Genomic DNA, 56,995 nt, shown 5'->3' with positions numbered 1-56,995 from the left:
GCGAACTCGAGCCCGAGACAAAACTGCCGACAATGCCGCTCGGCGAGCACGTCATCCACGACTACCGCGCGCTCGGCCTGTCGCTGAAGGCGCATCCGGTCGCCTTCCTGCGCGAGCGGCTCGACCGCGCCGGCGTCATTCCCAATGCCAATCTCGGCTCGGTGCGCGACGGCAGGCGGGTCTCGGTCGCCGGCCTGGTGCTGGTGCGGCAGCGGCCCGGCAAGGGCAATGCGATCTTCCTGACGCTGGAAGACGACAAGGCCGTCGCCAACGTCATTTTCTGGGAGCGGACCTTTACCCGTTTCCGGCCCATCGTCATGGGCGCGCGCTTCGTCAAGGTCACCGGCAAGCTGCAGTCGGAATCCGACGTCATCCACATCGTCGCCGAGAAGATCGAGGATTTGACGCCGTGGCTGACGGTGCTGCTGGAAGAGATGACGCCGGCTGCCCGGCCCGACATTGCCACCCTCTCGGACAAAGCTGAAAGGGTCATGCCCAAGGGGCGGAATTTTCAGTAGGCAAGTGCAGGGCGGTCGGGAGCCCATGACATTAATGCCGGCAAGGGCAGAGGGGGGCGCAAGGATCGCCAACAGAATGGCTTCTTAGGCTGAGGTCCGTTTGAACCACCCCTGGCCCTTCAGCCCGGCCCACCCAATCGCGGCGGCGACAGCACGTCTTCCGCCGAAATAGTCCGCGCCTCCGAGGGCAGCATGATCGGGATGCCGTCGCGCACGGGATAAGCGAGCTTGGCAAGCCGCGAGATCAACTCGCCGCGCACCGGGTCCCAGGCCAGCGGCCCCTTGGTCAGCGGGCAGGCCAGCAGCTCCAGCAATTTTGGATCGACATTGACCGACTTGCCGTCACGCCCATCCGCAGCCATTGGATCCCCCTTCAGCCATCGGCTCAGCCCTTATTGCAGGCTGGAACCAAAGTCCTCATTCTCGCGCGCCAGCGCCATTTCGGTGATCGCGATCAGCGTCTCCGCGCGGGCTTTCAGGTCGGGCGCCTCCAGCAGCGCCTGTTTCTCGGCCGGTCCGTAGGGCGACATCATCGACAGCGCATTGACCAGCATGGTATTCTCGGCGCGGCTGACGCTTTCCCAATCGGCTTCGAGATCGTTGGCCTGCAGATAGGCGCGAAACGCTTTCAACAGCGCCGGCCGGTCGATCTCGCTTGCCGCCTGGTCTTCGGTGAGATCGGTGAGGAACGGCGCCAGCTTGCATTGCCGGAACGGCGTCTTCACCGGCAATTCGCTGGTGATGCGGAAACGGCAGACGCCCTGCAGCGAAATCAGATATCGGCCGTCGCCGCTCTCGGCCATCGAGATGATGCGCCCGGCGCAGCCGACATTGCACAGTTCCGGCTCGCCGTCGGCGCGCAACGCGCCATTGAGGCTGGGCTGGACGATGCCGATCAGCCGCGCGCCGGCGATCGCCTCATCCACCATCTGCAGATAGCGCGGCTCGAAAATGTTGAGCGGCATGCGCCCGCCCGGCAGCAGCAGCGCGCCGGCAAGCGGAAACACCGGAATGGTTGCCGGCAGATCCTTGCCGACCCGGTAAAATGCGTTTCCGACCTGCACCTTCACTCCTCCGACCCGCTCGCGCGCGATGTTATCGGCCTAATCTGGCGCGGCGGCCGCCGACCGCAAGGCCCGACAGCCACGCCCCGGCAATTTGGCCGGCAAACGGCTCAGGAAAACAGCAGCGACGACAATTTGCGCCGTGCCGCCAGCGTCGCCTCGTCGGTCATGCCCCAGGCCTCGAACAGTTTCAGCAGCTGCGCCCTGGCGCCGTCCTCGTTCCACGTCCGGTCGGCTTTTATAATCGCCAGAAGATTGTCGGCCGCCGCATGGCGCTCGCCCTTGGCGTTCTGGATCATGGCGAGGTCGAAACGCGCCTGGTGGTCGCCGGGATTGGCGGCCAGTCGCTGCTCGAATTCAGCTGGATTGCCAAGTGCTGCCGCTTCCGCAGCCAGCGTCATCTTGGCACGCAGCGCGGCAAGTGCCGGCGCATTCTTCTTGGCCTCCGGCGCCGTTGCCAGCAGCGCCTCGGCGCCGTCGCTGTCGCCGTCCTCGAACAGAAGCTCGCCCAGCCCGGCAATCGCCTCGATCGTCTCCGGCGCCTGCGCCAGGATGGCGTCGTAAATGTCGGCTGCGGTCTGCGCATCGCCCGCCGCATGCGCTTCCGCCGCCGCGGCCAGTGCTTCGGCGACGGGCGGCGCGCCATTGCCCTTGCCGCCGACCTTGGTGATGAACTCGGCAATCTGGCTCTCGGGGATGGCGCCCATGAAGCCGTCGACAGGCTGGCCGTCCTTGAAGGCGATGACCGCCGGGATCGATTGGATGCCGAGCTGGCCGGCGATCGAGGGATGATCGTCAATGTTCATCTTGACCAGCTTGACCTTGCCGCCGGCGGCCTTGATCGCCTTTTCCAGAAGCGGCGTGAGCTGCTTGCAGGGCCCGCACCACGGCGCCCAGAAATCGACCAGTACCGGCTGTTTGCGCGATTCCTGGATGACGTCGGCGGCGAAAGTGGCGGTCGTGGTGTCCTTGATCAGCTCACCAGCGGCAGGTGCTGCGCCGGGTGTCGGGCCAAGTGCCGACTTGGCCGGCTCGGCGCCGCCATATCGCACGGAAGTGGTGTATTGGCCCGAATTGCCGCCGAATTGGCCGCCAAACGGATTGTTGTTGTCGCTCATCTCGTCGCCCTTCCGGTCGCGCCCAGCGGAGCAGCGCGACGTCCTTAACTAGAGGTCAGTTTTCGCCATCCATGTGGCGATCAAGCCGAGACTTTCAAGATAGCAGCATCATGTCCGGTTGCCTCGACGAATCTGATGAGGTCGGCGGACGCGATCGACGTCGTCGCCTCATTGGTCAGCGGATGCGCGTTGACTGTCGCATGTGCCATCAAATCCTGGTCGAGCACCACCTTGACCCGTCTTTCGGTGTCGTTGATCAGCCCGAACACGGTGACCGCGCCCGGAATGACACCGAGCAGCTCCATCAGCATCTCCGGCTTGCCGAACGACACCCGGCCGGCGGCGCCGATGATCGTGTGGATCTGCTTCAGGTCGACCACCGCCTCCTCGCCGACGCTGACCAGGAAGAAATTGTCCTTCTTGTCCTTGAGAAACAGATTTTTCGTGTGCCCGCCCGGTATCTCGCCGCGCAGCGACTGCGAATCGGCCACCGTATAGAGCGGCGGATGGCGCACGGTCGACACTGATATGCCGAGATCGGCAAGAAAGGCGAAAAGCTCGGCTTCGGTCTTCGGCATTGGTGGTCTTCCCCTGTATCGGCGCGCGGCAAAGCCGTTTACGGCCAATGATGCCGCCGAGACAAGACCGTCATGCGGGAAGTCGATGAACCACCCGCGTGGCCGACAAGGTTCGGCCAGGCGAATTTGGCGCGGCTAAAAAGCCCGTCATTTCCTTGTTGCAATCGCCGCGCTCTTCAGCCATATAGGCCCGGCTTGCGGCCCCGAGGGCCGTGTGAGCGGGTGTAGCTCAGGGGTAGAGCACAACCTTGCCAAGGTTGGGGTCGAGCGTTCGAATCGCTTCACCCGCTCCAGTTTCCTCCGGGAAATCAGGCATCGAAAAGCCGCGGTTCGCCGCGGCTTTTTCGTTTTTAGGGCCGACTGAATCGCGCTTGTGGCAAGCGGCTTGGAATACCAGGGTTACATGCGGGTTACCAGTTTTTCGCGGATCCGGCGCAGTGGGGATTAGTGTGTTGCCGGACGCGCAGTATATTCAATCCAAACGGTCACAACTTTACCATGAATGCTGGGCTGCAGTTGACTGATTGATCGCCACTCGCTCTATCCTTACCGATTGGGGCGGAGGCGCAATAAGTGAGAATCAAATCCATCGACATCGGCAATTTCAAAGCCATCAGTTCGACGAAGGTCAATCTTGTAGACTTCAATGTCATTGTTGGTGCGAATGGCTCCGGCAAAAGCTCCGTGCTGCAGGCCATGCACTGGATGTTTCAGTCGGGGAGGAACCGTCGGATTGAGGCTCGGTCAAAGTCGTCAGACGGGGTCACGCTTTCCGAAAAAAATGCCACATATATGCCATCCCCCGACTACCGAAATGCTGGTCACTCGTCGGAGTACGGGAATAAGACAGGTACGCCCCAGCTTGATATGGGCGTAGTAGCTATCATGGATGATGGCTCTGAGGTGACGGCAGAGCTTTGGATCAAGTCAGCTCGTAACGCGGGTATCCTGGTCCATATCCCCAGCGGCAATGCGTTCATCAGCAACCTTCGAGACCCTTCTCGGGAATTTAGTGCATACATCCCCGGCTTGGCCGGCATTCCTCTCAGCGAAGAAAAGCGAAGTCGAGCAATCGTTCAACGCTTGGCAGCAGCTGGCGACGCAAATACGGTCTTACGCAACGTCCTCCTCCTCCTAAAAGGCACCGCAATAGACGGCAAGAATGGCCTGATGCTGCTTGAAGAGTATGTATCGCAAGTAATGGGGAAACTCTCGCTCGATGTGACGTTCTTGGACGAAAGGGACTCTACCATCTCGGCTCGCTTTACAACGGCTGACATGCAAGCGTCGGAAAAGAAATGGAGGCCACTTGAACTCGCCGGTGTTGGCTTTCTACAGGTCATCCAGATATTTGCCTATCTGCTTTACTTTCGACCGGCGCTGTTGCTGGTGGATGAGCCTGACGCCCATCTGCATCCCACAGCTCAAGAGCGGCTCGTACCAGTATTGGTGGCAGCTTCTCAGAGGACGGACACACAAGTTGTTCTGACGACCCATAGCCCATCAGTGGTTCGTGCCCTTCCAAGCGATGCGCGGGTCATTTGGATGAAGGAAGGGAAGGTGCAGGATGGCGGCGACACCGAAGGCCGGCGGCTAATGGGCTGGGGTCTATTGGATCGGAAGATCCTTATGCTGACCGAGGATGAAGATGCCGGGATGATAAGGACAATTTTGTCTCAATGGCCCCATCTGGACCGTGCGGTGGCCGTTTGGCCTGTGCGCGGATCAGGAAAAGTGCCGGAAGCAGAGGTCATCAAGGATTTTATTGAGATCACCGCTGGTAGTCTTAAGGTTGTTATACATCGCGATCGTGACTTCTTAATGCCCGGAGAGTTAGCCGCTCTTGGCGGCCCCTATTCCGACAAGGGCCATGTCGTCTGGTTCACCAAGTATTCCGACATGGAGGCGTACTGGACCAATGAATCGGCGATCGCTTCGCACTTCGGCATCTCGGAAGAAACCGCCCGGCAGTTACTTGAAGATGCAGTCGCGGAAGCTGCGGCAAATAACGTTGCGCTAGAAACACGTCGACGCAAGCGCAACGACGCTGCAAACAAGTTTAACAAAAAGGGCAATCTACCGCAATTCGGCGACTCTGAGGTTGAAGTCGAGGCCGCCGAGCACGGAAAACAGTATGTGGTTCTCGGAAAAGATCTGCGAAACGCGATACGAAAGGTGGCGCACAAGGCAGGCCTGAAGACGGGGCAGAGCTACTCATTGATTGTTCCAGCAGTCTTATCAGGCCAAATGGCAGACGACTTGCGTGATTTGCTTGAAAGTGCGCTCAAGAGCTGAACCGCACATATGAACGATGCTTGCTTCAGGCCGCCAAACAAGCGAGACACTATCGCCGTTCGTTCGCTAGCGCTACGACCATGACCACTACGCGCTCGAGATCATCGCTTCGTAATGCCGCCAAGGCTGCGATTGTACGCTGCCGTGCCAGTTCTTCCGGCGCGCTTTTCTCCAGCGAGGTTGTCAACAGATCAGTGGGTGTAGTCGCCAGTACCGAAGGGGTATCCTTTGCAAATCAGTATAATTGAAGTAAGCTATAACTTCAATTTTGTTAACAAGGTTTTTCACAGGTGCCCACGCCCCGTAAAGTCCTCAACGGATTCACGGCCCGAGAGGTAGCGGCGATCTCGGGGCTAAGCCTCCATATGGTCAACTATCTGGCGCGGGAAAACTACCTCACAGCCTCCCATGCGACAGTTGGCCGAAGGGGTGTCGTCCGTTATTATTCGTATCGAGATTTGGTCATTGCGCGTCTACTTAATAACTTTTCTCTGTCGGGGATCGAGATCCGACGCATTAAACCTGCCATTCAGCTTCTGCGCGAAAGTAATATGTGGAGTATGGCCGACCAAAAGTCGCCCCTTTCCTTCGTCTCGACCGACGGGCTAGAGATATTCTACCACAACGCCAACGGAACCCTGACCGAGATTACAAACAAGGGGCAACTGGCATTTGCGTTTGTTCTTGATATTGAAGGGGCATCTCGAAGTGTCAAAAACGAGATCAGCCCTTCCAAACGAAAGCGGTTTGAGCTCGGCCACTACGAACTCGAATATGCAACCGGTCCATCTCCGAGGGCTACCAGGCGATAGCTAACTGACGCTCCGCTTGTTCGTTATCTGGGTTCCGATCGCGCCGTTACCACTTGGATTCTGCCTTGAGCCCATCGACTTCGGCCCCGCTATGCCGAGGCCGACGGTCACACTCGACCGTTTCATTTTCCATCGCGCAAAGGTTTCGAACCATTTCAGCGCAAGCTAATTGAATCACCGGGTTGCGGGTGAGTTCATGCGTTTAAAATTCGTCGAGCCTTTGCTGCCGACCCTTGTCGAGAAGCCTCCCGAAGGCGACGAATGGATTCACGAGGTCGAGTTCGACGGCTACCGCAGCCAGGTCATCATCGATCACGACGTGCGCATCTTCACGCGCAACGGCCACAACTGGACGGCGAAATACAGCGATCTGGCCGGAGCAGCGAAACGGCTCGGGGTTGAGAATGCCATCATCGATGGCGAGATTGTCGTGCTCAACGAAGCCGGCTTGTCGGACTACCAAGCCCTGCGCACGGCCATTACCCGCCGCCAGCACGACCTGTATTTCGTCGCCTTCGATCTGCTTCACCTTAACGGTCACGATCTGCGGGACATGGATCTCGAAGACCGACGCGAAGTTCTTGAAGGCATCATCCTGCCTGATGACCGCATTCAGTTCAGCCAGGCGCTGCCTGGCGATGCCAAAGCCATCTTCCATCTGATCGACGAAGCCGGCATCGAGGGCATGGTTTCGAAGCGCCGCGACAGCAAATACCGCAGCGGCCGGTCGACTGCCTGGCTGAAGGTCAAAAGCTACATGGTGGAAGAATACGATTTGCTCGGTGTCGAGCGGGACCCGGCAAGCCGGCCTTTGCGCTGATGGCCGACCGGGAGACCGGCCAGTATGTCGGCTCAGCGTTCATCAACTCCCGCGGCGCAATCCGGGAGCGGCTGTGGAAGCGCGTGCAGGAGCACGCCGGGCCGGCGCCGAAGGGGATGAAGCGGCCGGCGACGCAGTGGGTTAAGCCCGGGCTTATCGGCCGCGTGAAGCACTTGCGGGGTGAGGAAGATTTGCGACACGCTTCGTTGCAAGATTTCCGGGAGGAAGAATAGTCGCAAAGTCGCTGCTGGCCAGATCATCCTGATTGCAATTTAAGCGCGATTGTACGGAACAGACAGTGCGCGAGGTTGTTGAGCCTAATAAGGCGGGCTCAACATGCCACTTTCCCTTCGAACCACTTTGTGTGAAACGCGAGACGCGCTGCACCTCTTGCGACGGTCAGTCCGTGATCGCGGGCACATCGATGCCATGTACGAGATCGATTGCCTGGTCGGTCTGGCTCACGAAATTGCTTTGAAGGCTGTCTCGGCGATTGAAGTTCGCGGCCGAGTCCAATGAACCCCGCCTTATTCCTCAATTGATGGGGATTGCTCAACGGGCTTCCTACCGGAACCTAACCGCGTGATTCGACCTTATGCCGCTATGAGCACACGCGGCGTCAATTTTCTCGACAAATGGATGGCAGAGCACCTGCCCAACGTCTTGATTGACGACATGGATGATCCCGTGGCGATCAGCGATCTTGCCGACCAGGCAATGAAGGCGGCCGACCGTGAGGGCATCAGTTCCGACGAGGTCAGCGAAGAGGTTGGCAGCCTATTCGAGGTCATCCTTGAGGCGATGAAGAACCGCGCTGGCGGCGGCGAGGGCGGGTGACACCATGCCGAAATCGAAACGGTTTTGGATTGTCGTCGGGGTTCTCACAACGCTTATCGTGCTCGCCCTAGTTATGTCCCTGACCCTTGCCGCGCTCGGCCCGCACTGATGGCTAACGGACAATTCCAGCGATCCGGAGGGCGACTGCATCAAGTCCGCTTTTGTAAATCCTGGTGAGGACGTGCTCTGCGGCTTCTGCCCTTTGAGCAGTGCATCCGCGGAGTTCACCACCTCCTAGCCTGGCAGGCCTATTGGCGAGGCAGTCCCAAACACCCCAGGTTCCCTTGGCTTCCATGTGGCAGTAAAATCTGTGTTGATGATTTTCCATATCTGCACAACGCCTAGCGCGATCTTTAGGGTGCATCACATCTTTGGAGGTGGTTAATGCGCGCCCGAGCGCCGAACAAAGTGAGCACACAGTGGCGTAAGGTTTCTCGACAAGTGGGTTGCCGAGCAACTGCCTATTGTGGCGCGGGGGAGATCCGATCGCTGCCAGCGACCTGGCAGATCAACGGATGACCGCAGCCGAGAAGGCCGGCATCCCTGCCGACGAAATCAACGGCGAGGTCGAAAGCGTATTTGAATTGGTTTTGGAGGTAACGCGGCGTCGCACGGGTGAAATGCTCTAGCCGCGGAACCATTTCCTCCAGAATATCCATTTGGACCTTCTGCGCTTACGAAGCCGCACAATCGGCCTGTCGAAGTCATCCGGGTCGCACTCGGCAAGAAACCGCCGCCGCCATTCATCGCTTTGCTCGTTTCGCTGCCGTCTGAGACTCAGCTTGCCCCCACGAGGCACGGGAGCATCCAACCCCGCCAGAAGGCCGATGTGCGGGCTAACGCTGTCGAAATCGTCAAGCTGTCTTCGTAGAACAGGCGGAGTGGTTCGATCCCGGCCCTAGCAAAAAACGAATTCCAGCGACCGGTGCCGATGGCAATCTGGGCAAGGGCGAAGTCGATGCCATACGCCGAGTACTCGGCCTTCTTCACGGCAGCAGTCTTGCTGGTCCAAGCACCATCCTGCGATGCTTTTGCCCAGGAAATTGCCTGGCCGAGCCGATCGCGCCTTTCAAGGTATATCCACCCCGGGTCAGGAAACCACTCCGTAAGCCTGATATCCCTGCTTAGCTCATAGAAATGGGACGGGAACAGTTTGGTAGCTGCTACTCCGTTTGGCGTGGCGCTGGCGGCAATACGGGTGCAACGCTCAACCGTCGGGGTCTTCTCTTCTCGGTTGAAGTATTCTTTCGGATCTCCCAGCACCCCCGTGCTGCGCATCTTTTCGCTAAGAAGCGTGCTACCGGATCGCTGCAAGGTCGCAATGATAAGCGTCCTGCCGGGAGGTTTCCAACCTGTGGGCGGGCTGATCAGCATGGACGACAAATAACTACGGTATCACCGCCGAGTCCACCTTGCCACTTCAGGGTTGCAAAACCGTCGTCAGTCGTCCTGCCGGCCCTTGGCGAAGTAAATAGCTCCATCCGTCTTGACTTGACAGGAATATGTTCCTCATTTTGTCCGCTATGGCGCACGATCCGATCGACACGCTGGGCAAGGCGACCCGGCACAACATGCTTGTGAAAGCCGAATGCAGCTGCGGCAACGTCCGCTACTGCCGATCCGCCGATCTCATGATGGTCTACGGCGGCGGCGTCGACCCGCAGAAGCTGAAGTTTGACTGCAACCGGTGCAAGCCGCAGATCAAGATCACGCTTCTCGTGCTCCTGGCGTACCACTACGAGCAATACCGCGCGCTTCTTGACGTCCATGCCACTGCTGAAATCGATCGAGATGATCACGGGCAACAAGGCGCAGTTCATCCAATGGAATGAGCGGCGCAGCCAAGTGAGAAGCCGTCAAGCTAAATCCGGCCTGCCGACTTGGAGCTTCTCGTTAGCCTCAAAACCAATTGGGAAGGTGAGCCTAGGTTTTCCGGTGCAATTCGGCAACATACGCACATGTATCGATCCGTTCTGAGCAGGTGCAGCATGCTTCCTGACTTGAAAGGAATCCATGCTATACATTAGAATGAGCTAAATAACGATACTTGTGGCTTTGGCGGTCTAAATATCGATTATTTGACCGGGGGGGTTATAGAATGGAACAGCGGCAAAATCTGGCGCCGCTTACGGCGATGCGCTTTTTCGCCGCTGCGGCGATCGTTGTTTTTCATCTTCATAATAACTGGGGGCTGCCCGGGCCCCAAGACACCGGATTGATGTTTGGCATCGGAGTGAACCTGTTCTTTGTGCTCTCAGGGTTCATCCTCGCGTACACATACCGGCGGATCGATGGGTTTGATCATGCGATCAAGATAGTCGCATACCGCGTGGCCCGTATCTGGCCGCTACACATCGCAATGCTCGGGCTTTTCTATCTGCTAGTCTACGACGCCTCAAACCCATTCCATGACATTCACAAACTCTGGGCCTCGGTGTTTCTCTTGCAGGCTTGGTTTGGAGATTACACATATTCGTTTAATGGGAACCCCGTCGCTTGGACACTGTCTTTGGAGTTGTTTTTTTATCTGACTTTCCCACTCCTAACGATCATGTCCAGTCGCTGGATTGTGGCAATTACATTGCTAGTTACAACGTTGACCTTGTCTTGGGCATTTGCAGTGCCAGTACTTAGTGCACCATTGGACCTGCCTGGAACGACCGCCGCTGGGATTGTCAGGATGCATCCGGGATCGTTTTTCGTGCTTTTTGCAGCAGGCATACTCGCCTGTCGAATGTTTATATCGCGCGAGTGGCAAATTGGACCGCGCGCCGCCACAGTATGGGAGGTTCTGTGCCTCCTGTTTGCAGGAGCCTACTTTTTGCGGAACGAGCAGATCGCTGGGTCGATCGCGAACTTCCTTCATGTTGGTGGAATCCCTGCACTGTGGATGCAGAATGCCATGGGTGCGGTCTTTTTCACTCCGCTAATTTTCGTGCTGGCAATCGGGCGAGGCCGCCTTTCACAGGCGCTCTCGGTACGCCCTCTGATCATTCTGGGCGAGGCATCTTTCGCGATATATCTCCTACACCTCATGGTGCAGGACAAGGCAATGGCTATTGGCTTTGCAACCCCGTCGGATGTGCCGGCCTACCTCTGCATTGTCTTGGTCGGTTCAGTAGCGCTGAACAGGTACATCGAGATGCCGTCAAATCGCTATCTGCGTCGAAAAGTTGACGCCTGGGCGGATCGCCGCGTTGTCGCTGCGAGGCCGGTCATCTAGCTCGCGAGGCAGTCCGTTCTCGCCCTTCTCGTTTCTCGGGGCTCTTGGGCTCATCTTCGGCCGCCTTGGCAAGGGCCTCCCGCTGGGCGATGATCTGCTGATTGATCCTTGTCCCAAGCGCGTTGCGTGCCTTTTCAGGTAGTTCCTGGAGAGCTAGTTCGAGTAGAATTAGATCGGTGTCGGTGAAGTTCAGCGTAACCATTCTTGTCGTCTCCTTAGCTGCGTAGGCCCATGGCACGATCATCGGCGATCATGGCCATCACGACGCCGGCAAGCTGAGCCAGCGTCACGGTCGAGGTTGCGTAGGTGGTGCGCTGGATTGTGCCGGTGGGTAGGGCGACAGCGCCCCGTGCGGCAGGCGCAGTGCCGAAGAAGCCGATGCCGGTGGTGTTGACCTCGAACTTGGTGGCGGCCGCGCCATCATTGATCTTCACACCGCCCGTGCCTTTGCCCTGCACGATGATGCTGGGATTGGTTTCCGTGCCGCTCGGCTGGATGATCGGATGCCCGGCCGCCGCTGCTCCCTTGAGCGAAAGGAAGCTTGTCGGCGAAGCGACATGGCCGATTTCAACCTGTTTGGCGAAGCTGGCGCCGTTCGTATAGAACGAATGGACGCCGACTCCCTTTGTGCCGAAGCTGGACCCGACATCGGTATCTGAACCCTTCATCCACAACAGCGGCGACTGCCCGGCGACGGCGCCGGAGAATTCGAAATTGTTGACGGCGTTGTCGGTCGATAGAATCGCAAGTTGTTTCTCAAAGTCCGAATTGCCAAAGAAAACCGCCTTCGATTTCCCACCAGCCGCCACCCAGGTGTTGTCTGTCGAATCCAAAAAAAGGAGCGGGGCGACGTTGACCCCACCCACGGTCATGGCGGCGATGTTGTCGGTGTTCTTAAGCAGGATCGCCTGCCCGGTTGAGTGGAGCGCGCCTGTCGAGTAGTGACTAATCGAAGGCGCCGCCGGCTGGCTTAACTGCCGCTGGGCGGCGCTGTCTGCGCATGAGGTCCTGGGTGGCTTTCTCCAATTCGGTGCCATCCATCTCTGCCGGATCTTTCACGACGCCCGCGTTGCGGTCCGCTCGGTCGAGCATACCCCCAATTTGAAGGAGAGTCCGTTGCGACGACGCCCTTGCAACGGCCGTCTGTGTTTTGTCGCGGCAAATCTCCAGCGCGCTCTCGTATGCGACCTTGACGCCCTCCACCCGAACGCGTCGGATTATCTCGGCGCGCACAGCCTCATCATCGTCAAATTCATCCTCGACTTCATTCATGCAAATGCCCCTATCGGCTTTGGACAATCATTTTCTGGCTGAATAGGTTACGGGTTGTGACGAGAAGTGTCGTAGAATCAAGGGTTGCCAAGGTTGGGGTCGAGCGTTCGAATCGCTTCACCCGCTCCAGTTTCCTTCAGGGGGAATCAAGCGATGAAGAGGCGCCTTTCGGGGCGCCTTTTGCTTTTTCCAGACCGGCGATGTAAGCGCGTTGCGGGACACTTGTTCTCCCTCAAAACCAGGCGCGGGTAGTACGGCGTGGCGCATAATCCCTTGGTTTCCAGTTCGGCGAACGGCGGCACCGCATCCGAAGCGCTTGCTTGGCTGGCGTTGCGGAACGCCGCGTCCGAATGCGGCTCAGGCTCGCGCTTGATCGACCCGCAGCCCCTGCGCGCACTCCCGGCGGGACGCAAGTGGGCGCATGAGATTGCCAAGGTAATCTTCGATGGCCTTGTGGCAGGAAGCCTTTCGGTGCCGGGGCAACTGGCTGCCCGGTGGGACAGCTTCGGCAGCGCAACCACCGCATTGATCATCGAACTCGGCAAGGACTGGGACAATCCCGCAGCGGCTCGCCGCGTCCAGTACCAGCTTGAGCAAATGCTTCTCGAACCCGACGATCTTGCCACGCCGCGCAGGCTGGCGCGAACGCTCGGAATTCGCGTCGACGCTCGCAATCCGACCGCGACCGAACTGCCGGAAGGCATCGATCAGATCTATGCCCATCTGATGCTGGATGGCCGGATCGAGGCTGTCGTGCAGTTCGGTGCACTCGGGACGGTGACGAGCGATCATTGGATTGAATTGATCCTGGATGTAGTGCCTGCTGAGCGGCTTGCGGGAGGATCGCCTGGACCGCAAAAGGGCGCCGGCGCGACCACGTCAAACACGCCTGCAGCCGAGGTATCGTTTGCCATGGCGGGAAGCGAGCCCGATCAGGACAGCCACTTCGGCAAACTCGCGCAATTGGCCGCACAGGCGCATGACCTGGTTCGGTCGAGCGCTGAACCGTCAGAGCCTGTTACGCCGCGCCGCGCACGGGTCGCGGACAAGCACGACAAGGATCGCACGGCGTTCTGGAACAGCTATTTCGCGACCGAGGATCCCTGGAACTACAGCTCGCTCTATGAGCAGGAAAAATATGAGCGGCAGATCGAGATCCTGCCTGCCGGTCCCATCGGCCGGGCGCTTGAGCTGGCCTGTGCGGAGGGCCATTTCACGCGGCAGCTGGCGCCGCGCGTGGGCCATCTGACCGCAACCGACATCTCCGCCATAGCCATCGAGCGAGCCCGCGCCCGATGCAACAATCAGGCGAATGTCGAGTTCGGCGTACTCGATTTCGCTGCCGACACGCTGCCGGGTGAGATGGATCTGATCTTCTGTTCGGAGGTGCTCTACTATCTGGACGATCTCGCCGAGTTGCGGCGCATCGCCAAGAAATTTGCCGAGGCGTTGGCGCCTGGCGGTAGTTTCATCAGCGCACACGCATTCGTGCTGCGTGACAATGTCGAAAAGACGGGCTTCGACTGGAACACATTCGGTGCCCAGGCGATCTCCGAGACGCTGGCAGCGACCGAAGGCCTGGTGCTCGAGCAATCGATCCAGACCGAGCTCTACCGCATAGACCGCTTCCGCCGCCTATCGCCGGGCGATGTGGCGACGGACCCGGTGATCGATCATGTGCCGATCCGCGCGCCCATCGAAATCGGCGTCGCGCGAAATATCGTCTGGGGTGGGGCGCGAGCCTTGCGCCGCGACGTCGCACGTAACGAGCAGCGCCAGCATATCCCTGTCCTCATGTATCACGGCGTTGCCGATGAAGGTCCGGCCGCGCTCGCTCGCTTTCGGCTCACGCCCGCCGCATTCGCCAGCCAGATGGGATGGCTGCGCGCCAATGGCTTTCACGCCATTGGCTCCGAGCAGCTGGAAGCATCCATCGCCAACCGTCAGCCTTTCGTCGGCCGCCCGGTGCTCATCACCTTCGATGACGGCTTCCAGAACTTCGCCGACCATGCCTGGCCGATCTTGCGCGCCAACGACCTGAACGCGGAAGTGTTCCTGGTGACGGACCTGGTGGGCGAAAGTGCAAAGTGGGACACCGACATCGGTCCGCCGACGCCGCTTATGGGCGCCGGGACGGTGCGACGCCTCGCTGCCGAAGGCGCCTTCTTCGGCAGCCACATGGCGACGCATCGCGCCATAGATGGTCTGTCGAGCGCTGACCTGGCCGCCGAGCTCCTGCGCTCTCGTCTGTTCATCGAACGCTGGACCGGCCGGCCAACCAGGGCGTTCGCGGCCCCCTTCTCCGTCACCGACCGACGGCTTGGCCGGCTGGCTAGGGAGTGCGGCTATCGAGTAGGCTTCGGCCGCAGGCACGGGCCGGCGGACCTCCATAGCGATCTCATCGACCTTCCGCGCATCGAGATTCGCGGCGACCGCTCGCTCGATGACTTTGTCGCCACTGTCGAGGCCGTGCTCGGATAAACGGTGAACTTGTCAGTTCATTATTGGGCGACTTGCGACACGGCTGACATCAGCTCCTTCGGGTTTGGGGCGCCAAACATGTATCGCCCACCCTCCGGGACCTCCGTGAAGCTCCAGCGGACGATCCCCTGCCGGTCCAGCAGGAACTGACCAACCAGTTGTCCGTGTCCCGTGGCCATCATCTGCTCGTCGGCTTCGGTCAGTTCGTAGTGGTCCTTCTTGTCGAGGATTGCGGCGGCTGTCATCGGATCCATGGGACCGGGCAATTCGCCAGGTATGTCGACCCGCATGTCCTGTGCCGCTGCCATCGCGACCTTGTACGGCCAGTTCGTCTCGTTCTCGGTGAATTCGAGATTGGGCAGTCCAAAAGCACGATGTGAAGCGCGTTCCGGGTCCGACGCCGCAAGCAGGTTCGGCATTGGATGGTAGCGGAAATAGAGCCGCGCCCGTTCGATCGGCGTGTTGACCACCGTCAGGCTCTCCACGCCCTTTTCGCGCAGCTCCGGATCGAGACGCGCCTGAGCGGCGATGTGGCGCCGGCAAAACGCACAATGCAGACCTCGAAACAGGCCGACCAGCACCGGTTTTTGCCCGCGAAAGTCGTCAAGCGCAATCTTGCCTTCCTGGGTAATGGCGTCGAGTATCAGGTTCGGCGCCCGGTCGCCCGGTTGAAGCGGTATCAATCCACTAGGCGCGGACATGTCCAACCCCCTATCCCGGCTAGTCGAGAAAAGGCAGCACCACAAGCGCTTCCGGGTCGAGCCCGTGCTGGGCGCATATACCCTGCGCCAGGGAAAAGAAGCGTTCGGCCTCGGCCAGATTGTCGAGGTCGAGATTAAGCGTTGCGAGTCCATCATAGCACGGAAACAGAAGTTGGGGCTCGCCCGTTTCGCGGGCTACCTCCAGTGCTTCGTGGAACAAGCCGATCGCCAGTTCCGGATGGCCGTTGCACTGGTGGATCTGCCCAAGCACGATCAACGGCACTGGCAGGTGCTCGCGCTGGTCGAGCGCCCGGTCAATCTCGATGGCCTTCTCGGCAGCAGGCACGCCCTCCGTTGGACAGCGATCCGTGAAAGTACAACAAGCTACCGCCAGATTGGCGAGGAGGCGCGCCTGGAAACCCAAATCGCCAATACGGCGCGCCACTTCAAGACCGCGCCGACAGACCTCCATCGCCTTCGCCGGATCGATGGTCGTGTAGAGCACCCCGAGATTGGTGTAGCCGCGGCAGGCCGCGCCCAGCAGACCGGCGGCTTCGGCCAATTCAATGCTGCGCTCAACCTCACGCACGGCTTCATGGTTTCGCCCAAGGCGAGCCAGCGCAACAGCCTTGGTATTAAGTGCCTCGGCGGTCACGAGGGTGGCATCATCGGAGACATGTTCCGTTGTCAGAGAGCGTACGCAATCCAGCGCCGCGTCTGCCCATTTTGCCGCGAGAGTGTGATCTCCGCTGCGGAACGCCTGTCGGCCACGTTCTTGCCAGAGATGCGCCTGCTCGATCGGGGCATCCGCTCCATCGAGGAGCGCTGCCGCTTCAGCGTAGCGCGATTCCGCGTCGTCCCGCTTGCCCACGTCCCAAAACAGCCGACCGATCTTGCGCAAAACGCGCGCCGCCGCGACACGATCGGCTGACTCGCGATAGGCCTGCAGCACCGCCTCGTAGTGGCGGTGTGCAATCTCGCGGCGGCCTGCCGGGCCGCTCAAATCGGCAATGCGCTCTGCAATTGCCAGTTTGAGCGGTGTTTGCCCGATCGCGCCCAACGCAGTCAGTGCTCGCTCGTAGAAACGAAGGGCGTCGTCATTGGCGTATATCATGCGAGCGCGATCTCCCGCCGCCTGCAGGTAATGCGCGCCCCTCTCCCGCTCGGCGCTCTGAGCGAAATGGTGACCGAGCACGGCCAGATCCTCGAACCGTTCCGGCTTGTCGCCGCACAGTTGCTCCAGGGCGGCACCTACCCGGCCGTGGATGTCGGTCCGGCGTTGCAGGAGCAGATTCTGGTAGATCACGTCCTGCAGCAATGTTTGTGTAAAGCGGTAGCTTTGCGACGAGACCGAGCCTGATCCGGCAACTTCCTCGATGATTTCCGCATCGCAAAGCAGTTCGCAGCCCGCTTCCAGTCGGCCGGGGTCGGCTGCCACGGCTTTCAGAAGCGTGGCATCGAAGCGCGGGCCGATTACCGCGGCTTCCTGGGCCAACCGGCGCACCCCTTGCGGCAGCCGGTCGACGCGAGCAAGCAACATTGCCTGGATCGTGGCGGGGATGCCGGTTGCGACTTCGCCTGCCACGGTCCGCCATTGCTGGCCCTCGCGCACCAATACACCGCGATCGATAAGGCCGCGAACGATCTCCTCCAAGAAAAGCGGGTTGCCGCCCGCGCGCTCGAGGATCTGGTCGAGAAGCCCTCTTGCGGCGTTTACCCAGTTATCGCCGAAAAGCGCCGCCACCAGGCGGCGTCCGTCATCGCTGTCGAGCGGCGAAAGCCTGAGCGCTGTGTGGCTGACCCGACTTGAGTCGAGTTGGTCGTTGTCCGACGCCGGACGATGCGTGACCAGCAACATCAGCCGCGTGCGTTCCAGTCTGTCCATCACGAAACGCAGTGCCTCGAGCGAGACGGAGTCGGCCCAGTGCAGGTCTTCGACGACAATCAACAGCGGCGACAACGCAAGCCGCCATTCCATGATTGTGCGGACCGCGTAGAGAATTTGCCGCCGCAGCTGCTCGGGCTCGACATGCTGCAAGGTGGCATGGGGGTCGCCGAGGCCAAGCACATGGTAGAGCAAAGGCATCAGCCGCTTCGCCTCCTCGCCCTGCAGGCCGAGATCGGCAAGCAAGGCTGCGAGCTTGCCCCGCATTTCGTCCCCATTGTCGTTTTGCATCATCCCGGCAGCGCTGCGCACCACTGCACCCAAGGCGCCAAATGATTGTTCACCCAGCGGTGAGCACGTGGCCTGCCGCACGGCGACGTTGCGAAAACGATCCTCGTCGCCGACGCGGGCGACGAACTCCTTCACCAACCGCGACTTCCCGATACCGGCTTCGCCGACGATGCGGACAAGCTGGGCCGAGCCGCCGCACGCCAAGTCAAGGCTCGCCAGCATTCTGTTGAGCTCCGCATCACGACCTATTATGGGCGCACTGAGGCCGAGCGCCTCGAGCCCGCGCGCTGCACGCGGCGCCGCAAGCGGTGCATCCAGTCGGTGGACGAGCACACTGCCAGCCTTGCCGCGAAACACGACATCGCCCAGCGACTCGTACGAGAAGGCATGCCGGGTCAGCCTGTGCGTGAGTTCGCCCACCAGCACCTCACCCGGTGCAGCCAGCGATTGCAGGCGTTGCGCCGTATTCACCGTGTCGCCGGTCACCGAATAAGATTTGGCGGTGCCGATGCCCAATCCGCCAGTAACGACCGGACCCGTGTTTATGCCTATGTGGAGCAGCAGCGGCGAGCCGGAGTGGCGGGTGCTTTCACCGAGCCGCGCCGTCCGGGCGATCATGTCGAGAGCGGCTCGAAGCGCACGTTCCGGATCGTCCTCATGCGCGACCGGCGCACCGAACAAGGCGAGCAGAGCGTCGCCGATGAATTTGTCGACGAAACCACCAAAGCCTTGCACGGCCGCCGTCAATTCCTTGAACAGTTCGTTCTGCAGCGCCTGCATGACCTCGGGGTCGAGCTGCTCGCTGAGTGTCGTGAAGCCGCAGAGATCGGCGAACAGCACCGTTACCGTTCGTCGATCGGCGTCGGAGACGGAATGCGGCCCCTCTTCGCTTTCGATGTTCGGCGACGGAGCTCGAGAGGGCTGCGCAATGGTGCGGCTTGGTGTCGGAGCAGGCCGTTCGGCAGCTTTTGCGGACGCACCGACGCTTGCCCCACATTTAGGACAGAATTCGAAATCAGGTGCGCAGGCGTAGCCGCAACTGGCGCATGGCACGGGCTGGCGGCGGCCACACTTCGGACAGAAGGCGTAACCGCCCTCGATCTCGAAACCGCAGCCCGAGCAGTTCATGGACACCTCACCAGAGCATGATGCCGAAGAGTGTGAAGCGGTTTTCGGACGACATCATGCTCTATCTCTTTGACCTTGGGCCATGACGCGTGATCTCGCCACGCTCGTCACGGCCGGGGTATTCACAAGGATGAACCGATAGTCGTCAACCGGCAAGCGGCAGCGCAAATGGGCATCGGTCTGGGTTCGGCGGTGGAGCACTGCCGATACGGGCGGCCGCGTGGCCGTGATTTGCGAAAATTCCCTCGTCCCGCCGTCTTCCTGCTATGATGGAGATGAGGAGGCGACCCATGAGCGAGAACCGTAAGCTGGCCGCAATCCTGGCTGCAGATGTGGTCGGATACAGCCGGCTCGCGAGCGCGGACGAAGATCGTACCTTGGCGCGGTTGCGGGCACTGCGCAGCGACCTGATCGATCCGATCATTGCAGTGCACCACGGGCGGGTTATCAAGCGTACCGGAGATGGGGCACTGGTTGAGTTTCGCAGTGTGGTCGATGCCGTGCGCTGCGCCGTTGAGATTCAAAACGGTATGGTTGAGCGCAATGCCGGCGTACCGCAGGAGCGCCGCATCGAGTTCAGGATCGGCATCCATCTGGGCGATGTGGTCGAAGAGAGCGATGGCGATCTGATGGGTGACGGCGTCAACATCGCCTCGCGTCTGGAGGGCGGCGAGGCGCTGTATTATTCGGGTAGATCCGCGGAGGCGCTAGAGAGTTTCGCCCGGGGAAAGACCTTGAATCCATACTTCCCGGATGTGCTTCTGCACTTCCAGGCTTTGGCATCGTGTCAACTGGGAAGGTACGAAGAGGCCGTCGACCTCTTGCTGCAACGGCTGGCTCGCAACGCTGTCACCGACGTCTCGCGTGCGCTTCTGGCCGCATGCTACGGCCATCTGGGCCGTTTGGAGGAGGCCCATGCGGCATGGCAGGACCTGCTTCGCGTTAATCCCGCCTATTCGCTGGAACATCGTCGCAAGGTCTTGCCTTACAAGAACCCTGCCGATTTCGAACTGATGGTCGAGGGGCTCCGCAAGGCCGGCTTGGTGCAATGACGGGCTAAAGCCCGGCCGGATCAGAGGCCTGAGGCCCGGCCGATCTTGCACCATCGGGCGTTTTCGCGAACCGGTTTCAGGTCGTCGGTCGTCTCGGCAAATGTCCGCAACCGGTATTGCCGCAGCAGGTCCGGGAAGAGCGCCCCTTCCGGCAGGCCGGCAAGCTGCTCGCGGACCGAGATCTTTTCATCGATGACCCGCATGCCCCAGGCATTTTCCCGAACCTGCAGCTCGGCGGCCAGATCGCGCTCTTCTGGCGCGTTTTCATCCAGCGCAGCCAGCAGGATCGAGTGGAAAAGCGCGACATAGCCAATCTGTCTCAGGCCGCCCACAACCCGCACGCGCGGCAATATGGCAAGGGCAAGGAACATCAGGAACAAGTCCGGCAAAAGCAGGCCGTCCAGCAGTGCCTGCTGGAGATGCGGCCGCTCGAACGGGATGGAAAGACCATGCGGCCTGTCAGGCTCGATCAGCCGCCCCTTCTCGAGGACGAGCTTGCGCACGCGCTGCTCGCGGATGCCCCAGAAATAGTCCGTGGCATTGGGCAGGAACCTGCCAAATGGGCCAGATGCGGCTTCTTGCAAGGCATGGTCGAGACGCCGGCGCCTTGCGGGCTCGAGGAGCAGCCTGGAAAGAAGGCTGCCTTCATCTTCCAGATGCCGCGACACGACAGTCGCGGCCAGCCTATCATCGATGAAAACCGGCCGAGCCATGCCGGAACGATCCCAATCGGCGACCAGATCCTCGTTGAGTTCTGTCAGCGCATCGGCGGCGGTTGCAAACACCTTGTCCTGGCTGGCAAGCAGCGTGCCCAGCCAGCTTCTGGCATCCGTCTCATTGCCCACCGTTTCGAGCGCGCGCCCGTTGAGGGCGACGGGACCGGCCGCGCAGGCGCTTTTGCGGCACAGTTTGTGGCGCCCCATGCCAAACAAATTGACCTTGTCGTCGCCGACATCGAGCCATCCCGGCCCCTCCCGGCCGGTTGTCTCCATGGTCATGGTCGTTCCCATGAAGCCGAAAAAAGCCGACAGCCTGTTTTCGACCGCGCCGAGCCAGGCAAGCAGCAGGGCATCGAAGGTGATGCGATCCATCAGAAGCAGGCAGTGCAGGCCGGACTGGATAACCGGTCTGTGGTCGAATTCGTCGAGGGCCTTGCCGATCGCTTCAGGCTGCATGATCGCACCGAGGCGCTGCTGCAGGACGTCGCGCAGGATCGAGCGGGCAGCAATCGACGGGGCCGATCCAGGCCTTGCCACCGGCCGCCACAGATGGCGGGCATAATCGGAAACCGGTGCATTCCAGTTCTGCTCGATGTCACGCACGACCTCGGGGCAGAGCAGCGACAGCACGGCCAAAATGTCCACCGGAGGGGCAAGGGCAGGGACGGTGGTCATCAGAACCGCAGCCGGGCCATGCTCAGGAGGTCGTGGTACTGCCCGTCGGTAAAACCGGCCTTCACATGCCGGCCTTCGACCTCGAAGCCATGGCTTGTGTAGAGACGGATGGCCGGTTCGTTGTCGGCATAGACAGTCAACTCGACCCGCTTAAGGGCGCGCCAATTGTCGGCCACGTCAAGCAGCGCGCCTAGGATGGCAGAGCCGATGCCTCTGCCGACAAAACCATCGTCAAGGCCGATATTGATCTCGCCGATATGCGAGCGGCGCGGCGAACCCTGCGCGACCAGGCTGCCATGGCCGACAACCTTGCCGTCCGACTCGGCAACGATCCAGGTGGTTTCCGGGCCGGACTTGGCGATGCGCCGCTCCACCTGCTCCACCATCTCGAATGGCATCCTGAGTGTGCCCCAGCGGAAGCCCGGCATATTGAAGATAGCGCAAAGCGCCTCGGCATCGCTTGGCCGGACGGCCCGGAGCTGCGGCTGGATTTTCTCTAGGGGTGGCGTGCTGGTCATGGCTTTTCCGGCTACAGCAATTCCAGGAAAAGTGTGAGCGGTTTTCCGTCCGGAATTGCGTCAGAACAAAGGACAGAGGCAATATGCCCGGCACGATGCACCGGACGTCACCTGAAAATCCAGCCGTCTCTGCGACCTATGCCGATTGCGCGGCAAAATGCCGGTGGGCGGCGCAGAGTTTGAGGATACCGCTGATGCCGATCCAGCCGAAAAGGGCGAGCCAGCACAATGTCCCGGCCGCCGTCCAGTCGATCCGGTGCACGGCGGCGTCGGTGATGAAGAGGCCAAGAACAGCAAGCAGGCCAACCAGAAACTGCGCCAGGCCGAGCACCAGCAGTTCCTCGCGCGGCGCACTTCTCCAGACGAGATAGGTGCCGCCTGCACCCGCCAGGAAGATGGCGCTGTAGACCTGGGCGTGGAAGGCATCGATCGGCCACGGCCAGAAGCCACCGAATGTCAGGGGAAACAGCAACAGGCCGACGCCGTAGAGCCCGAGGATCGCCATCTCCACCGGTAGGTAGGCGCGCCATGCGGGGTTTAAGATCACGCCTTTTGCAGAAGGGCGGGCCCTTGCCCGCCACAGGAACAGCGCGGATACAGCGGCCGACGCAAGATAGACCAGAAACCATAGCCAGGGGGCTTTGCGCTCGAAGTTGAAATAGCCAAGGTTGATGAACGAAGCCGCCGACACGATGACCGTGAAGATGAAGGCCATGACCAGCACAAGCCTGCCGGGCGACCAGCGATTCCAGACCAGCAGCACCGCCATCACTGCCATTTCGGCGGTGTAGAAGCCGCCGAGGAAGCGGGCATTGAACGGCGTGACGGCCCAGGGCCAGCGCGGCTTGACCAGCGCAGGCGCGAAAAACAGGCCGGCCCCAACGATCAGGACGATGATGACCCCCGCCGAGAAAAGGCGAAGGGCCGCCGGAAATGGCGGGTTGTCGCGTGTCGGCATGGAGAAAACCCCAGAGATGAATGCCCCATGGGCTATCATAGTTTGGAATTCAACAAATGGAAATTGACCTGTCACCAGGCTTGTCCATTCGAATGGCCGTACGGTCCGTTTCGCAGTATGATGGAGCGTTCGGGTCGAAGATCGGTCCGGCCAACACGCCTAGAGCCGGATGATTTCAGGTCTGTCCGACCTGAAATCTGAATCCGCCTCTAAATCAGGAAATAGAGCATGATGTCGTCCGAAAACCGCTTCACACTTTTCGGCATCATGCTCTAGCGGCGCAATTTCCGGAGCCTGCACGATGACCGAAGCTCAGGATCTGTTCTCGCTTCTGCGGCAATCGACCGATGTCGATCCGCAGGCAATCGACGCAATCCGGCAAACCATCGCCGAGGGCAAGGACCGCGAACTTTGCCGCATCAATGCGCTCGCCTTCGCCAGCAAGCATGGCCTCGACGAGGAACGCACCATAAGCGCCTTTCTCCATGCGGCGCGGGTGGGCATCTTCGACATTTCCTGGAATGTTCTGTGCCCCGGCTGTGGCGGCGTGCTCGACACCAACGCCACGCTGAAAACCATGCAGAAGGACGAATACACCTGCGCGCTGTGCTCCCAGGGCTATTCGCCGACCCTCGACGAGATGGTCGAGGTGACATTCACCGTCAGTCCCCGCGTGCGCAGGATTGCCGCCCACAATCCACACGAACTGCCGTTGGTGGAATATTACCGCCAGATCTACTGGGCGTCCGGGGCCGATCTGCCGGACGAGGATCTGGCGGAAAAGATGGAAGCGTTCTCGCTGGAAGATATCGAGCTTGCGCCCGGTGAAAAGGCGGTTCTGCACATCCAGCTTCCGCCCCAATTCATCATCGTCTTCGAGCCGGTCACGCATTCGGCCCAGTTCATCGACGCGAAGGGCGAACCGGCAAAAGAGCGGCGAAACCTCTCTCTGGCCTTCGACCGCGACCATGTCCAGAGCCAGACGCTGGAGATGCAACCCGGCCCATTGCGCATTTCGCTGGAAAACAGGACCGACACGCGCGTGCTGCCGACGGTCTTCATCGCCTGCCCGGTATTGCATGATTTCCTGGGCAAGCGCCGGCCCTTCGTGACCGCCAAGCGCCTGCTCACCAACCAGACGTTCCGGGATCTCTATCGCACGGATACGCTCGACATCAACCAGCGCCTGAAGATCACCAGCCTGACCTTCCTGTTCACCGATCTGCGCGGATCGACCGAGCTTTACGAGCGGGTGGGCGATCTTTCAGCCTTCGATCTCGTGCGCGAGCATTTCCAGGTTCTGCACGAGATCGTCGCGGCGGAGGCAGGCGCGGTTGTGAAGACGATCGGCGATGCGGTGATGGCGACCTTCGCGACGCCTGACCGTGCGATTGCCGCGGCGCTGCGGATGCGCGACGCCATGCGGGCGCTCAATGACAAAAGCGGGCGCGAGGACCTTCTGCTCAAGATCGGTGTTCATGCCGGCCCCTGCATAGCCGTGTCCATGAACGAGCGGCAGGATTATTTCGGCCAGACGGTCAACATTGCTTCGCGGGTCCAGAACCTCGCCAACGCACAGGCGATCTTCGCCACGCGTGCGGTGGTCGACGATAATCTCACCGCCGATCTGTTGCACAGGAACGCGCTGACGCCCGTGCCGCACGAGGTCTCGCTGCGCGGCATCGAGCGGGAGATTGCGGTTTATACGATCCCCTGAAGAGTTCTCTACCGCTCACACGCGCTTGCAGAGGAAATAACGGTCGGCGGGCTCCGAAGTGGGCGCCGGGAGGTGTTGCAGCAGCGGGTGATCGAGCGGCGTGCCACTGACCGCGAAGCCGCCGACGCGAAGCAGGCTCGCAATCAGATCGGGAAGCCAGGTAGCGGTCACTGCATCGCGATCGTCATAGCCGGTGCCAATGTCGGCATGAACAAGGGCGGCTTCGATGCCAATGAACTTGCGGCCCGTCTCGCGTATTTCGCCGAGCACGAGGTTTTCAGCTTCGGGAATTGAGCTAGTGTGCGCGCCAACTTCGCGGTCGAACACCACGATCCGGCGCCCGGGCAGAAGCTCGCGCAGATGGTGGAATGTCCGGCCATTGCCGAGGCCGAGCTCAAGCACAAGCCCCTCCATCTTCGCCACCTCGGGGCAGATTCGATTGAGAATGTCGCGCTGCGCGGTCATCCTGCTGATGAAATTATCGAGGCGACTCATATGCGATTGTGTGTCCTGAACCAGCAGCCCCGATCGAGGCTTGCTGCATATAAAGGCGAACGACGAACCCTGCAATAACGCAACCGGCCGCCGACAAGCGTCATACCGGGTGGAGTGTTCGGCAGGCCGCGCGGTGGAACAGCGATATCACTTGTAGGGGTCTGCGGCGTCCCGCAAGCCGTCGCCGAGGAAGTTGAACGCCATGATAACGAGGATGACCGGCAGCATCGGCAAAAGCAGCCATGGATAGAACGCGATCACGCTGACGCTGCGCGCCTCGGTGAGCAGGATGCCCCAGCTGGTTATCGGCGCCCTCAGGCCGAGCCCGAGGAAGCTCAGCGCCGTTTCGCCCAGGATCATGCCAGGGATGGAGAGCGTCGCCGTCGCGATCAGATGCGACATGAAGCCGGGAATGAGATGCCGCCTGATGATGCGGCTGCTTCCGGCGCCCATCAACTGCGCCGCCAGAACGTAATCCTCCTCGCGCAAGGCCAGAAGCTTTGAACGCACGGCCCGCGCCAGTCCGGTCCAGTCGAGCAGCCCGAGGATGACGGTGATGCCGAAATAGATCAGGATCGGACTCCAGGTTATCGGCATGATCGCCGCCAGGGCCAGCCATAGCGGAATGCTGGGAATCGATTGCAGGACTTCGATTATCCGTTGGACGATCAGGTCGAAGATACCGCCGTGATAGCCGGCCAGCCCGCCGATGACGATGCCGAGCAGGAAGCTGAAACTGATGCCGACGAGGCCGATAGTCAGTGAAATGCGTGCGCCATAGATCATGCGTGAGAGCACGTCGCGCCCCAGCCTGTCGGTGCCGGCCAGAAAGAGTTGGCCGTTCTCGGCAGGACAGACAAAATGCCTGTCACCTTCGATCAGGCCCCAGAACCGATAAGTGTCGCCCTGGCAGAAGAAACGGAGCCGCTGAACGTCGTCGTGGTTCTCGATGTAGTTCCGCTTGAGCGTGTCCATATCCAGCGTCATCTGGCGGCCATAGACGAACGGCCCGACGAACTCGCCATTGTGGAACAGGTGCACGTGCTGCGGCGGCGCATAGATGTAGTCCATGTTGCGCGAGTGCAGATTGTAGGGCGCCAGGAACTCGCAGATCAGTATCCCGGAATACAGCACTGCCAGGAATATGCCGGATATAAGCGCAAGCCGGTGTTTGCGGAATTTCCACCACATCAGCCGCAACTGCGATGCCTGAAAGACCTTCGATTGCTCCGGCGTCATCGCCTCGACCGACTGCAGGTCGAAGGGCGCGCCGGAAATGTAGTGTTGCAGTGGAGCACCCGGAGCGGGCAGCGGCGAGTCCTGCTTCATTTGGTGCTGCCACCCTGCAAACGAATTCGTGGATCAAGCAGTGCCAGCGCCAGGTCGGAAATCAGCACGCCGATAACCGTCAGGAAGGCGAGGAACATCAGGAATGACCCTGCCAGATACATATCCTGGCTTTGCAGCGCCTTGATCAGCATCGGCCCGGTCGTTTCCAAAGACAGAACGATAGCCGTGATCTCAGCGCCGGAGATGATGGCCGGCAGGATCGAGCCGATGTCGGAAATGAAGAAATTGAGCGCCATGCGCAGCGGATATTTGACCAGCGCCTTGAACGGATGCAGGCCCTTGGCGCGCGCCGTAACGACATATTGCTTGTGCAGTTCGTCGAGCAGATTGGCGCGCAGCCGCCGGATCATGCTCGCCGTGCCGCCGGTGCCGATGATCAGGACCGGGATCCAGAGATGGGCGAGGATCGACTTCGCCTTGGCCCAGCTCATCGGCTCGCCGAGATATTGCTGGTCCATGAGGTGGCCGATGGACGTGCCGAACCAGATGTTGGCGAAATACATCAGGATCAGCGCCAGCATGAAATTCGGAATGGCAAGGCCGAGAAGGCCGAAGAAAGTCAGGCCGTAGTCGCCCCAGCTGTATTGATGCGTGGCGGAGTACATGCCGATCGGAAAGGCGATGAGCCAGGTGAAGATGATCGTGACGAAGGAAACCAGCACGGTCAGCCACATTCGGTCGCCGACGACGTCGCGAACCGGCAGCTCATATTCGAAGGAATAGCCGAAATCGCCGTGCAGCATCCCGCCCACCCAGTAGAAGTAGCGAATGACCGGCGGCTGGTCGAAACCATATTCCTTGCGCATCATCTGGATGCGGTCGGAATCCACCGCTTCGCCCTGGGCCCGAAGCTCGGCGACATAGCTGTCGAAATAGTCGCCCGGTGGAAGTTCGATGATGGTGAACACCAGCGCCGATATGACCAGCAGCGTTGGAACCATCACGGCGATGCGCCAGACAAGATATCGAAGCACGCTCAGGAGCCTCCAAGCCAGAATGTGTCCAGCAAATAGACACCGAAATAGGAGGTCGGGTCGTAGCCGTAGAGTGCTTTGTCAGGCAGGTTGCGCAGCCGCGACGATACCAGAATTGGCTGAAGTGTTTCGTTCACCGTACCGATAGAGAACACCTGATCGGTGTAGATCGACAGCATCGAGTTCCAGATTTCGGCGCGCTCGCTGGATTGGGTCGATCCGTTCCAGCGCTTGAGCAAAGCCATCAACTCGACCACTTCAGGAACATCGGGCGCCTCACCCATCTTGCCATGCGACAGATAGTAAGCGCCCCAGAGCGGCCATTGCAGCTGGTCGTCGATGGTGGGGGCCAGCTGGTATGGATTCATGTCGGCGGTCGGCACGCCATTGTCGATGCCCGACGACATCGACATCAGGATCTGGCCGCCAAGCGCACGGCTGCGGAAGATGTCGCGCTGCGAAGTCCGGATGAACAAAGCGATGCCGATCTTGCGCCAGTGATCGGTGATGAGTTCGAGCGCATCGGTTTCCAGCGTGCTTTCGCCGGCCGTTTCCACGATGATCTGCGCCGGGCGTCCATCGGGAAGTAGCCGCAGGCCGTCATCGTCACGGGCCTGAAGCCCGACCTCGTCAAGCAGTGCATTGGCCTGGTCGGGATCGTGGGCGACCCAGGCTTTCGCGAATTCCGGCCGGTAGAGCGGGCTCTCCGGCAAGACCGTATCGGCGCTTTCCTGCGCCAATCCGTAGAAGACGGCCATGTTGATCTCGCGCCGGTCCACAGCGAGCGAAAGGGCGCGGCGCACGCGCACGTCACGCAAAAGGCCACGCCACACCGAGTCGGCACAATTCAGATTGGGCATGAGCGCCAGCCGCGAACCCTGTGTGCGTTTCCACAGATGCATCTTCACCGGGTAGCGCTTCTCCGCGTCCTTCAGGAAGGAGTAATCGCTGAAGTCGATTCCCATGCATTGCAGGTCGCTCTCGCCCGCACCGGTCTTGGCGGAGATGATCGCCGACGAGCTGACATTCATGATGATCCGGTCGACATAGGGCAGTTGCCGGCCGTTCTCGTCTGTTCGATGAAAGAACGGGTTGCGCTCGAAGATGAACTGGTCGGCCGGCGGCTTGGTCCGGTTCTGCCAGGGGTCGAGCGTCGGCAGATCCGGGTTCTCCGGGCGATACTGCCGCGACATGCGGATATGCAGGAGCGTCCATTTCGCGGTCCGGTTCTCCTTCATCAGGCCGGCGAGCCGGAATGGATCCTGATATTTCTTGTGGAACTGCTTGAGATAGGCGGCCGGCAACACAAGCGGTGTCGGCGAAGCAGCGGCAAGCTTGGGCAGGAAGTCGGGATTGGGCGCGTCCCAGCTGTAGCGGACCGTCAACGGATCGACGATCTCGAAACGTGGCGGCTTGCCGTCCGCCAGCAGGGCAGGGGCGAGCCCCCCTTGCGAAAGCTCATCGTTCAGCCAGACATCTTCCCAGCAATAACGAAAATCCTCCGGCGTCAGCAGGCTGCCGTCTGACCATTTATGGCCTTCACGAATCTTGAACGTGAAGACGCGATCGTCCTTTACGTCGAAACTTTCGAGAATGTCGGCTTGAAAGTTAAGCTTCTCGTCATAGCCGACCAGCCGGGAATACCCGTAGATCGTCATCATCCGGATATCTTTCTGGCTGCCGATGATCGTACGCAGCGTGCCGCCATACTGGCCGGGCTGCCGGCCCATCGCGGCGAGGTTCAACGCGCGCGGGCTCTTGGGCAGGCGCTCCGCGAGTGGCGGCAGAGCCCTGGCTTTCAGCTGCGGCTGAAGAAAATCCGGCTCCAGATCGCCGGCGCGCGCCGTGCCCGGCAGAAATGCCGAAGCCATGAGACCAAGGACAATGCGGCGGCTGATCAATGGCGTAACTCGCTGACATCGGCCGAACGTCGGGCCAGCACGAGATGGCCGCCGCCGAGATCGAGCGGCGACAGCATATCCTCTTCGCCCTCGTCGCGGAATTGCGGGCCCCATGCGCTGGTGTCGGAAGCGCCGCCGAGCTTCAGCGTCTTGAAATCCATGGGCCGGTCGAGATCGGGGAAAGGGACTGCGGCGAGCAGCGAGCGCGTGTAGGGGTGGATCGGTTTCCTGAGCAGAATTTCGCGCGGTGCAAGCTCGACGATACGCCCGCCGCACATCACCGCGATGCGGTCCGCCATGTAGTCCACCACCGCCAGATTGTGGGATATGAACAGGTAGGTCAGGCCCAGTTCCTTCTGCAGGTCCTTCAGAAGGTTCAGGATCTGCGCCTGCACGGAGACATCGAGCGCCGAAACCGGCTCGTCGCAGATCAGCAGTTCAGGCCCCAGCGCCAAGGCGCGCGCAATGCCGATACGCTGACGCTGCCCGCCGGAGAAGCTGTGGGGATAACGCTGGATGAAGCGCGGATCGAGCCCGATTGCCTGCATCAGGCTCTTGACTGTGGCTAGCCGGGACGCGGCATTGCCACGTTGATGGATTTCCAGCGGCTCGCTCAAGATGTTTTCCACGGTCATGCGAGGCGAAAGCGACGAGACCGGATCCTGGAAAACCATCTGGAGTTTCGCCCGCAGCAAGCGCAGGGCGTCTCCCTCGGCTTCCAGGACGTCGATCGGTCCGTCGCGGCCGTTGAAGATCACGGAGCCGCCGGTAGGGGTGACGGCCCGCATCAGGATCTTGCTGACGGTGGTTTTGCCGCAACCGCTTTCGCCAACCAGGCCCAGGCACTCACCTCGCCTGATGTCGAAGCTGACGCCGTCCACGGCGCGAACAGAGGTCTGATGGCTCCCGCTGAACCATCCGGAGTTGCGGATGGTGTAGACCTTTTTCAGATCCCTGACCGACAGCAGAATGTCGTCCGGCCCCTTCGCTTCCGGCGCCGTCTGCTTGCCCAGCAGGGTCCCGACATTCACCGGCACCTCGCGGAGCGCCTTCAGTCTTTCGCCAGGCTTCAGGTCGAAATGCGGAACGGCTGCCATGAGGCCCTTCAGGTAAGGATGGCCTGGCCGGCGGAATATTGCCTCCACAGGGCCTGCTTCCATGATCTCGCCATGGTACATGACGACCACCTCGTCGGCGACATTGGCGACCACGCCGAGGTCGTGCGTGATCAGCAGCATTGCCATGTTGAGCTTGGTCTGGAGCCCACGAAGCAATTGCAGGATTTGCGCCTGGATGGTGACGTCCAACGCCGTCGTCGGCTCATCGGCGATCAACAGAGCGGGCCGGCAGATAAGCGCCATGGCGATCATAGCGCGTTGCCGCAATCCTCCCGAAAGTTCAAATGGATACATGTCGTAGGCGCGCTTGGGATTGGGAAACCCGACGAGGCCGAGCATTTCCTCGGTCCGTGCCTTGCGCTCCGTCCGATCCATGTGCGTATGAATCTGCAGGGATTCGCTGACCTGGTTGCCGATCGTGTGCAGCGGCGACAGCGATGTCATCGGCTCCTGAAAGATCTTGCCGATGCGGCTGCCTCTCAACGCCCGGATTTCGGGTCCGTCTCGCGGCATCTGCAGGATATCCTGCGTCGTGCCGGGCTTTTTGGGATCGGAAAACAGGATACGGCCGCGAACATGGGCCGTGTTCGGCAAGATGCCCATCACGGCCTGGCTGAGAACCGATTTTCCGGAACCGGACTCACCGACAAGTGCGGTGACCTTGCCGGGCAGGACGCGAAGATTTGCCCGCCTGACGGCATGCAACGGTCCCCCGACAATGGCAAAAGAGATGCCAACATCCTCGATCCGCAGCAGATCAACGCCTGCATCCATTCCCACACCAGCCCCAATCTGGCGCCTCCCGACCGGCCCCAAAAAGCAAGACTAGCGCATTGTCAGCGCAGAGCAACTTGGATTCGAAACGAATTCCCCGGCGACCGGCGGCCGGACAGCATACCAGGGCGTCCAGATCGGATGGTGGTGACTACTGGAGCTTCCTCCGGTCGCCCGCCGACAGCCGCGCGGCATCGCGATGAAGCAGCATGACCTGCTCGGCGTCCGATATCCGATCGTGAAACGGCTGCAGCGCAGCGTCTTCATCGAGTGCGAGAGCACCCGACAGATCGGGTGAAAGCACCGTCAGCTTCTGCTTGCTGCCCGCCAGTTCCTCCTCGCCGAGCGTCAGCCAGCTGTTGGCCCCGCAATAGCCGGCGAAGTCCTTGCTGGCGAGAACGCTGTGCGGATATTTCTTGGTCAGGGTCTGGAGACGCTGGACCTCGTTTACAGCCGAGCCGAAGACGGAGAATGTGAGTCGGTCGGTAAGCCCGACATTGCCGAACATCACATTGCCGACATGCAGGCCGATACCAAATTTTATGTCGCCCAGTCCTTGCTCTTTTCTGCGCAGATTGAGCTCCATCATGCGCATGCTGGCCTTGTGCGCAGCCGCAAGAGCAGCCTGGCAGGCGATCTCTGACTGCGCCCGGTGCCTTTCGCAGGGGTAGACGGCAATGAATCCATCCCCCAGGAAACTCATGATCTGCCCGCCTTTGCGATTGAAAGGTGCTGCGATGGCATCGAAAAACTGGTTCAGCGTATCGATATAGACTTCGCGGCCGGAGGTTTCGGCGAGCCTTGTCGACCCGCGCATATCGCCCATCACCAGCGCGGCCCGGATTGTGTCGCCCTCGCCGCGCTTGATCTGGCCGTCCAGCACGCGCCTGCCGGCGTCACCGCCGAGATACGTGGTCATCATGTTGTCGGCGAGCTTGGTGAGCACCGCCATCTTGCTTGCTATAGCGAGATGGTTCTGGATCCGCAGCAGCGCCGAAATCATGCTGTCGCTGAAGCCTGAAGCACTGTCGGTGGACCAGGACCCCAACATGCCCTGACTTGTATCGCCGTTGAAGGGATGGACGAAAGCCATGTAATCGGTGACGCCCATAAGCCTGAGCTCATCGAAAACAGGAAACTCCGACCGCACCGACGGGTCGAGCCGGCGCCGCAGATGGTCGAGCTTGTTGCTGAGCAGATGGTAGTATGGGCTGGTCAGGAATCTGTCGGAATGGACGCCGTTCTCACTCCGGAAGCCTTCCACTTCCAGGCCTTGGCCGCGAATCCAGGTGAAACCGAGCGCGTCATAAAGCGGATGCAGCATCGAAAAGCTCAAATGCACCCGCTTCAGCGGCAGGCCGGCAGCAGCCAGCCGTTCACAAAAACCCTTGACCAATGTTTCCAGGTCGTCGCCCGCCAGCGCCGACTGGGTCAGCCAATCGGCAACCTTATCCATGAGAATGTTGGAAATTTCTGCTTGCGCTGTGCTCATGCTATCTCGAAACCCGTCGAAGACGAGCCATCTCCTTTGATCCGCAAAATTCTCGAAGTCAATGAAGCCGGCTTCGGGGGCAGAAGCCGGCGAAGAATATCCCGAATGACTGTCCTTGCAGGAAGCAAGCAGACGTCGACCGCACAAATCACCTGCAACACTATGTGGCGAGGCTGCCGGCGAAGTGCAATCCCGATCCTGACATCGCGCAAATAATTGGTCGGCTCAGGCCCCGTTGGGCTCGCCGGGTCCCAAGAACCATGGCCGCGGCGCATTGCGGAAAATCGATTCCCCAAGCCGTCATCAGACCGGCGCCTTCGCCTTCAGGCTTGCGGCAGCCATTGCATAGCCGCCGGCGGCGCCATCGATGAAGTGAACATGATCGCGCTGCAGCGGCGAGATGACGAGGCATGTCATCAAGGCCGACTTCTGGCGGTGCAGGCCATAGTTGCAGATGCCGGCCTCTTCCGCTTGTTTCAGCCGGTTCTCGATCCGCTGCAACACATCCGCGTCGACGTCGATGGTCATCTTCAAGCCGTCGTCGAACTTGCGGAAATCCGAATTGCTGGCCACCTCGCGCTTGTAGACCTTCGGATCGAAACCGCCGATCGTCCAGCCCAATTTGTCGGTGACGGCCGTAAGCGTCATCAGGAAGATCACCCACAGCTTGGCCAGCCACCGCCGCCCTGGCGGCGCCGTGGCCCGTGCCTCGACATCGAGGCCGGCGGGCAGGAGGCTGTAGGCCGGACCGTCCACCGGCACCGGGTGGCCATCGCGCTCCTGCCTGCCGGCAAGGGCGATGATGTCGGAAGCCAGAAACTGGAAACCACGCAAGTCGCGCGATGCCCCCGGCACGGCTATGATCGAGACAATTTCGCCATGCCGGGCTTCGATCGGGTTCCAGCGGCAGGAGAGGCCGGTCAGATCCGGCCGCGCGCCGGCCGGGGCGGGGTCGACGCGGTAGCGCCCGGCTTTCATTTCGGCTTCCGCCCAACTGCCGCCGCCGCCGGCGAACATGGCATAGAAGGCTGCTTCGGAGGCCTGGAACCTCGCCACGCGAACGTCGAGGCCTTGCGCTCTTATGTCCTTTATCGGCACGATTGCGGCACGCAAGGTCAGGTCCAGTTCGTCCGCCACCCATCTCTGGACAGAAGCCAGCGCGTTACGGGCGATCTCCAGCGCCGAGCCGGGAAACGCCACGAGCGCGCCGTCGCCGCCGAAGACGAAGGGAAGATCTTGCCGGCCCAGTGCATTGAGCAGCGCCGAAATGACGCTGGCGCCGGCCATATTGACGGTTTTGTAGCGCCCGGCTTCGATCGCCTTGGTCGAGCCGACGATGTCGGCGGTGGCCAGCGCCCAGCCATCGGGGAGAGGCCGATAGTTATCGATATCGGCAACGCTTTCGAACTTTGCGAAGACCGGCAAAGAAGCGACGAACGGGTCGGACGCGACAGCTGTTTCCATAAGCATCAGATAGCACATTCCAGCGCTTGAAGGTGAAGTCGATCATGCCTCGAAATTGACTTGGGCAGGCTTTGCGATGATAGGATCGCGCGATGCGAATTGCCTTCTACGCCCCGCTGAAGTCGCCCAATCATCCCGTTGTCTCCGGCGACCGCCAGATGGCACGGATGCTGGTCCAGGCGCTGCAGCATGGCGGGCATAGCGTCGAACTGGCATCGGAGTTGCGCTTCTATCTACGCCAGCCGGAACCGAAAAGTTTCGATGCGCTCATGATCGAGGCCCGGGACGAAGCCGCGCGACTGACAAGGCTTTGGGACCGTGACGGCAAGCCCGATCTCTGGTTCTCCTATCATCCCTACTACAAGGCGCCCGACCTGATCGGGCCCGAGCTGGCGTTGGCCTTTGCTGTCCCCTATGTGACGGCCGAAGCCTCCTATTCCGAACGGCGCAACGCCGGTTCGTGGGCCGATAGCCAGGCATTGGTGGCGCGAGCCATCGAGCAGGCGGCGCTGAACATCTGCTTCACGCAAAGGGATCGCCAGGGGCTGGCGGATGCTGTTCCCCACGCCGCTCTCGGTATGCTTTCACCCTTCATCGACACATCGGCATTCCACGAAATGCCGGTACTGGATTATCCGACGCGCCTCGTGACCGTCGCCATGATGCGCCCGGGCGACAAGGTCTTGAGCTATCGCATGCTGGCGCAGGCGCTCGGGTTGATCGGCCACCTCCCCTGGACGCTGTCGGTCGTCGGGGACGGACCTGCCCGTGACGAGGTAAAGGCGCAATTCGCCGGCTTGCCCGCCGACCGTATCGAATGGCTTGGCGCGATTGAGCCGGTCGCCGTGCCGGATGTCCTCTATCGCGGGGGAATCTACGTCTGGCCGGGTTACGGCGAGGCCTATGGCATTGCCTATCTTGAAGCACAGGCCGCCGGCCTTCCGGTGGTGGCTCAGGACATTGCTGGCGTGCCGGAGGTCGTGCGGCATGGCCAGACCGGGCTTCTCACCCCGCCAGGCGATGTGGCGGCGTTCGCTTCCGCAATTGCAAGGCTTCTGGCCAATAATGATGAAAGAACCATCATGGCTGCAGAGGCCAGACGTTTCGTTCTCGAAGAACGCTCTCTCGGTGCTGCAAAGGCCCGTCTGGCGGAACTTCTCAAGATGATCCCGTTGTCATGACATCCGACCCGACTTGGCAGCCCCTGGTGGACGAGCTGGCGTACCGGCAACGGGCGGGCCGCAAGGCAGAGTTCTGGCTGCGCGACGATGACGCCGTGGATCCGACGCCGGCGCTCGATCGGTTGCTCGACCTCACCGGTGACTTCGCGGTGCCGGTCACTCTGGCCGTCATTCCGGCCCGGACCGACGGGACGCTTGTCGTCCGGCTTGACGCGGCGCCGCATGCCACGGTCGCCATTCATGGCTGGGCGCACCGAAATCATGCGCCCGAGGGTCAAAAAAAGCAGGAGCTCGGCGCGCATCGGCCACGCGAGGTGGTGCTGGATGAGCTGGCCGGCGGGCTGTCGCGCGTAACAGGCCTGCACGGCGCACGTGCGGTTCCGATGCTGGTGCCGCCCTGGAACCGGATCGACGCCGGTCTGGTACCCGACCTCGGATCGATAGGATTTGCGGCATTGTCGGTGTTCGGGCCGGCAAGGCCGGCTTCCCTGGCGGTCATCAACAGCAATGTCGACATCATGGATTGGCATGGCACGCGCGGCTGCCGCGATCATGGTCTGTTGGTTCAGGCCATCGTCGCGCAATTGCAGCGTGCATTCGACGGCGGCGAACCGGTCGGCCTGCTCACCCACCATCTCGTCCATGATGAATCGGCCTGGCTTTTCCTCGAACGGCTGTTCACGATCACCGCGCGGGCAGAAGCCTGCGCATGGCTTCCGATCAGCACACTGACAGAACGCAGCGCCGGAAAATAGCTCAGCGCTTTTTGTGCAAGACTGGAAATGTGAGCGTCTGGCCATCCCGCGCCGCAAAAGCGCCGGCAAATCTGTCCTTGGCCAGTTTCTCCATCTCGTCCAGCTCATCGTCTGTGCGTGCCGGATCGTGGTGAAACAGCGCAAGCCCGCGCGCGCCGGCCGCCTCGCAGAGCTTGACGCCCTGTTGCCATGTCGAGTGCCCGTTGCCGCGGTAGCGCTCCATTTCCTCCTCGGTGTAGGTGCAATCGTAAATGACGAGGTCGGCATTCTCGATCAGACCGAGCACCGCCGGATCGAGTTTGCCCGGCTCGTGCTCGGTGTCTGTGATGACCGCCACGACGCGGCCCCCCCATTCGACCCGGTAGCCGATGCAGCCGCCCGGATGGGTAAGACTACCGGTTCGTACAACAACTCCTTCGCGTGGCCGAAGCAGGTCTCCGGATGCGAAATCGCGGCAGTCGAGGCTCGCCTTGCAGACACCGAGTGTCACCGGAAACCATGGCGGCCGAATGAATTCATCGACCATCTGCCGCGTCGTCATGCGTCCAGCCAGATGCCCGGACCAAAGCGTAACTTTGATGCCTCGTTCATAAATAGGCTTGAAAGCCGGCAGCCCGATGATGTGATCGTAATGGCAATGGGTAAAAAACAGGTCGAAATCGGTGACGCCCGACGCTCGAAGCGTCCTGCCGGCAGGCCGCAGGCCGGAGCCCGCGTCGAACAGAAGCGTATGATTGCCGCATTGCATCTCGATGCAGATCGTGTTGCCGCCATAGCGAGCAAATTCTGGCCCCGACACCGCAATGCTGCCGCGCACGCCCCAAAACCTGACAAGGAAGAAATCGTCGTCCATGCACCCTTTCGCCCATCGTAGCCAACCAACTGCTGCCAGAGTCGTTCCAGGAAAGGTGTGACACGGTTCCGGAAACTGCATCCAAACAAAGAAACAGAGCGGCTCGCCGCTTCAGTGCAACTGTGAATCGCTCTCGGCCGTTCGTGCGTCGATCAGGTCCGCGGTCGTACTGCTTAGCCTATCGGCAAGAACCCGCAATATCTCGATGGTCATTTCGGGAAACTCCTTCATAAGCCTCAGGAAATGGTCCTTGCGGATTCTCAAGGCCTCCAGCTCACTTGCCGCTTTGACGGTGGCAGTACGGGAGCTGTTGCACAATATGGCAATCTCGCCAACGATCGAATTTGGCAGCAATTCGGCAACTTTGATCGGCCCATTGTCGGAATCGACCAGAATATCCGCGCTGCCAGAAAGGATGACATAGGCGGCGTCTGCCTCGTCGCCCTGCCGGAAAAGAATCTGGCCGGCACTGTAGTTCACGCGATCGGACGTGAACGCGAGCAGCTTGAGCTTTGTCGGCTCGATGCCAGAGAACAAGGGAACGCGTTGCAGCATTCCAACTTCATCCTTGAGCAGCATTGTCGCAAACCTTCCTGAATTCGCGTTTGCCAGACTATGACACAAGTTCCTTGAAGATACCGTTTCCCGCCAAGAGTGTCTCGTGTGTTCCGTCTTCCACCAATTGGCCTGAGTCAAAGACCACAACCCGGTCGAACATCGTCGCCATTGCCGGATTCGTCACCACCCACACAATTGCCGGCGAATGGCCGTCGCGTCTGGCTTCGTCGAGCACATTCCGCAGCACCTTGTCCTGCACGCGCTGGTCGAGCGCCGACAGCGGCCGATTGAGAATGAGGAAATCGGGACGCTTGAGCAAGGCGCGGGCAACATCGAGCTTCTGTCGCTGTCCGCCGGTCAGCCGCCTGCCGGCGGCGCCGACGTTGAAGTCCAGGCCGACATCCAGAAGCTCGGCATAAAGCCCCAGTTCGTCAAGAATATCATAGACGATGGAGCGAATGCGGTCCGGCGCGTCGGGATGGTTGTTGCCGACACGCCCGAACAGGACGTTGTCCATGACGGTGGCCGCGGCGATGTATTTGGCAGGGTCAAACCGTTCGACAGCTTTCTCCAGCTCGGCCGGCAGGTTTTCATAGAACTGGTTGCGTGCAGCGATGATCTTGCTCATCAGCTCGTCGGTCAAGAGGCCGAAGCGATGCCGGGGCTCGATATAGGCAAAGCTCAACGTGACCATCATGGCGCGGTCGTTCTCCGAAACCGCATCGTAGGGGCGATTCTTGAGCCGTTGCAGCAAGGTTTCGTAGGCGGGTATCTCCTCGGCGCTCATGAAGGCGAGCTGCTGGAAGAACTGGTGTTCGGGCGGCAGGTCGGCAAACAGCTCGATCGCCTGTTCGGCGATCTCCATGCCCATTGCGTAGAGCGTGCGGTCGAGGCCGGCTTGCTTCAGCACGGAAGCAAAATAGGGATTGGACGCCAGTGCCTTGTGAGCCAGTTCGGGGCCGGCCGCAGCGCCGAAGAGCAGGTTCTGGCCGATCGTCGCTTCCTTGTTGTAGGCGCCCGGTTCAAAAGGAACCACCAGCGCGCTCAGGCCTTCTTCCTCCAACCGGGTTCGCAGCGCCGCACGCAATTCGACGATCCGCCCGGCAAGCTTCGTGTGGCGCTTGAGGTCGGCCGAAGAGCGCAAGCCTAGATCCAGAATGTCGCGCGACAGAAGAACCGCGTCGAGCACCCGGCGCACGGCTTCGAAGAGGTCGTGCGGGCCGGTGGCGCCGGCGGAGGCATAGTTGATCCAATCGCTGCGGATATCGAGATCCGGATTGCCCGACCGGCGCGCCTCGTCGATATTCCAACGGTGCTGGTCCGCCGCGGCGCCGTCATATGTCACCGATGTCAGCGGCGCATGCTTCAACCCGTAGAGCAAATTGTCGCGCAGGCTTGCCTGGAACAGGAAAACATCCGACGAAGCGTAGGACATGCGCCGGCCGGTCACGGCTTCGGGGAGATCGAGCAAGTCATCGGAGCCCGAAACGATCCTTCCGCTGTCCGGCCAGGTCAGCCGCGCAAAGGCTTCCGCAAGCGCCTCCGCTCCCCCTGTTGCGGTGCTGACCAGCGCCACCGTCTCACCCGGCTTGACCTCGAGCGAGATGCGATTGAGGAGCATTGCGCCGCCATCGTCTGCTATCGACAGGCTGACCGCCGACAGCGGCTTGGTCATCGGATCGGGATCGTCGACCGTCAGTGCTCCGATTTCCGGCGCGATGATATTCTCGACGGTGAACTGTTCGACGACCTGCTGATATTTGACCTGGACATCCTGCCGGTCCTGATCCCAGTCGATCAGTTCCTTCATCGGTCCGGGCAAGTCCTTGTAAGCGCCGATCACGGCCACGAGCTGGCCGACATCCAACCTCCCCTGGATGACCAGATAGCCACCGATCATGTAAAACAGAAAGGGCGTGAGCTGCGCGAGAAAATTGTTGAGGAACTTTACCATGAATTTCCATTGGTAAAGATCGAAGCGGATTTTGAAGATGAGCCCGAGCCGGGCTGCTATGTCGGCGCGCTCGTAGTTCGACGTATCGTGGACGTGAACCGCGCCGATGCCGTCGACGATTTCGCCAACCCGGCCTGAAAGCGCGCGCGCCGTCAACTGCCGCTGGCGCCCGAGCACGAGCAGCCGCCGCCGCATTCGCGGGATAAGCACGATCTGGATCGCCACGATCACGACCGCTATCATTCCGAGCCAGACGTTCTGGACCATGATGAACAGCATGGCCGTCAGCGCCTGGCCGCCGAGCAGCACCGGCTGCAGGAAGGCATCGCCAATGAAGCCGCCCAGCGGCTCCACCTCGTCCTTCACCATGGTCGCCACTTCGGCGGATTTCACCCGCTTGAAGTAAACCGGCGGAAACCGCAGCACACGATCGACCAGATCGAAACGAATACGCCGCAGCATGCGTTCGCCGAGCCGGCCCTTGTAAGTGTTGATGTAGAGCTTGAACAAGCCGTTGATGACGACCAGCAAGAGGAAAACAAGGCTGAGCGCAAGCAGCGTCGACGTGCGGTCGAGCTGAAAACCGGAGAAGAACTGCACCTCGCCGATGAACGGCAGGTTATAGTGCAACCTCATGAATGGCAGGGTCGCGCCCGGTTGCTCGAACCCCTTGCCCTGGATCGGGCCGTTGACGATCAGCTTCGGCAGGTCGAACGACATGAAATACGGGACCATCGAAAGCACGACGATCATCAATATCCAGAGCTGCTGCTTCCTGGTGTGCGTCCAGATATAGCGGGCTAGGCTGGTTTCCATATGCGATTGTCAGTTTGAAGGATGCAGAATGTAAAGGCACCTGCTGGCGAATGGTGTATCGGCCATGTCTTCGCTGCCATCGACCAGTTCGAAGCGGCAGCTGCGCGCCAGACGGATGGGCGCCGATGGTCCGGACAAATGCAATCGGCCTCCTCCGGTCAATGGCGAAACGGCTTGCGCCACAGTCGCGTCCGCAAGTCGAACAGGCTTGCAAGAGGCAAGATTGCGTTGTGTCGCCCGAAATCCCAACATAGAAGACGAATATGATGGATGTCACGCAACCACGCAATGCCGGCATGGGTGGGCATGAGCAAGCCCTGGACCTCACGCGGGGAATTGCCGCCTATGTCGACCACCCTCTCGTGGCCGGGCTGGCGCGCGTCATCGCCAAGCATCCGCAGGCCGATATCGCCAATGCCTTCAACCACAAGCAGGTCGCCTGCAAGATGTGGGCGCTCGACAGGCTGTTCGAAAGCTGCGGCGGCCGGTTCGAGCGCATATGGGTTCTGGGTGGATGGTACGGCGTATTGCCGGCGATGCTTTTCAATGACGCCCGCTTCGACATCGGGGCGATCGACAGCATCGACATCGATCCCGAAGTCGGCGCGGTCGCCCGGACACTCAACCGGCAAGCCGGCGAGCGGTTTCAAGCGCTGACGGCAGATATGTACACACTCGACTATGCCGCCGGCGGGCCTGACCTGGTGGTCAATACGAGCTGCGAACACATAGCCGATCTCAGCGCCTGGCTTGCCCTGCTTCCGCGGGGTACGAACGTGCTGCTGCAGTCGAACGATTATTTCAGCGAGCCGACGCACATCAACTGCGTGGCGTCACTTGCAGCCTTCGAAGCCATGGCGGCGCTGCGGCAGATCAGGTTCTCCGGCGAATTGCCGACAAAAAATTATACACGCTTCATGCTGATCGGAGCTGTTTGAAGCGCTCGCACAGGATTTGCGCCGAGCGCCGCGCCCCTTCCAGATCGAGACGATGCGCGGCTGGCGGCGGTCCGGCAAGCGCCTGCTCGATCGCATGCGCCAGACCTTCAGGCGTCAGGTCCTGTTCCGTCAGCACCGTTGCAAGACCGAGCTCTTCGAGCATCAGAGCGCGACGCGTCTGCTCGGTTTCCCCGCCGGCTGCAAATGGAACGAGCAGCGAGCGACACCCCGCGCGCATGACATCGCAGACCGTGTTGTAACCCGCCTGCGAGACCGACAGGCGGGCGCCGGTCAGCAGGCTGGCGAAATCCTCGCGGAACCGGAAGATGGACAGGCGTGGGGAGGCATCGCGTGAAATCGCGTCAAACTCGTCCTTCGGCAGGTTTGGGCCGGTGATCAAACACCATGTCCAGGCGTTGTCGGCATTTCGCGCCGCCGCGACGGTGGATCTGACAAGGCTCTTTCCGGCCGCCCCGCCGCCAACCGACACCAGAACGTCGAAGCGCTCTGAGGCCGCTTGCGCCGGCGGCGCAGCAACGAGCCCGGTGTAGGCGACCTCGGCCCTGATCGCCCCAGCCAGCGGAAATGTCTTGTCGATGGTTGCGAAAGCCGGATCGCCATGGACCATGACAAGATCGAAATACCTGTTGACGAGATCGACCGTTTCTTCGTTTCGGCTCGGCTTCACGCGCTCCTGAAGGATGTCGCGGACGGACGCCGCCAGCAGCGGTCTGGGCGATGTCGCTTCGATGGCCTCGATCAGTGGCAAGAGTTCGAAACGCATCTGCCGGCGTCCAAAGGGAAACGCCTCGATAATGACGATGTCGGGCCTGTAATCCCGGAAAGCCTGCAGCAGCATCTCTGAGCGCCGCCTCTTGAAATCATCGTCGATGGCTTTGCCCTGCAGGTCCACAAGTCCGGAAAATCCTTCGTCACCGGAGGTGACAGGCGGCAGGGTCACGGATTTTACACCCGATCCCGGAAATCCCGCGATCGGCGCTCCGCCGGTCACGACGGTGACGTCGAACCCGTCATCGACCAGAGCCGCCGCAATGCGGCTGGCGCGCGCGAGATGGCCGATGCCGAGCAGGTGCTGAACATAGAAGAAAGCGCGCAGCCGCTTCATTCGGCGGCCCGCCACTCCCGCTCGAACAGTTCCTTGAGCTGTCCAATGCCTGCCACATGATCGAAATTGCTTCGCACGCGCCGCTCCGCGGCGTCGCCGAGGCGGACGCGCAGGACGGGATCGCGGATCAGGCGCTCCAGCGCCTGTGCCAGGGCAGTCGGGTTTTCCGAGGGAATCAGCAGCCCGGTTTCATCCGACGATAAAAGCTCCGGCACGCCGGAAATATCGGTCGACACGCAGGCAAGCCGCTGGCTGGCCGCCTCCACCAGAACATTCGGCAGGCCGTCCCGGTCGCCATCCGCGGTGATCCTGCAGGCCAAAGCGAAGATGTCGGCGCTGCGGTAGTGCTCAAGCACCTCCTCCTGCGCCAGCGCGCCTTTCCAGGAGACGCGCCCCTCCAGTCCGAGCCTTTGCGCCAGCGCCTTCAGCCGTTTCAGTTCCTCGCCGCCACCGATATGCTCGAAACACCACGCCAGATCGCCAGGCAAGAGGGCAAGAGCCTCCAGCAACGTATCATAGCCCTTCTTTTCAACGGCGCGTCCGACACTCAAGATCATGACCGGTTCGGCCGGCGCCGAGCCGTCACGCTGTTTTCGCGCCTCGCCGAAACTGCCGAAGCGGTCAAGGTCGAGCCCATGGTAGCTCAGATGCACGGACGAACTGCCGTTGGCGAGTTTTTTCAGATGGTCGAAGCCGGTTTTCGTGCACGTGACCGTCCAGCGCGCCGAGGAAAGCTTGCCGGCCAGATCCCAGTCCGCCGACGTCCAGATGTCCTTGGCATGGGCTGAGCAGCTCCAGGGCAAGCCACGAAGCTGGCTGGCATAGCGCGTCACCGATGCCGGCGTGTGCGCGAAATGGGCATGCAGCCATCCGGCATCTTGCGGCCATTCGGCCGCCAGCACCAGCGCTTGCCCGAAGCGCCGCGCGCGATTGCGGGTAAAGTCGCGGCGGATATCGGCAGCGAGCGATCTGAGCGCGCGCCAGAAGCCAGGCCGCGGCAGACAGGCAAACAGCGATCGAACCACGCGCAGCGGCTCTCTGTGCAGATATTCCGGCAGATAATGGACGGGGGCCTTGATCTCGTCATGCACGGGATGACGTTTTGCGTCGGTCGGCCGCCTGAGCGCGAAAAGTATCAGGTCGAACCCCGCACGCTCCAGACCGAGCAGCTCCTGCGCGATGAAGGTTTCCGACAGCCGCGGGTAGCCCTTCAGAACCACGACGATCTTGCGGTGTTGCAACTCAGTTCATGCCTTCAATGACCGAAAGGTGATGGCCGGCCCGCCGGTCGAGCAGTTCCGCGACGATTTCGGAAATATGAGGCAGCCCTTCCAGCGTCAGATGCGCATTGCTCTGCGATGGGCGCGGCCGGCCCGGCAAAACCTGCAGCGCATCGGCAAACCGCTGGGCATCCTCGGCCTCCTCGGGCAAAAGCATCTCGATGAGGCCGAGTTCGGCTGCGCGCCGTGCCCGGATCAGCTGTTCCTCGCGCGGCGTGACGCGCGGCACGATCAGCGCCGGCTTGTCGAAAGACAGTATCTCGCAATAGGTGTTGTAACCGCCCATCGCCACCACCGCCTTGGCGCCGGCAATCAGCTCTTCCATCCGGTTGTCGAATTCGATGATCTTGACATAGGGGATCTTGGCCCCCTTCCGGACCAGCTTGTTGCGCTTGCGCGCCGGCATGTAGGGCCCAAGCACGATCAGCGCCCGGTGCTGCAATCGCGGATCCTGCTGATAGGCCTCGATGACGTTGTGGATCAGGTCGGCGCCGTCACCGCCGCCACCGGTGGTAACCAGGATATAGTCGCCCTCGGGCCGGTGGCCGGGCAACTGGTTCTGCTGCAGGCTCCGTTGCAGGAAACCGACGAACTTCATCTTTGCCCTGACCGCCGGCGGCACCTCCAGGCCGGTCAGCGGATCGTAGAAATCCGGCGGGCCATAGACCCAGACCTTGTCGTAGAACAGGCCGATCTTGCGCATCACATCCCTGCGTGCCCACTCCGCTTCGAGCAAATGCGGCGCGTCCATCACCTCGCGCAGGCCAAGCACGAGCGTGGTGCCCCGCGTCTTGAGGTAGGACAGCGTATCCTCAATCTCTCCGCGCAGCCCCAGCGGTTCCTTGTCGACGATGAAGATATCCGGCCGGAAGCTCTCGGCCGTGTGGCGGATAATCGACTGCCGCATCCTTAGCGTCTCGTGCAGATCGATGTCCTTTTCCAGCGAGGTGTATTCGCCGTTTCGCAGCTTGATGACGCTGGGGATCTTCACGAAGTCGACGCGGGCGCGGTAGTCGAAGGCGCCGGCGATGGTGGCGCCCGAAATGATTAGCACCTGAAGTCCGCGGAAATCCCCGACCAGCGAATGCGCGATCGTTCGGCAACGCTGCAAATGGCCGAGCCCGAACGTGTCGTGGCTGTACATGAGAATTCGTGCGTCTTTTGCGTGCTGTGTCATTGTGAACGTCTTTTAGAATTCTCGCCGGACCGTGGGCAACCCCGCAGGCTTCGAAACCATTCTCGCGGGTCTATCGACCTGTTTTGAAACATGGGGGCGAGAGGTACGCAACGGCATTCTTCACCAGGTCACGAATGCCAGGGGCGCTGATTGTGGCGCCATGCCTTGTCTTCGCCGACGATAGACGGCCCGAGCACAAATCTCTGTCATGAGGCTTGACCCCGTGGAATTAAATGCCCTGCGGCCTGAGGCAGGCAAAGCGCACATTGCGAAAAATCAAGGGCGACCAAGGCGAAACGAGGCTGCCGCACATTGTGAGGAGAACCCGCACCTTGGGAAAATGCTTCATAATCCATCGAAACACAACGGCCGCCAGAGGCCGCACGTTGCGGCCTTTTATCCTGCCATCAGCCTTGGCCTGTGGCAAGCGTCCGGTCCTTGCACCGTTGAAGCTGGTGCAATCTCGCGTCATGCCGGCTTCCTCCGTCATGTGGAGGATAGCTGCGGCCCCAATGAGATTCGTCAGCCAGGCGACCCATTCGCCAGATCCGTCACAAAGCTTTGCGTGAACACGCCGGCCGGAAGGACGGCTACGCCAACCTTGCCCTTGTCGTCCTCGGCGTTGCCAGCAGCAGACTTGTCTCGCTGCCGGTTATCCCCGGGATGAGCCGTATCCGCCTAAGCACCGCGTCGAAATCGGTGAGCGACGCCGTTCCGAGTTCGACCACCAGGTCCCAGCGGCCATTGGTGGTGTGAATGGTCGAAACCTCGGCGAGGCCGCCGAGCGCCCGGACCACGCGGTCGGCGGCGTGGCCCTCGATCTCGATCATCATCACGCCGCGTATCCGCTGGTCGACCGCGTCGGCGCGCAGCACCACCGTGTAGCCGATGATCTCGCCCGTTTTTTCCAGCCGCTCCATGCGCGCCCTGACCGTGGCGCGCGACACCCCGAGATCGACCGCGAGATCGGAGATGCTGCGCCGGGCATCATGCCTGAGCAGCGTGACCAGCCTTTCGTCGAGCAAGTCCATGATTCTATCCACTTTGACCAAACTGACTTATCGAATTGATAAATCATTCTTCTCGAAATGCCAATTTCGCCTGTTCAAACTGCCGGTCCAGGATGGTTCATTCCACGCATCAATTGCCCAATCAATTTGCAAGGACACCAAAAACCATGCGCTGCAGGATCGTTGGCGCGCCGGTGCAGGACGGCGCCGGCAGGATGGGATGCGAGATGGGGCCGAGCGCGCTGCGCACGGCCGGGCTTGTCTCGGTGCTGTCGGAACTCGGCCACGAGGTCGAGGACTGGGGCGCGGTGCAACCGGCCGCCGTGCGCGCAATCGTCCACGGCAATCTCGCGCTGAAGGCCCTGCCGGAGATTTCCGCCTGGACGGCGGCAATTGCCGAGACCGCCTATGCGGCTTCGCGAGACGCCATGCCGATCTTCCTTGGCGGCGACCACGCGATATCGGCCGGCACGGTGTCGGGCATAGCCCGCCGCGCCGCCGAACGCGGCCGGCCGCTCTTCGTGCTGTGGCTCGACGCACATCCCGATTTCCACACGCTCGATACCACCGTCAGCGGCAATCTGCACGGCGTGCCGCTCGCCTATGCCAGCGGCCGGCCGGGCTTCAACGATTATTTCCCGGACCTGCCTGTCGCCGTCGACCCTGCCCACATCTGCGTCATGGGCCTGCGCAGCGTCGATCCGGCGGAGCGCCGGGCGCTGAGCGAAGCGGGGGTTACCGTGCACGACATGCGCACCATTGACGAGCACGGCGTTGCACCTTTGCTGCGCGCCTTCCTGGCCATCGTCGAAAAGGAAAACGGCCTGCTGCATGTCAGCCTCGACGTCGACTTCCTCGACCCCTCCATCGCGCCGGCCGTCGGCACCACCGTGCCCGGCGGCGCCACCTTCCGCGAGGCGCATCTGGTGATGGAGATGCTGTCCGACAGCGGTCTGGTCTCCAGCCTCGATCTGGTCGAGCTCAACCCGTTCCTCGACGAGCGCGGCCGCACCGCCACGCTGATGGTCGACCTCGCCGCCAGCCTGATGGGCCGCCGGATCATGGACCGCCCGACCCGCAGCCATTCCGGAAGCATTGCATGACCCAGCCTTCCCGCCTTGCCATCGTCCCCTTCGTCAGCGTCGACCGCATGATGAAGCTGGTGCTGACCATCGGCGTCGAGCGGTTCCTCACCGAACTCGCCGCCTATATCGAGGAGGATTTTCGCCGCTGGGAGCTGTTCGACAAGACGCCGCGCATCGCCTCGCACAGCCATGACGGCGTCATCGAACTGATGCCGACCAGCGACGGCCGGCTATACGGCTTCAAATATGTCAACGGCCATCCCAAGAACATGCGCGAGGGGCGCCAGACCGTCACCGCCTTCGGCGTGCTCGCCGATGTCGGCTCCGGCTATCCGATGCTGCTCACCGAAATGACGATCCTGACGGCGCTGCGCACCGCGGCGACCTCCGCTGTCGCGGCCAAATATCTGGCGCCGAAAGGCGCGCGCTCGATGGCCATCATCGGCAATGGCGCCCAGTCCGAATTCCAGGCTGTCGCCTTCAAAGCGCTGCTCGGCATCGACCGGCTGCGGCTCTACGACATCGACCGCTCGGCTTCGGAAAAATGCGCCCGCAACCTCGCCGGCAAAGGCTTTGACATCACCATCTGCGCCACCGGCCAGGATGCTGTGGAAGGAGTCGACATCATCACCACGGTGACCGCCGACAAGCTGTCCGCCACCATTCTGACCGACAACATGGTCGGTTCCGGCGTGCACATCAACGCGGTCGGCGGCGACTGCCCCGGCAAGACGGAACTGCACCGCGACATCCTTTTGCGCTCCGACATCTTCGTCGAGTTCTCGCCGCAGACGCGCATCGAGGGCGAAATCCAGCAGCTCCACGCCGACCATCCGGTGACCGAGTTGTGGCAGGTGATGACCGGCAAGGCGGAAGGCCGCAAGACGGCGGAACAGATCACCTTGTTCGATTCCGTCGGCTTCGCCACCGAGGATTTTTCCGCACTGCGCTATATCAGAGACCAGCTTCAGGCCACCGGCCTCTACGAGGAGCTCGACCTGCTCGCCGATCCCGACGAGCCGCGCGACCTCTTCGGCATGCTGCTCAGGGCAGCGCTGCAGCCGGCAGCCGCCTGAGGGGCTTCAGCCGCGCAACGGCGCGCAGCTCTCCCGTTCGACGAGCACCGGGGTGAGCACTTCGCGGCGCGAATGCGCCGCCGGCTCGGCAACCCGCTCGAGCAGCAGGCTGACCGCCCGCGTGCCGATCTTCTCGACCGGCTGTGCGATCGTCGTCAGTGGCGGCCAGGTGGTGACGGCATAGGGTATGTCGTCGAAGCCGATCATCGACATGTCGCCGGGGACCCGCAATCCGCGCCCGCGCAGCACTGTCAGCGCGCCCATGGCCATCAGATCGTTACAGGCAAACAGCGCCGTGATCCCCGGCGCCTGCGCCATCAGCCGCTCCATCGCCATGCGGCCGCCGGCGAAGTGGTAGTCGGAATCCACCACCGAGGCCGGCGGCAGGTCGAGGCCGGCTTCCTGCAGCGCCCTGGCGAAGCCGCGCAGGCGGGCGGGGCTGGAGCTGGAATCGCGCGGGCCGCCGATGACGCCGATCTTCTCGTGACCGAGCCCGGCCAGATAGCGGCCGGCGAGATAGCCGCCATAATCGTGATCGACCAGCACGGAATCGACATTGACCGAATGGATCTCGCGGTCGATCAGCACCGCCGGGACGCCGGGCAGAAGGCTGGAGAACACCCGCGCATGATCGGACGAGCCGGCAAAGATCAGCCCGTCGATCTGCTTGGCCATCAGCACCTGGAGGTAGCGCTCCTCCTTCTCGGCGCTGCCGTCGGAGTTGCACAGGATCACCGTATAGCCGGCAAGGAAGCCGGCATCCTCGATCTGGCGTGCCACGCCGGCGAAGAACGGATTGGAATTGTCCGGCAGCAGCAGGCCGATGGTCTTGGTCTCGCCGCGCCTCAGGCTGCGCGCCAGCGTGTTCGGACTGTAGCGCAAGGCGGCGATGGCCGAATGCACGCGCTCGGCCGTCTCAGGCTCGACATGGCGCGTGCGGTTCATCACATGCGAGACGGTTGCGACCGACACTCCGGCATGGCGCGCGACATCGGCAATCGTCGTCATTTCTTGTCCCCTGACTCGATTAGCCTAATGATTGCGTAACCGGATGTGTCGCACGCTAGAGCGCAGCTTTCGAGTGTCAATGTCCCTTTGAGCAACCTGCTGAGCGGAGCGATCTGCCGCCAAGAAAAAGCCGCAAGGCTGGGTGCTTGGTGGTCGACCTGTTGTCGCAACCGGATAAGGTTCGAGAGCCGGGAACTGCTCAATCGCCAACGATCGGAACAACGATGCGACTTCTCCTTGTCGAGGACGACCCACGCACCGCCGACTATGTCGTCAAGGGCCTTGGCGAGGCAGGCCATATCTGCGACCTCAGGCGCGATGGCCGCGACGCGCTGTTTGCCGCGACACGCGACGCCTATGACGTGATCGTCGTCGACCGCATGCTGCCCGGCCTCGACGGCCTGTCGATGATCAAGGCGGTGCGGGCAGCGGGCGTGCGTACGCCGGCGATCTTTCTGACCTCGGTCGGCGGCGTCGACGACAGGGTTGAAGGGCTCGAGGCCGGCGGCGACGACTATCTCGTCAAGCCATTCGCCTTTTCCGAACTGCTCGCCCGCATCAACGCGCTCGGCCGTCGCCCTGCGGTGCAGGAGCTGAAGACGACGCTGCGCATCGCCGACCTCGAAATGGACCTGATCCAGCGCCGCGTCACCAGGCAGGGCCAGGCGATCGACCTGCAGCCGCGCGAATTCAGCCTGCTCGAAGTGCTGATGCGCGGCGAGGGCCGCGTCATCACCCGCACCATGCTTCTGGAACGGGTCTGGGATTTTCACTTCGACCCCAAGACCAGCGTCGTCGAAACCCATATCAGCCGGCTGCGCGCCAAGATCGACAGGCCGTTCGAAACCGCGTTGATCCACACCGTGCGCAGCACTGGCTACAGTGTTCACGACTGAGGCGCGGCATGACAGAAACTTGCCATGACTGAAGCTTGCAATGACTGAAACGCACTATGACTGAGACAGGCTCTCGCCTGCTGCGCAGCACGCCGTTTCGGCTGGCCCTGACCTTCGCCTTGCTGTTCGTGCTCGCCTTCATCCTGTCAGGCGCCATCGTCTACCAGCTGATGAGCGCGGATCTTGCCGAGCAGCTCGACCAGTCGGTCAAGGAGACCTATTCGGTCGTGGCGGTGACCTATGCCGGAAACGACCGGGAGGATCTGGTTTCGGCAGTCGACAGCCACGCCGCGCTCAGCCCGAGCAAGGAACAGCTGTTCTCGCTCACCGATCCCGCCGGCAATCGCCTGGCCGGGAATTTCACCGCCGCCGACCTTCCGGATGGCTTTTCAGATTTTGCCGCTTCCCTGCCAGGCGTTGCGCCGGACACTATGTACCGCGCCTGGACCGGTTCGGTCGGGCCCAACAGCCTGACAATTGCCTTTTCGCTTTCCGAAACCGAGGAGCTGGAACGCATCGTTTTGATGAACTTCGGCTGGGCCACCCTGATCATTTCAGGGCTGGCGGTGGCTGGCGGCGCCTTGCTGGCGTCGCGTGTGCAGCGTCGCCTCGACGGCATTGCCACCACCATGGACGATGTCTCCAACGGCCGGCTCGACGCCCGCATTCCACTGCTCGGCAATGGCGACGACATTGACGGCGTCTCGCGCCAGGTCAACGCCGCGCTGGAGCGGCTGGCGGCGCTGGTGGACGGCATGCGCCAGGTCAGCGCCGACATCGCGCATGATCTGAAGACGCCGCTCAACCGGCTGCAGATGATTTTGGAAGCTGCGGCCGACAGGACCGCGCGGGGTGAGGCCGTTGCCGATGAGCTGGCGGAGGCACGTGGGGAAAGCCTGCAGATCAACGATACTTTCGATGCGCTGTTGCGTATTGCCCAGATCGAGGCCGGCGCCCGCAAGGCGCGCTTTGTCGATCTCGACCTCACCGGCGTCATCGATGCCATTGCCGAAATCTACGCCGGTGTCGCCGAGGATGACGGCAAGTCGCTGTCGGCCACGATCGTCCACGGCACGCCATGCCTGGTCCACGGCGACCGCGACCTGCTGACGCAATTGTTTGCCAATCTGGTTGAGAACGCGCTGCGGCATTGCCCCGATGGCACGGCAATCCTTCTATCGGTGCGGCGGCAAGGCGACCGCATTCTGGCTGAGGTCGCCGACAATGGCCCCGGCATCCCGGCGCAGGAGCGCGAAAAAGTGTTCCAGCGGCTCTACCGGCTCGACTCCAGCCGCACCACGCCCGGCAGCGGCCTTGGCCTCAGCCTGGTGCGGGCAATCGCCGACCTGCATGGTGCAACGATTGCGCTGGAGGATCGCCGGCCTGGGCTGGCGGTAATTGTCGGGTTTCCTCGGGCGGAGGGCACCGGTCTCGGCTTGAAATGACAACGCCAGAGCCAGGTCGACCCCACTCCGTCGAGCGAAGCAGCGACGGAGTGGGGGAAGGCGCTCATGAAACGCGAAGTCGCTGACAATTCTCCAAGTTGATGATCGCAGTCGACAAAGGTGGTCGCGATTAGCCTTGCACATGTTTCCACCCGAACGGCTGCGGGTTGATCAAGACGACCGTTGAACCTACCGGCCCACCGCACCCCGGCGAAAATCCGAGGGCGACATCCCCGCCAGCTTGCGGAAGGATTTGTTGAAGGCGCTGAGCGAGCCGAAGCCTGAATCCATGGCGACGCGCAGCACATTGGCGTCTTCATGCATCAAAAGCGCCTGCGCATAGCTCAGCCGCAGCAGGTTCATATATTCGTTGAGCGTCATGCCGGTCGACTTCTTGAAAATGCTCATGGCGTATTTGGGATGGATGTCGGCCGCCGCCGCGATGTCGACGCAGTCTATGTCGTAGAGGAAATTCTCGGCGATGAAGTCGCACATGCGACCGACATTGCGCAGCGATTGCTGGTCGAACGGGCCGCCGGGTTCCTGGCCGATGGCGGTTTCCGGCACCAGCCGGTAGGGCTCGAAGCGCACCCGCTCCAACCGCAGCAGCAGCTCGTTCACGGCGTGCTCGGTTATCGCCGGATCGCCCGAGCGGAAATAGCGGTTCCAGCGTTCGAAATTGTGATGATCGGCCTGGTCGGTCGCCGATGTCACCAGCGTGGCGCCCGTCATCAGCCGGTGGCGGACATCCGTCGGCAGGTGCAGGCGGAAGAAATGCACCAGCGGCAGATGCGCGCCGGCATAGATGGCGTCGTCGGAGAGATCGTCCATCTGGTGCGGCAGCCCGCCCCAGAACAGGCACATGTCGCCCGCCGTGAGCGCGATCTCGTGCTCGTTCATGCGGTAGTGCACGCTGCCGCGGACGATGAAATTGACCTCGACCTGGGCATGCCAATGCGGCTTCAGCATCACCAGCGGATGGTTGTGAAACATCTGCAAAGCCATCGGCAGGCCTTCGACGCTGCTGGCGCCAGGCTGGTAAAACGGCCGTTCCGGCATCTTACTTTCCGCCCATCTTTTATTCCCGTTGTCAGGGACAAGCCTTCCGCGCCGCCTAGTCTAGCCATGCTCGCGAAGAGAGAGCAAATGAAATGGGAGGATTTCAATGCGCACGACACTGATCTGTGCCGCGCTGGCGCTTGGCCTGGGCTCAGCCCCGGCTTTGGCGCAGTCCGGCGAAATTACGATCTGGAGCTGGAATATCGCCGCTTCGTCGCTGAAGGCTACGGTGGCCGGCTTCAACAAACAGTATCCCGACGTCAAGGTCACCGTTCAGGATCTCGGCAACCAGCCGACCTATGACAAGTCGATCGCCGGCTGTGCGGCCGGCGGCGTCGGCCTGCCCGATATCGTCTCGATCGAAAACGGCGAGGCCGAGAACTACTGGAGCCAGTTCCCCGATTGCTTCGTCGATTTGCACACGCTGGGCTACACCGCCGACGACCAGAAGAAATTCCCGGACTTCAAGCGCACCGAACTGGAGGTCGGCGACAAGGCCTATGCCATGCCGTGGGATTCCGGCCCGGTAGCCGCCTTCTACCGCCGCGACTTCTACGAGAAGGCCGGCGTCGATCCGGCCTCGATCAAGACCTGGGACGATTTCATCGCCGCCGGCAAGAAGGTCCAGGCCGCCAATCCCGGCGTCACCATGACCAATGCCGATTTCAACGGCGACACCGAATTCTTCCGCATGATTTCCAACGAACAGGGCTGCGGCTATTTCGCCGCCGATGGGCAGTCGATCACCGTCAACCAGCCGAAATGCGTCGACACGCTGGCCAAGATCAAGGACATGAAGGACGCCGGCATCATCTCGTCGGCCGACTGGGGCACCAAGATCACCAACAACACCGCCGGCACCGTCGCCACCCAGGTCTATGGCGGCTGGTATGAGGGCACCATCCGCACCGAATCCGCCGGCGAAAACGGCAAATGGGGTGTCTACCTAATGCCGAGCCTGACCGCCGACGGCCCCCGCGCGGCCAATCTCGGAGGCTCGTCGCTCGCCATCACCTCAGCCTCGAAGAACAAGGAGGCCGCCTACGCCTATCTGAAATACACGCTCGAGACCAATGAAGGCCAGATCACCATGCTCAGGGATTTCGGCCTGGTGCCGTCACTGATCTCGGCGCTCGACGATCCCTATGTCTCGCAAGGCCTGCCCTATTGGGGCGGCCAGGCAGTGTGGAAGGACATTCTCGCCACGCTGCCCAAGGTGGTGCCGAGCCGCGGCACGCCGTTCCAGAGCGACGCCGAAATCATCATGCGCGCCGTGCAGACCAAATATCTCGGCGGCGGCTATCCCGATGCCAAGGCCGCCCTCGACGACGCCGCCAGCCAGATCGCTTCGGCGACGGGACTGCCGATCAAGTGACCAAGGCGGTGATGCTGGCGGGCCAGATATAGGGCAATTTGCCGGACCGTTGGCGCTGCCCCTCACCTGCCTGCCGGCATCCTCTCCCCGTATAGTGGCGGGGAAAGGGACGCTCTCGCCCAACAGATCGCCAATTGCCGGCGGCGTCCGCCGGCTAACAACACGCCGGATATCAGCCGGGAAAGAGGAAGGAGGAGGAACCATGCGCTACCAGAACGCCACGGCCTATCGCTTCCTCACGCCCTACCTCCTGATCTTCGCCATCTTCTGGGTGTGGCCGATCATCTCCTCGTTCATGATTTCCTTCCAGGCGACGCGCACGGTGCCCTGGCGCTTTGCGCCGACGTTCAACTGGGGCCGCCTGATCGGCGACCCCGCTTTCTTCAACGCGCTGAAGAACACGCTGCTCATCCTCGTCATCCAGGTGCCGGTGATGATCTCGCTGGCGATCGTCATGGCGGTGCTGCTGAACTCGCCGCTGCTGAAAGCACGTGGCCTCTACCGCTTCGCCTTCTTCGCTCCGGTGGTGGTCGGCGAGGTCGCCTATTCCGCCGTGTTCCGGCTGATGTTCAATCTCGATTTCGGCATCATCAACAAGCTGCTCGCCGGCGTCGGCCTGTCCAAGATCGACTGGTTCTCCAACGTCACACCGGCCATGGCGCTGATCATGATCGCGGTAACCTGGCGCTGGGCCGGCTACAACGCCATCATCCTGCTCGCCGGCCTGCAGTCGATCCCCGAGGATGTCTATGAAGCAGCGACGCTCGACCGCGTCAGCAAGCTCAAGCAGTTCTTCTACATAACGCTGCCGCTGCTCAAGCCGGTCATCGTGTTTTGCGCCGTGCTGTCGATCATCGGCACCATGCAGCTGTTCACCGAGCCGTTCCTGATCACCGAGCGCGGCGGCCCCGGCGGCGGCACCGAGACGCTTGGCCTGCTGCTCTACCGCCAGGGTTTTCGCTCGCTCAATTTCGGCTACGCCTCGGCCGTCGCCTACACCATGGCGGGGCTGGCAATCGCCATCACGCTGGTGCAACTGTGGCTGACACGAGAGCCCAAATGAGAGGGGAGGCGAAATGAGTTCGCTCTCGCAACGACGGCTCGGCCGCAGCGTCCTGCTGCATCTGGTCCTGACGCCGCTGGCGGTGATCTGGCTGTTTCCGCTGTGGATGATGGTGGTGTTTTCGACCATGCCCGACAACGGCATTTTCAGCCCCGGCATCGAGCTTCTGCCGCACGGCAATTTCGTCGACAATTTCAACAACCTGCAGCGCGACACCAATTTCGTCGGCGCTATCGGTATTTCGGTGGCGGTGGCGGTGACCTACACCTTCTTCTCGGTGCTGCTGACCTCGATGGCCGGCTGGGCGCTCGCCCGCTATCAGTTCTTCGGCAAGGGCGCGGTGGTGGCGATCATCCTCGGCACCATCACGCTGCCCTATGCGGTGGTGCTGATCCCGCAATTCATCATGGTGGCGCGCGACTTCCAGCTCGCCAACACCTGGATTGCGCTGATCGTGCCACCCTTGTTCAATTCGCTGGGCGTGCTGTTCATGCGCCAGGCTTTCTCGATGATGCCGGCCGACCTTTTCGACGCGGCACGTGTCGAGGGCGTCAAGGAATGGCGTATCTTCCTGTTCGTCGCTTTGCCGCTGGCGCGGCCGATGCTGGCCGCACTCGCCATCATCCTGTTCCTAGCCTCGTGGAACAATTATCTCTGGCCGCTTTTGATCAACAGCCAGCCCGGCGCGATGACGGCCCCTGTGGCGCTCGGCACGCTGATCGGCCTGACCAAGGTCTCATGGGGCGGCATCATGGCCGGCGCCGTCATGCTGACCGTACCGATGCTGGTCGTCTTCGTGCTGCTGCAGCGCCATTTCATCGCCGGCATCGCCGCCGGTGCCGTCAAGTAGGGACAACAGCGATATGGCGGCAGTCACCCTCACCAATGTCGTAAAACGCTTCGGCGTCTATGAGATCATCCATGGCGCCAACATCGATATCGCCGATGGCGAGTTCGTCGTCTTTGTCGGCCCGTCGGGTTGTGGAAAATCGACGCTGCTCAGGATGATCGCCGGGCTGGAGGATATCAGCGGCGGCGAGATCGCCATTGGCGGCAAGGTGATGAACGATGTCGAGCCGGCCGAGCGCGGCATCGCCATGGTGTTCCAGTCCTACGCGCTCTACCCGCACATGAGCGTGGAGCAGAATCTGAGCTTTGGTCTCAGGATGACCGGCAACCCCAAGGAGGACACCGAGCGGCGGGTGAAGCGGGCCTCCGAAATCCTGCGCATCACAGAGTTGATGGCGCGGCGGCCGAGGCAATTGTCCGGCGGCCAGCGCCAGCGCGTCGCCATTGGCCGCGCCATCGTGCGCGAACCGCAAGTCTTCCTGTTCGACGAGCCGTTGAGCAATCTCGACGCCGAGCTGCGCGTCCAGATGCGGGTCGAGATCTCGCGCCTGCACAAGGAACTCGGCACAACGATGATCTATGTCACCCACGACCAGACCGAGGCGATGACGCTGGCCGACCGGATCGTCGTGCTGCGCGGTGGCCATGTCGAGCAGATCGGCAGGCCGCTCGATCTCTACGACAATCCCGACAACCAGTTCGTCGCCGGCTTTGTAGGCTCGCCGAAGATGAATTTCATCAAGGGCCGCGTCGTCGGGCGCAACATGAGCAGCGTCACCGTCGAGCTGGTGGGCGAGGAAATGACCCGCATTATGCAACCGTTGACCGGCGCCGTGCCGCAAACAGGAGCCAAGGTCATTGTCGGCGTGCGGCCCGAACATTTCGGCAATGGCGGCGAAGGCGACGCCGACCTCACCGTCGGCATCGACGTGGTCGAGCATCTCGGCGGCACCAGCTTCATCTATGCCAGGACCGCCCATGGCGAAGACCTGGTGATCCAGCGCGACGCGGCAAAGGTCCCCGACACCCAGGAGATCACCGTGTCCATCCGCAAATCCTATCTGTTCGATGAAAACGGCCAGCGGCTGCGCTGAGCCCTTCCAGCCTTGCAAGGAGAATGACCATGACTGCAACCGCGCCCATCCGCTGGGGGATACTTGGGCCCGGCGACATCGCCAAAGCGTTCGCCCGCGGCGTGGCAGGCTCGCGCACCGGCACGATCGTGGCGCTCGGCGCCCGCAATCCCGGCAAGGCAGGCTTG

Annotated in this window: 51 protein-coding genes, 1 tRNA gene and 1 pseudogene (2 of these 53 only partly in view); 23 read left to right on the top strand and 30 right to left on the bottom strand. The window is 61.5% G+C overall.

Translation table 11 applies throughout. The annotated features are described in order from the left end of the window. On the top strand, nt 1-518 hold the end of the coding sequence (locus NKK50_RS19690; protein ID WP_023745940.1) for an error-prone DNA polymerase. 2,755 nt of this gene lie to the left of the window's left edge; 518 of the gene's 3,273 nt are visible here — the last part of the coding sequence; its start codon lies off the left edge, out of view; it ends in the stop codon at nt 516-518. A 119-nt stretch (nt 519-637) separates the two neighbouring features. On the opposite strand, the gene NKK50_RS19685 is transcribed toward NKK50_RS19690, so the two are convergent. The 4 genes from NKK50_RS19685 to NKK50_RS19670 all read right to left on the bottom strand — a co-directional run bounded on the left by NKK50_RS19685 (nt 638) and on the right by NKK50_RS19670 (nt 3,278). After that, complete coding sequence (locus tag NKK50_RS19685; RefSeq protein WP_023672122.1) at nt 638-880, bottom strand: Trm112 family protein; 243 nt, start codon at nt 878-880, stop codon at nt 638-640. A 30-nt stretch (nt 881-910) separates the two neighbouring features. Beyond that, on the bottom strand, nt 911-1,582 hold the full coding sequence (locus NKK50_RS19680) for an LON peptidase substrate-binding domain-containing protein (RefSeq protein ID WP_023745939.1): 672 nt from the start codon (nt 1,580-1,582) through the stop codon (nt 911-913). A gap of 110 nt (nt 1,583-1,692) precedes the next feature. After that, nucleotides 1,693-2,700, bottom strand: coding sequence for a thioredoxin (trxA, locus tag NKK50_RS19675; RefSeq protein WP_023745938.1), 1,008 nt, complete (start codon nt 2,698-2,700; stop codon nt 1,693-1,695). Between the two features lie 80 nt (nt 2,701-2,780). After that, nucleotides 2,781-3,278 (bottom strand): prolyl-tRNA synthetase associated domain-containing protein, encoded by a 498-nt coding sequence (locus NKK50_RS19670; RefSeq protein ID WP_023710270.1) that lies wholly within the window; start codon nt 3,276-3,278, stop codon nt 2,781-2,783. A 218-nt stretch (nt 3,279-3,496) separates the two neighbouring features. Here NKK50_RS19670 and NKK50_RS19665 point away from each other — a divergent pair. The 5 genes and pseudogenes from NKK50_RS19665 to NKK50_RS19645 all read left to right on the top strand — a co-directional run bounded on the left by NKK50_RS19665 (nt 3,497) and on the right by NKK50_RS19645 (nt 8,042). Next, nucleotides 3,497-3,571 (top strand) — tRNA-Gly (locus tag NKK50_RS19665). A 280-nt stretch (nt 3,572-3,851) separates the two neighbouring features. Then, complete coding sequence (locus NKK50_RS19660) at nt 3,852-5,573, top strand: ATP-dependent nuclease (RefSeq protein WP_023834523.1); 1,722 nt, start codon at nt 3,852-3,854, stop codon at nt 5,571-5,573. Between the two features lie 290 nt (nt 5,574-5,863). Beyond that, nucleotides 5,864-6,385 carry a helix-turn-helix domain-containing protein gene (locus NKK50_RS19655; protein ID WP_023745936.1) on the top strand — a complete coding sequence of 174 codons (522 nt, stop codon included), beginning with the start codon at nt 5,864-5,866 and terminating at the stop codon, nt 6,383-6,385. 196 nt (nt 6,386-6,581) lie between these two features. Further along, a pseudogene (locus tag NKK50_RS19650) lies at nt 6,582-7,438 on the top strand (ATP-dependent DNA ligase). Between the two features lie 406 nt (nt 7,439-7,844). After that, nucleotides 7,845-8,042 carry a hypothetical protein gene (locus NKK50_RS19645; protein ID WP_352543779.1) on the top strand — a complete coding sequence of 66 codons (198 nt, stop codon included), beginning with the start codon at nt 7,845-7,847 and terminating at the stop codon, nt 8,040-8,042. Between the two features lie 461 nt (nt 8,043-8,503). Here NKK50_RS19645 and NKK50_RS19640 read toward each other — a convergent pair whose 3' ends face one another. Together NKK50_RS19640 and NKK50_RS19635 are read right to left on the bottom strand one after the other, a co-directional pair. Beyond that, on the bottom strand, nt 8,504-8,701 hold the full coding sequence (locus NKK50_RS19640; RefSeq protein ID WP_245265825.1) for a hypothetical protein: 198 nt from the start codon (nt 8,699-8,701) through the stop codon (nt 8,504-8,506). A 118-nt stretch (nt 8,702-8,819) separates the two neighbouring features. Further along, on the bottom strand, nt 8,820-9,416 hold the full coding sequence (locus NKK50_RS19635; RefSeq protein WP_023745932.1) for a Stf0 family sulfotransferase: 597 nt from the start codon (nt 9,414-9,416) through the stop codon (nt 8,820-8,822). Nucleotides 9,417-9,544: 128 nt separating this feature from the next. On the opposite strand from NKK50_RS19635, the gene NKK50_RS19630 reads away from it, so the two are divergent. Both NKK50_RS19630 and NKK50_RS19625 read left to right on the top strand, forming a co-directional pair. Continuing rightward, on the top strand, nt 9,545-9,874 hold the full coding sequence (locus NKK50_RS19630) for a hypothetical protein (protein ID WP_023745931.1): 330 nt from the start codon (nt 9,545-9,547) through the stop codon (nt 9,872-9,874). Between the two features lie 266 nt (nt 9,875-10,140). Next, nucleotides 10,141-11,265, top strand: a complete 1,125-nt coding sequence (locus NKK50_RS19625) for an acyltransferase family protein (RefSeq protein ID WP_023745930.1) — start codon at nt 10,141-10,143, stop codon at nt 11,263-11,265. Here the strand turns inward: NKK50_RS19625 and NKK50_RS19620 are convergent. The 3 genes from NKK50_RS19620 to NKK50_RS19610 all read right to left on the bottom strand — a co-directional run bounded on the left by NKK50_RS19620 (nt 11,258) and on the right by NKK50_RS19610 (nt 12,537). Then, on the bottom strand, nt 11,258-11,467 hold the full coding sequence (locus NKK50_RS19620; protein ID WP_023745929.1) for a hypothetical protein: 210 nt from the start codon (nt 11,465-11,467) through the stop codon (nt 11,258-11,260). The two genes, NKK50_RS19625 and NKK50_RS19620, sit on opposite strands and share 8 nt — an antisense overlap. A 13-nt stretch (nt 11,468-11,480) precedes the next feature. Then, nucleotides 11,481-12,137, bottom strand: coding sequence for a hypothetical protein (locus tag NKK50_RS19615; protein ID WP_023745928.1), 657 nt, complete (start codon nt 12,135-12,137; stop codon nt 11,481-11,483). Between the two features lie 73 nt (nt 12,138-12,210). Next, nucleotides 12,211-12,537 carry a hypothetical protein gene (locus NKK50_RS19610; protein ID WP_023745927.1) on the bottom strand — a complete coding sequence of 109 codons (327 nt, stop codon included), beginning with the start codon at nt 12,535-12,537 and terminating at the stop codon, nt 12,211-12,213. Nucleotides 12,538-12,810: 273 nt separating this feature from the next. Here NKK50_RS19610 and NKK50_RS19605 point away from each other — a divergent pair, with 273 nt between their 5' ends. Continuing rightward, on the top strand, nt 12,811-15,018 hold the full coding sequence (locus NKK50_RS19605) for an SAM-dependent methyltransferase (protein ID WP_023745926.1): 2,208 nt from the start codon (nt 12,811-12,813) through the stop codon (nt 15,016-15,018). Between the two features lie 20 nt (nt 15,019-15,038). Here NKK50_RS19605 and NKK50_RS19600 read toward each other — a convergent pair whose 3' ends face one another. Then, entirely contained in the window at nt 15,039-15,719 is a 681-nt protein-coding gene (locus tag NKK50_RS19600) for a redoxin domain-containing protein (RefSeq protein ID WP_023672127.1), read from the bottom strand. A gap of 19 nt (nt 15,720-15,738) precedes the next feature. Further along, entirely contained in the window at nt 15,739-19,023 is a 3,285-nt protein-coding gene (locus NKK50_RS19595) for an adenylate/guanylate cyclase domain-containing protein (RefSeq protein ID WP_023745925.1), read from the bottom strand. Nucleotides 19,024-19,313: 290 nt separating this feature from the next. Here NKK50_RS19595 and NKK50_RS19590 point away from each other — a divergent pair, with 290 nt between their 5' ends. Continuing rightward, nucleotides 19,314-20,075 carry an adenylate/guanylate cyclase domain-containing protein gene (locus tag NKK50_RS19590; RefSeq protein ID WP_352543778.1) on the top strand — a complete coding sequence of 254 codons (762 nt, stop codon included), beginning with the start codon at nt 19,314-19,316 and terminating at the stop codon, nt 20,073-20,075. Nucleotides 20,076-20,095: 20 nt separating this feature from the next. Here NKK50_RS19590 and NKK50_RS19585 read toward each other — a convergent pair whose 3' ends face one another. From NKK50_RS19585 to NKK50_RS19575, 3 genes are all read right to left on the bottom strand, one after another. Then, a complete protein-coding gene (locus NKK50_RS19585; protein WP_031193181.1) occupies nt 20,096-21,469 on the bottom strand; it encodes a hypothetical protein in 1,374 nt (457 codons plus the stop codon). Next, nucleotides 21,469-21,987 (bottom strand): GNAT family N-acetyltransferase, encoded by a 519-nt coding sequence (locus NKK50_RS19580; protein WP_023672131.1) that lies wholly within the window; start codon nt 21,985-21,987, stop codon nt 21,469-21,471. The genes NKK50_RS19585 and NKK50_RS19580 overlap by 1 nt, the downstream gene beginning before the upstream one ends. Before the next feature lie 136 nt (nt 21,988-22,123). Next, nucleotides 22,124-22,945, bottom strand: coding sequence for a hypothetical protein (locus NKK50_RS19575; protein WP_023745922.1), 822 nt, complete (start codon nt 22,943-22,945; stop codon nt 22,124-22,126). A gap of 301 nt (nt 22,946-23,246) precedes the next feature. Between NKK50_RS19575 and NKK50_RS19570 the strand changes: the two genes are divergently transcribed. Continuing rightward, entirely contained in the window at nt 23,247-24,662 is a 1,416-nt protein-coding gene (locus NKK50_RS19570) for an adenylate/guanylate cyclase domain-containing protein (RefSeq protein WP_023685078.1), read from the top strand. A gap of 15 nt (nt 24,663-24,677) precedes the next feature. Here the strand turns inward: NKK50_RS19570 and NKK50_RS19565 are convergent, their stop codons facing one another. From NKK50_RS19565 to NKK50_RS19535, 7 genes are all read right to left on the bottom strand, one after another. Further along, entirely contained in the window at nt 24,678-25,157 is a 480-nt protein-coding gene (locus NKK50_RS19565; protein ID WP_023672134.1) for a class I SAM-dependent methyltransferase, read from the bottom strand. A gap of 147 nt (nt 25,158-25,304) precedes the next feature. Continuing rightward, a complete protein-coding gene (locus NKK50_RS19560) occupies nt 25,305-26,486 on the bottom strand; it encodes an ABC transporter permease (RefSeq protein WP_023702557.1) in 1,182 nt (393 codons plus the stop codon). Continuing rightward, entirely contained in the window at nt 26,483-27,481 is a 999-nt protein-coding gene (locus NKK50_RS19555; RefSeq protein WP_023672136.1) for an ABC transporter permease, read from the bottom strand. Before NKK50_RS19555 ends, NKK50_RS19560 begins: the two co-directional genes overlap by 4 nt. A 2-nt stretch (nt 27,482-27,483) precedes the next feature. Further along, the gene (locus NKK50_RS19550; protein WP_352543777.1) at nt 27,484-29,382 is read right to left on the bottom strand and encodes an ABC transporter substrate-binding protein; all 1,899 of its coding nucleotides are present in this window, start codon (nt 29,380-29,382) and stop codon (nt 27,484-27,486) included. Then, a complete protein-coding gene (locus NKK50_RS19545; protein WP_023672138.1) occupies nt 29,379-31,274 on the bottom strand; it encodes an ABC transporter ATP-binding protein in 1,896 nt (631 codons plus the stop codon). Before NKK50_RS19545 ends, NKK50_RS19550 begins: the two co-directional genes overlap by 4 nt. Before the next feature lie 151 nt (nt 31,275-31,425). Beyond that, on the bottom strand, nt 31,426-32,766 hold the full coding sequence (locus NKK50_RS19540) for an adenylate/guanylate cyclase domain-containing protein (protein ID WP_023672139.1): 1,341 nt from the start codon (nt 32,764-32,766) through the stop codon (nt 31,426-31,428). Between the two features lie 303 nt (nt 32,767-33,069). Further along, nucleotides 33,070-34,248 carry a DUF3095 domain-containing protein gene (locus NKK50_RS19535; protein WP_031196755.1) on the bottom strand — a complete coding sequence of 393 codons (1,179 nt, stop codon included), beginning with the start codon at nt 34,246-34,248 and terminating at the stop codon, nt 33,070-33,072. Nucleotides 34,249-34,322: 74 nt separating this feature from the next. Here NKK50_RS19535 and NKK50_RS19530 point away from each other — a divergent pair, with 74 nt between their 5' ends. Then, nucleotides 34,323-35,411 (top strand): glycosyltransferase family 4 protein, encoded by a 1,089-nt coding sequence (locus tag NKK50_RS19530; RefSeq protein ID WP_352460930.1) that lies wholly within the window; start codon nt 34,323-34,325, stop codon nt 35,409-35,411. After that, complete coding sequence (locus tag NKK50_RS19525) at nt 35,408-36,166, top strand: polysaccharide deacetylase family protein (protein ID WP_352460931.1); 759 nt, start codon at nt 35,408-35,410, stop codon at nt 36,164-36,166. Before NKK50_RS19530 ends, NKK50_RS19525 begins: the two co-directional genes overlap by 4 nt. Before the next feature lies 1 nt (nt 36,167). Here NKK50_RS19525 and NKK50_RS19520 read toward each other — a convergent pair whose 3' ends face one another. The 3 genes from NKK50_RS19520 to NKK50_RS19510 form a co-directional block, all read right to left on the bottom strand. Next, nucleotides 36,168-37,019: an MBL fold metallo-hydrolase gene (locus tag NKK50_RS19520; RefSeq protein WP_352520726.1), complete on the bottom strand. Its 852-nt coding sequence runs from the start codon at nt 37,017-37,019 to the stop codon at nt 36,168-36,170. A 111-nt stretch (nt 37,020-37,130) separates the two neighbouring features. Further along, on the bottom strand, nt 37,131-37,598 hold the full coding sequence (locus NKK50_RS19515; RefSeq protein ID WP_023672144.1) for a cyclic nucleotide-binding domain-containing protein: 468 nt from the start codon (nt 37,596-37,598) through the stop codon (nt 37,131-37,133). 34 nt (nt 37,599-37,632) lie between these two features. Further along, nucleotides 37,633-40,347, bottom strand: a complete 2,715-nt coding sequence (locus NKK50_RS19510) for an ABC transporter transmembrane domain-containing protein (protein ID WP_352543776.1) — start codon at nt 40,345-40,347, stop codon at nt 37,633-37,635. A gap of 266 nt (nt 40,348-40,613) precedes the next feature. Between NKK50_RS19510 and NKK50_RS19505 the strand changes: the two genes are divergently transcribed. Next, nucleotides 40,614-41,285 carry a class I SAM-dependent methyltransferase gene (locus NKK50_RS19505; RefSeq protein WP_081726163.1) on the top strand — a complete coding sequence of 224 codons (672 nt, stop codon included), beginning with the start codon at nt 40,614-40,616 and terminating at the stop codon, nt 41,283-41,285. On the opposite strand, the gene NKK50_RS19500 is transcribed toward NKK50_RS19505, so the two are convergent. From NKK50_RS19500 to NKK50_RS19485, 4 genes are all read right to left on the bottom strand, one after another. Next, nucleotides 41,263-42,411 carry a glycosyltransferase family protein gene (locus NKK50_RS19500; protein ID WP_023834529.1) on the bottom strand — a complete coding sequence of 383 codons (1,149 nt, stop codon included), beginning with the start codon at nt 42,409-42,411 and terminating at the stop codon, nt 41,263-41,265. The genes NKK50_RS19505 and NKK50_RS19500 overlap by 23 nt on opposite strands. Further along, entirely contained in the window at nt 42,408-43,652 is a 1,245-nt protein-coding gene (locus tag NKK50_RS19495) for a glycosyltransferase (RefSeq protein ID WP_023692899.1), read from the bottom strand. The genes NKK50_RS19500 and NKK50_RS19495 overlap by 4 nt, the downstream gene beginning before the upstream one ends. A gap of 1 nt (nt 43,653) precedes the next feature. Next, complete coding sequence (locus NKK50_RS19490; protein WP_023672150.1) at nt 43,654-44,868, bottom strand: glycosyltransferase family protein; 1,215 nt, start codon at nt 44,866-44,868, stop codon at nt 43,654-43,656. 590 nt (nt 44,869-45,458) lie between these two features. Continuing rightward, on the bottom strand, nt 45,459-45,899 hold the full coding sequence (locus NKK50_RS19485) for an Lrp/AsnC family transcriptional regulator (RefSeq protein ID WP_023685065.1): 441 nt from the start codon (nt 45,897-45,899) through the stop codon (nt 45,459-45,461). Between the two features lie 146 nt (nt 45,900-46,045). Between NKK50_RS19485 and rocF the strand changes: the two genes are divergently transcribed. Next, nucleotides 46,046-46,981 carry an arginase gene (gene rocF, locus NKK50_RS19480; RefSeq protein ID WP_352500196.1) on the top strand — a complete coding sequence of 312 codons (936 nt, stop codon included), beginning with the start codon at nt 46,046-46,048 and terminating at the stop codon, nt 46,979-46,981. After that, entirely contained in the window at nt 46,978-48,039 is a 1,062-nt protein-coding gene (gene ocd, locus NKK50_RS19475; RefSeq protein ID WP_023692901.1) for an ornithine cyclodeaminase, read from the top strand. Before rocF ends, ocd begins: the two co-directional genes overlap by 4 nt. Nucleotides 48,040-48,045: 6 nt before the next feature. Here the strand turns inward: ocd and NKK50_RS19470 are convergent, their stop codons facing one another. Beyond that, nucleotides 48,046-49,047 (bottom strand): LacI family DNA-binding transcriptional regulator, encoded by a 1,002-nt coding sequence (locus NKK50_RS19470; protein ID WP_023692902.1) that lies wholly within the window; start codon nt 49,045-49,047, stop codon nt 48,046-48,048. 224 nt (nt 49,048-49,271) lie between these two features. On the opposite strand from NKK50_RS19470, the gene NKK50_RS19465 reads away from it, so the two are divergent. Beyond that, complete coding sequence (locus NKK50_RS19465) at nt 49,272-49,943, top strand: winged helix-turn-helix domain-containing protein (protein ID WP_023742038.1); 672 nt, start codon at nt 49,272-49,274, stop codon at nt 49,941-49,943. 56 nt (nt 49,944-49,999) lie between these two features. After that, complete coding sequence (locus NKK50_RS19460) at nt 50,000-51,388, top strand: HAMP domain-containing sensor histidine kinase (protein ID WP_352543775.1); 1,389 nt, start codon at nt 50,000-50,002, stop codon at nt 51,386-51,388. A 189-nt stretch (nt 51,389-51,577) separates the two neighbouring features. On the opposite strand, the gene NKK50_RS19455 is transcribed toward NKK50_RS19460, so the two are convergent. Beyond that, a complete protein-coding gene (locus NKK50_RS19455) occupies nt 51,578-52,447 on the bottom strand; it encodes a helix-turn-helix domain-containing protein (protein ID WP_023706782.1) in 870 nt (289 codons plus the stop codon). Between the two features lie 106 nt (nt 52,448-52,553). Here NKK50_RS19455 and NKK50_RS19450 point away from each other — a divergent pair, with 106 nt between their 5' ends. The 5 genes from NKK50_RS19450 to NKK50_RS19430 all read left to right on the top strand — a co-directional run. Beyond that, nucleotides 52,554-53,822: an ABC transporter substrate-binding protein gene (locus NKK50_RS19450; RefSeq protein WP_023726709.1), complete on the top strand. Its 1,269-nt coding sequence runs from the start codon at nt 52,554-52,556 to the stop codon at nt 53,820-53,822. 202 nt (nt 53,823-54,024) lie between these two features. After that, the gene (locus NKK50_RS19445) at nt 54,025-54,885 is read left to right on the top strand and encodes a carbohydrate ABC transporter permease (protein ID WP_023745911.1); all 861 of its coding nucleotides are present in this window, start codon (nt 54,025-54,027) and stop codon (nt 54,883-54,885) included. Between the two features lie 13 nt (nt 54,886-54,898). Continuing rightward, nucleotides 54,899-55,735: a carbohydrate ABC transporter permease gene (locus tag NKK50_RS19440; protein ID WP_023672164.1), complete on the top strand. Its 837-nt coding sequence runs from the start codon at nt 54,899-54,901 to the stop codon at nt 55,733-55,735. Nucleotides 55,736-55,748: 13 nt separating this feature from the next. Further along, a complete protein-coding gene (locus tag NKK50_RS19435) occupies nt 55,749-56,828 on the top strand; it encodes an ABC transporter ATP-binding protein (protein WP_023706780.1) in 1,080 nt (359 codons plus the stop codon). A gap of 29 nt (nt 56,829-56,857) precedes the next feature. Further along, nucleotides 56,858-56,995 carry the beginning of an aldo/keto reductase gene (locus tag NKK50_RS19430; protein ID WP_352543774.1) on the top strand. 1,896 nt of this gene lie beyond the right edge of the window, so the window shows 138 of its 2,034 coding nt (coding positions 1-138); its start codon is at nt 56,858-56,860; its stop codon lies off the right edge, out of view.

Source organism: Mesorhizobium sp. M0001 (assembly GCF_040324255.1).
Taxonomy (GTDB): Bacteria; Pseudomonadota; Alphaproteobacteria; order Rhizobiales; family Rhizobiaceae; genus Mesorhizobium.
The sequence above is the reverse complement of the archived record's forward strand: the minus strand, read 5'-3'. Positions and strand labels throughout refer to the sequence as shown.

Bases quoted from the DNA above. Each gene is read 5' to 3' on its own strand.
- NKK50_RS19685 (WP_023672122.1), bottom strand. From the start codon at position 880: ATGGCTGCGGATGGGCGTGACGGCAAGTCGGTCAATGTCGATCCAAAA.
- trxA (WP_023745938.1), bottom strand. From the start codon at position 2,700: ATGAGCGACAACAACAATCCGTTTGGCGGCCAATTCGGCGGCAATTCG.
- NKK50_RS19670 (WP_023710270.1), bottom strand. From the start codon at position 3,278: ATGCCGAAGACCGAAGCCGAGCTTTTCGCCTTTCTTGCCGATCTCGGC.
- NKK50_RS19645 (WP_352543779.1), top strand. From the start codon at position 7,845: ATGGCAGAGCACCTGCCCAACGTCTTGATTGACGACATGGATGATCCC.
- NKK50_RS19640 (WP_245265825.1), bottom strand. From the start codon at position 8,701: ATGGATATTCTGGAGGAAATGGTTCCGCGGCTAGAGCATTTCACCCGT.
- NKK50_RS19635 (WP_023745932.1), bottom strand. From the start codon at position 9,416: ATGCTGATCAGCCCGCCCACAGGTTGGAAACCTCCCGGCAGGACGCTT.
- NKK50_RS19630 (WP_023745931.1), top strand. From the start codon at position 9,545: ATGTTCCTCATTTTGTCCGCTATGGCGCACGATCCGATCGACACGCTG.
- NKK50_RS19625 (WP_023745930.1), top strand. From the start codon at position 10,141: ATGGAACAGCGGCAAAATCTGGCGCCGCTTACGGCGATGCGCTTTTTC.
- NKK50_RS19620 (WP_023745929.1), bottom strand. From the start codon at position 11,467: ATGGTTACGCTGAACTTCACCGACACCGATCTAATTCTACTCGAACTA.
- NKK50_RS19615 (WP_023745928.1), bottom strand. From the start codon at position 12,137: ATGACCGTGGGTGGGGTCAACGTCGCCCCGCTCCTTTTTTTGGATTCG.
- NKK50_RS19610 (WP_023745927.1), bottom strand. From the start codon at position 12,537: ATGAATGAAGTCGAGGATGAATTTGACGATGATGAGGCTGTGCGCGCC.
- NKK50_RS19600 (WP_023672127.1), bottom strand. From the start codon at position 15,719: ATGTCCGCGCCTAGTGGATTGATACCGCTTCAACCGGGCGACCGGGCG.
- NKK50_RS19595 (WP_023745925.1), bottom strand. From the start codon at position 19,023: ATGAACTGCTCGGGCTGCGGTTTCGAGATCGAGGGCGGTTACGCCTTC.
- NKK50_RS19590 (WP_352543778.1), top strand. From the start codon at position 19,314: ATGAGCGAGAACCGTAAGCTGGCCGCAATCCTGGCTGCAGATGTGGTC.
- NKK50_RS19585 (WP_031193181.1), bottom strand. From the start codon at position 21,469: ATGACCACCGTCCCTGCCCTTGCCCCTCCGGTGGACATTTTGGCCGTG.
- NKK50_RS19580 (WP_023672131.1), bottom strand. From the start codon at position 21,987: ATGACCAGCACGCCACCCCTAGAGAAAATCCAGCCGCAGCTCCGGGCC.
- NKK50_RS19575 (WP_023745922.1), bottom strand. From the start codon at position 22,945: ATGCCGACACGCGACAACCCGCCATTTCCGGCGGCCCTTCGCCTTTTC.
- NKK50_RS19570 (WP_023685078.1), top strand. From the start codon at position 23,247: ATGACCGAAGCTCAGGATCTGTTCTCGCTTCTGCGGCAATCGACCGAT.
- NKK50_RS19565 (WP_023672134.1), bottom strand. From the start codon at position 25,157: ATGAGTCGCCTCGATAATTTCATCAGCAGGATGACCGCGCAGCGCGAC.
- NKK50_RS19560 (WP_023702557.1), bottom strand. From the start codon at position 26,486: ATGAAGCAGGACTCGCCGCTGCCCGCTCCGGGTGCTCCACTGCAACAC.
- NKK50_RS19545 (WP_023672138.1), bottom strand. From the start codon at position 31,274: ATGGATGCAGGCGTTGATCTGCTGCGGATCGAGGATGTTGGCATCTCT.
- NKK50_RS19540 (WP_023672139.1), bottom strand. From the start codon at position 32,766: ATGAGCACAGCGCAAGCAGAAATTTCCAACATTCTCATGGATAAGGTT.
- NKK50_RS19535 (WP_031196755.1), bottom strand. From the start codon at position 34,248: ATGTGCTATCTGATGCTTATGGAAACAGCTGTCGCGTCCGACCCGTTC.
- NKK50_RS19530 (WP_352460930.1), top strand. From the start codon at position 34,323: ATGCGAATTGCCTTCTACGCCCCGCTGAAGTCGCCCAATCATCCCGTT.
- NKK50_RS19525 (WP_352460931.1), top strand. From the start codon at position 35,408: ATGACATCCGACCCGACTTGGCAGCCCCTGGTGGACGAGCTGGCGTAC.
- NKK50_RS19520 (WP_352520726.1), bottom strand. From the start codon at position 37,019: ATGGACGACGATTTCTTCCTTGTCAGGTTTTGGGGCGTGCGCGGCAGC.
- NKK50_RS19515 (WP_023672144.1), bottom strand. From the start codon at position 37,598: ATGCTGCTCAAGGATGAAGTTGGAATGCTGCAACGCGTTCCCTTGTTC.
- NKK50_RS19510 (WP_352543776.1), bottom strand. From the start codon at position 40,347: ATGGAAACCAGCCTAGCCCGCTATATCTGGACGCACACCAGGAAGCAG.
- NKK50_RS19505 (WP_081726163.1), top strand. From the start codon at position 40,614: ATGGATGTCACGCAACCACGCAATGCCGGCATGGGTGGGCATGAGCAA.
- NKK50_RS19500 (WP_023834529.1), bottom strand. From the start codon at position 42,411: ATGAAGCGGCTGCGCGCTTTCTTCTATGTTCAGCACCTGCTCGGCATC.
- NKK50_RS19490 (WP_023672150.1), bottom strand. From the start codon at position 44,868: ATGACACAGCACGCAAAAGACGCACGAATTCTCATGTACAGCCACGAC.
- NKK50_RS19485 (WP_023685065.1), bottom strand. From the start codon at position 45,899: ATGGACTTGCTCGACGAAAGGCTGGTCACGCTGCTCAGGCATGATGCC.
- rocF (WP_352500196.1), top strand. From the start codon at position 46,046: ATGCGCTGCAGGATCGTTGGCGCGCCGGTGCAGGACGGCGCCGGCAGG.
- ocd (WP_023692901.1), top strand. From the start codon at position 46,978: ATGACCCAGCCTTCCCGCCTTGCCATCGTCCCCTTCGTCAGCGTCGAC.
- NKK50_RS19470 (WP_023692902.1), bottom strand. From the start codon at position 49,047: ATGACGACGATTGCCGATGTCGCGCGCCATGCCGGAGTGTCGGTCGCA.
- NKK50_RS19465 (WP_023742038.1), top strand. From the start codon at position 49,272: ATGCGACTTCTCCTTGTCGAGGACGACCCACGCACCGCCGACTATGTC.
- NKK50_RS19460 (WP_352543775.1), top strand. From the start codon at position 50,000: ATGACTGAGACAGGCTCTCGCCTGCTGCGCAGCACGCCGTTTCGGCTG.
- NKK50_RS19455 (WP_023706782.1), bottom strand. From the start codon at position 52,447: ATGCCGGAACGGCCGTTTTACCAGCCTGGCGCCAGCAGCGTCGAAGGC.
- NKK50_RS19450 (WP_023726709.1), top strand. From the start codon at position 52,554: ATGCGCACGACACTGATCTGTGCCGCGCTGGCGCTTGGCCTGGGCTCA.
- NKK50_RS19445 (WP_023745911.1), top strand. From the start codon at position 54,025: ATGCGCTACCAGAACGCCACGGCCTATCGCTTCCTCACGCCCTACCTC.
- NKK50_RS19440 (WP_023672164.1), top strand. From the start codon at position 54,899: ATGAGTTCGCTCTCGCAACGACGGCTCGGCCGCAGCGTCCTGCTGCAT.
- NKK50_RS19435 (WP_023706780.1), top strand. From the start codon at position 55,749: ATGGCGGCAGTCACCCTCACCAATGTCGTAAAACGCTTCGGCGTCTAT.